At 70.0% G+C, this 55,572-nt stretch carries 54 protein-coding genes (2 of these 54 only partly in view); 34 read left to right on the top strand and 20 right to left on the bottom strand.

Annotated features, from left to right (window positions below; all coding sequences use genetic code 11):
• The 3 genes from BLR02_RS02435 to BLR02_RS02425 all read right to left on the bottom strand — a co-directional run.
• Positions 1–914, bottom strand: the 5' portion of a protein-coding gene (locus BLR02_RS02435) for a zinc-binding dehydrogenase (protein WP_090660120.1). Its footprint begins 91 nt before the window's first position; the window shows 914 of its 1,005 coding nt (coding positions 1–914); it begins with the start codon at positions 912–914; the stop codon falls past the left edge of the window.
• An 80-nt stretch (positions 915–994) separates the two neighbouring features.
• The gene (locus BLR02_RS02430) at positions 995–2,026 is read right to left on the bottom strand and encodes an L-idonate 5-dehydrogenase (RefSeq protein WP_090560791.1); all 1,032 of its coding nucleotides are present in this window, start codon (positions 2,024–2,026) and stop codon (positions 995–997) included.
• Positions 2,023–2,970: a 2-hydroxyacid dehydrogenase gene (locus tag BLR02_RS02425; protein WP_245704584.1), complete on the bottom strand. Its 948-nt coding sequence runs from the start codon at positions 2,968–2,970 to the stop codon at positions 2,023–2,025. Before BLR02_RS02425 ends, BLR02_RS02430 begins: the two co-directional genes overlap by 4 nt.
• Positions 2,971–3,017: 47 nt before the next feature.
• Between BLR02_RS02425 and BLR02_RS02420 the strand changes: the two genes are divergently transcribed.
• The 7 genes from BLR02_RS02420 to BLR02_RS02390 all read left to right on the top strand — a co-directional run bounded on the left by BLR02_RS02420 (position 3,018) and on the right by BLR02_RS02390 (position 8,376).
• The gene (locus BLR02_RS02420) at positions 3,018–3,785 is read left to right on the top strand and encodes an SDR family oxidoreductase (protein ID WP_090560790.1); all 768 of its coding nucleotides are present in this window, start codon (positions 3,018–3,020) and stop codon (positions 3,783–3,785) included.
• A gap of 38 nt (positions 3,786–3,823) precedes the next feature.
• Positions 3,824–4,636 (top strand): transporter substrate-binding domain-containing protein, encoded by an 813-nt coding sequence (locus BLR02_RS02415; RefSeq protein ID WP_090560789.1) that lies wholly within the window; start codon positions 3,824–3,826, stop codon positions 4,634–4,636.
• 4 nt (positions 4,637–4,640) lie between these two features.
• Entirely contained in the window at positions 4,641–5,342 is a 702-nt protein-coding gene (locus BLR02_RS02410) for an amino acid ABC transporter permease (protein ID WP_090660117.1), read from the top strand.
• The gene (locus BLR02_RS02405; RefSeq protein WP_090560787.1) at positions 5,339–5,995 is read left to right on the top strand and encodes an amino acid ABC transporter permease; all 657 of its coding nucleotides are present in this window, start codon (positions 5,339–5,341) and stop codon (positions 5,993–5,995) included. The genes BLR02_RS02410 and BLR02_RS02405 overlap by 4 nt, the downstream gene beginning before the upstream one ends.
• Positions 5,976–6,707 (top strand): amino acid ABC transporter ATP-binding protein, encoded by a 732-nt coding sequence (locus tag BLR02_RS02400; RefSeq protein ID WP_090660114.1) that lies wholly within the window; start codon positions 5,976–5,978, stop codon positions 6,705–6,707. The genes BLR02_RS02405 and BLR02_RS02400 overlap by 20 nt, the downstream gene beginning before the upstream one ends.
• Before the next feature lie 91 nt (positions 6,708–6,798).
• Entirely contained in the window at positions 6,799–7,971 is a 1,173-nt protein-coding gene (locus tag BLR02_RS02395) for a thiolase domain-containing protein (RefSeq protein WP_090560785.1), read from the top strand.
• A gap of 6 nt (positions 7,972–7,977) precedes the next feature.
• A complete protein-coding gene (locus BLR02_RS02390) occupies positions 7,978–8,376 on the top strand; it encodes a Zn-ribbon domain-containing OB-fold protein (protein WP_090560784.1) in 399 nt (132 codons plus the stop codon).
• A 31-nt stretch (positions 8,377–8,407) separates the two neighbouring features.
• On the opposite strand, the gene BLR02_RS02385 is transcribed toward BLR02_RS02390, so the two are convergent.
• Positions 8,408–8,875 (bottom strand): hydantoinase B/oxoprolinase family protein, encoded by a 468-nt coding sequence (locus tag BLR02_RS02385; RefSeq protein ID WP_090660111.1) that lies wholly within the window; start codon positions 8,873–8,875, stop codon positions 8,408–8,410.
• A 75-nt stretch (positions 8,876–8,950) separates the two neighbouring features.
• Here BLR02_RS02385 and BLR02_RS02380 point away from each other — a divergent pair, with 75 nt between their 5' ends.
• Both BLR02_RS02380 and BLR02_RS02375 read left to right on the top strand, forming a co-directional pair.
• Positions 8,951–9,760 (top strand): enoyl-CoA hydratase, encoded by an 810-nt coding sequence (locus tag BLR02_RS02380; protein ID WP_090660108.1) that lies wholly within the window; start codon positions 8,951–8,953, stop codon positions 9,758–9,760.
• Positions 9,761–9,773: 13 nt separating this feature from the next.
• A complete protein-coding gene (locus BLR02_RS02375) occupies positions 9,774–11,408 on the top strand; it encodes an acyl-CoA synthetase (protein WP_090660104.1) in 1,635 nt (544 codons plus the stop codon).
• 18 nt (positions 11,409–11,426) lie between these two features.
• Here BLR02_RS02375 and BLR02_RS02370 read toward each other — a convergent pair whose 3' ends face one another.
• Positions 11,427–12,593 (bottom strand): multidrug effflux MFS transporter, encoded by a 1,167-nt coding sequence (locus BLR02_RS02370; protein ID WP_090660101.1) that lies wholly within the window; start codon positions 12,591–12,593, stop codon positions 11,427–11,429.
• Positions 12,594–12,816: 223 nt separating this feature from the next.
• On the opposite strand from BLR02_RS02370, the gene rutA reads away from it, so the two are divergent.
• The 3 genes from rutA to BLR02_RS02355 are packed head-to-tail and all read left to right on the top strand — an operon-like array spanning position 12,817 to position 15,186.
• Entirely contained in the window at positions 12,817–13,896 is a 1,080-nt protein-coding gene (rutA, locus tag BLR02_RS02365; RefSeq protein WP_090660098.1) for a pyrimidine utilization protein A, read from the top strand.
• The gene (locus BLR02_RS02360) at positions 13,896–14,561 is read left to right on the top strand and encodes an isochorismatase family protein (RefSeq protein WP_090660095.1); all 666 of its coding nucleotides are present in this window, start codon (positions 13,896–13,898) and stop codon (positions 14,559–14,561) included. Before rutA ends, BLR02_RS02360 begins: the two co-directional genes overlap by 1 nt.
• A gap of 43 nt (positions 14,562–14,604) precedes the next feature.
• Positions 14,605–15,186 (top strand): malonic semialdehyde reductase, encoded by a 582-nt coding sequence (locus BLR02_RS02355; protein WP_218127838.1) that lies wholly within the window; start codon positions 14,605–14,607, stop codon positions 15,184–15,186.
• 39 nt (positions 15,187–15,225) lie between these two features.
• Here the strand turns inward: BLR02_RS02355 and BLR02_RS02350 are convergent, their stop codons facing one another.
• From BLR02_RS02350 to BLR02_RS02330, 4 genes are all read right to left on the bottom strand, one after another.
• Positions 15,226–16,512, bottom strand: a complete 1,287-nt coding sequence (locus BLR02_RS02350) for an amidase (RefSeq protein WP_090660088.1) — start codon at positions 16,510–16,512, stop codon at positions 15,226–15,228.
• Positions 16,513–16,763: 251 nt separating this feature from the next.
• Positions 16,764–17,858, bottom strand: a complete 1,095-nt coding sequence (locus tag BLR02_RS02340; protein WP_176849338.1) for an AbrB family transcriptional regulator — start codon at positions 17,856–17,858, stop codon at positions 16,764–16,766.
• 70 nt (positions 17,859–17,928) lie between these two features.
• Entirely contained in the window at positions 17,929–19,377 is a 1,449-nt protein-coding gene (locus BLR02_RS02335; protein ID WP_090560773.1) for a DegQ family serine endoprotease, read from the bottom strand.
• Between the two features lie 137 nt (positions 19,378–19,514).
• A complete protein-coding gene (locus BLR02_RS02330; protein WP_176849337.1) occupies positions 19,515–20,057 on the bottom strand; it encodes a fasciclin domain-containing protein in 543 nt (180 codons plus the stop codon).
• 111 nt (positions 20,058–20,168) lie between these two features.
• Between BLR02_RS02330 and BLR02_RS02325 the strand changes: the two genes are divergently transcribed.
• From BLR02_RS02325 to BLR02_RS02285, 9 genes are read left to right on the top strand one after another with little or no spacing between them, the layout of a single operon-like run.
• A complete protein-coding gene (locus BLR02_RS02325) occupies positions 20,169–20,846 on the top strand; it encodes a winged helix-turn-helix domain-containing protein (protein ID WP_090560771.1) in 678 nt (225 codons plus the stop codon).
• A 19-nt stretch (positions 20,847–20,865) separates the two neighbouring features.
• Positions 20,866–22,236 (top strand): sensor histidine kinase, encoded by a 1,371-nt coding sequence (locus tag BLR02_RS02320; protein WP_090660078.1) that lies wholly within the window; start codon positions 20,866–20,868, stop codon positions 22,234–22,236.
• A gap of 8 nt (positions 22,237–22,244) precedes the next feature.
• Positions 22,245–23,357: a bifunctional diaminohydroxyphosphoribosylaminopyrimidine deaminase/5-amino-6-(5-phosphoribosylamino)uracil reductase RibD gene (ribD, locus tag BLR02_RS02315; RefSeq protein ID WP_090561074.1), complete on the top strand. Its 1,113-nt coding sequence runs from the start codon at positions 22,245–22,247 to the stop codon at positions 23,355–23,357.
• Positions 23,339–23,974: a riboflavin synthase gene (locus BLR02_RS02310; RefSeq protein WP_090560769.1), complete on the top strand. Its 636-nt coding sequence runs from the start codon at positions 23,339–23,341 to the stop codon at positions 23,972–23,974. Before ribD ends, BLR02_RS02310 begins: the two co-directional genes overlap by 19 nt.
• Entirely contained in the window at positions 23,971–25,104 is a 1,134-nt protein-coding gene (gene ribB, locus BLR02_RS02305) for a 3,4-dihydroxy-2-butanone-4-phosphate synthase (protein ID WP_090660075.1), read from the top strand. Before BLR02_RS02310 ends, ribB begins: the two co-directional genes overlap by 4 nt.
• Positions 25,105–25,605, top strand: a complete 501-nt coding sequence (gene ribH / locus BLR02_RS02300; protein WP_090660072.1) for a 6,7-dimethyl-8-ribityllumazine synthase — start codon at positions 25,105–25,107, stop codon at positions 25,603–25,605. It begins immediately after the preceding gene.
• Positions 25,606–25,664: 59 nt separating this feature from the next.
• The gene (nusB, locus tag BLR02_RS02295) at positions 25,665–26,249 is read left to right on the top strand and encodes a transcription antitermination factor NusB (RefSeq protein ID WP_090561073.1); all 585 of its coding nucleotides are present in this window, start codon (positions 25,665–25,667) and stop codon (positions 26,247–26,249) included.
• Between the two features lie 3 nt (positions 26,250–26,252).
• On the top strand, positions 26,253–27,218 hold the full coding sequence (gene thiL / locus BLR02_RS02290) for a thiamine-phosphate kinase (protein WP_090660069.1): 966 nt from the start codon (positions 26,253–26,255) through the stop codon (positions 27,216–27,218).
• A gap of 13 nt (positions 27,219–27,231) precedes the next feature.
• Positions 27,232–28,398 (top strand): MFS transporter, encoded by a 1,167-nt coding sequence (locus BLR02_RS02285; protein ID WP_090560765.1) that lies wholly within the window; start codon positions 27,232–27,234, stop codon positions 28,396–28,398.
• 123 nt (positions 28,399–28,521) lie between these two features.
• Here the strand turns inward: BLR02_RS02285 and BLR02_RS02280 are convergent, their stop codons facing one another.
• Genes BLR02_RS02280 through BLR02_RS02265 form a run of 4 tightly spaced genes read right to left on the bottom strand, consistent with a single transcriptional unit; the run spans position 28,522 to position 31,894 of the window.
• Entirely contained in the window at positions 28,522–29,490 is a 969-nt protein-coding gene (locus tag BLR02_RS02280; protein WP_090660064.1) for a Bug family tripartite tricarboxylate transporter substrate binding protein, read from the bottom strand.
• A gap of 30 nt (positions 29,491–29,520) precedes the next feature.
• Positions 29,521–30,564 carry an amidohydrolase family protein gene (locus BLR02_RS02275; RefSeq protein ID WP_090660061.1) on the bottom strand — a complete coding sequence of 348 codons (1,044 nt, stop codon included), beginning with the start codon at positions 30,562–30,564 and terminating at the stop codon, positions 29,521–29,523.
• Complete coding sequence (locus BLR02_RS02270) at positions 30,561–31,127, bottom strand: carboxymuconolactone decarboxylase family protein (protein ID WP_090660058.1); 567 nt, start codon at positions 31,125–31,127, stop codon at positions 30,561–30,563. Before BLR02_RS02270 ends, BLR02_RS02275 begins: the two co-directional genes overlap by 4 nt.
• Positions 31,128–31,144: 17 nt before the next feature.
• The gene (locus tag BLR02_RS02265; RefSeq protein ID WP_090660055.1) at positions 31,145–31,894 is read right to left on the bottom strand and encodes an IclR family transcriptional regulator; all 750 of its coding nucleotides are present in this window, start codon (positions 31,892–31,894) and stop codon (positions 31,145–31,147) included.
• A 148-nt stretch (positions 31,895–32,042) separates the two neighbouring features.
• Here BLR02_RS02265 and BLR02_RS02260 point away from each other — a divergent pair, with 148 nt between their 5' ends.
• The 4 genes from BLR02_RS02260 to BLR02_RS02245 all read left to right on the top strand — a co-directional run bounded on the left by BLR02_RS02260 (position 32,043) and on the right by BLR02_RS02245 (position 36,611).
• On the top strand, positions 32,043–32,843 hold the full coding sequence (locus BLR02_RS02260; protein ID WP_090560760.1) for an SDR family NAD(P)-dependent oxidoreductase: 801 nt from the start codon (positions 32,043–32,045) through the stop codon (positions 32,841–32,843).
• A gap of 136 nt (positions 32,844–32,979) precedes the next feature.
• On the top strand, positions 32,980–33,852 hold the full coding sequence (locus BLR02_RS02255) for an FAD binding domain-containing protein (RefSeq protein WP_218127309.1): 873 nt from the start codon (positions 32,980–32,982) through the stop codon (positions 33,850–33,852).
• Between the two features lie 3 nt (positions 33,853–33,855).
• Positions 33,856–34,335: a (2Fe-2S)-binding protein gene (locus BLR02_RS02250; RefSeq protein ID WP_090660052.1), complete on the top strand. Its 480-nt coding sequence runs from the start codon at positions 33,856–33,858 to the stop codon at positions 34,333–34,335.
• A complete protein-coding gene (locus BLR02_RS02245; protein ID WP_090660049.1) occupies positions 34,335–36,611 on the top strand; it encodes a xanthine dehydrogenase family protein molybdopterin-binding subunit in 2,277 nt (758 codons plus the stop codon). Before BLR02_RS02250 ends, BLR02_RS02245 begins: the two co-directional genes overlap by 1 nt.
• A gap of 120 nt (positions 36,612–36,731) precedes the next feature.
• Here the strand turns inward: BLR02_RS02245 and BLR02_RS02240 are convergent, their stop codons facing one another.
• From BLR02_RS02240 to clpS, 5 genes are all read right to left on the bottom strand, one after another.
• Positions 36,732–38,366 carry a GMC family oxidoreductase gene (locus BLR02_RS02240; RefSeq protein ID WP_218127837.1) on the bottom strand — a complete coding sequence of 545 codons (1,635 nt, stop codon included), beginning with the start codon at positions 38,364–38,366 and terminating at the stop codon, positions 36,732–36,734.
• On the bottom strand, positions 38,339–39,961 hold the full coding sequence (locus BLR02_RS02235; protein WP_090660046.1) for a GMC family oxidoreductase: 1,623 nt from the start codon (positions 39,959–39,961) through the stop codon (positions 38,339–38,341). Before BLR02_RS02235 ends, BLR02_RS02240 begins: the two co-directional genes overlap by 28 nt.
• The gene (locus BLR02_RS02230; RefSeq protein WP_090560756.1) at positions 39,962–40,837 is read right to left on the bottom strand and encodes a phytanoyl-CoA dioxygenase family protein; all 876 of its coding nucleotides are present in this window, start codon (positions 40,835–40,837) and stop codon (positions 39,962–39,964) included. It lies immediately after the preceding gene.
• A 96-nt stretch (positions 40,838–40,933) separates the two neighbouring features.
• Positions 40,934–42,259, bottom strand: a complete 1,326-nt coding sequence (locus BLR02_RS02225) for an ABC transporter substrate-binding protein (protein WP_090560755.1) — start codon at positions 42,257–42,259, stop codon at positions 40,934–40,936.
• A gap of 145 nt (positions 42,260–42,404) precedes the next feature.
• Positions 42,405–42,716, bottom strand: a complete 312-nt coding sequence (gene clpS, locus BLR02_RS02220; protein WP_090560754.1) for an ATP-dependent Clp protease adapter ClpS — start codon at positions 42,714–42,716, stop codon at positions 42,405–42,407.
• Positions 42,717–42,973: 257 nt separating this feature from the next.
• Between clpS and BLR02_RS02215 the strand changes: the two genes are divergently transcribed.
• The 9 genes from BLR02_RS02215 (at position 42,974) to BLR02_RS31040 (ending at position 53,399) form a co-directional block, all read left to right on the top strand.
• The gene (locus BLR02_RS02215; RefSeq protein ID WP_176849336.1) at positions 42,974–43,948 is read left to right on the top strand and encodes a Bug family tripartite tricarboxylate transporter substrate binding protein; all 975 of its coding nucleotides are present in this window, start codon (positions 42,974–42,976) and stop codon (positions 43,946–43,948) included.
• Positions 43,949–44,015: 67 nt separating this feature from the next.
• A complete protein-coding gene (locus tag BLR02_RS02210; RefSeq protein WP_090660041.1) occupies positions 44,016–45,425 on the top strand; it encodes an MmgE/PrpD family protein in 1,410 nt (469 codons plus the stop codon).
• Between the two features lie 126 nt (positions 45,426–45,551).
• A complete protein-coding gene (locus BLR02_RS02205) occupies positions 45,552–47,147 on the top strand; it encodes a GMC family oxidoreductase (protein WP_090660038.1) in 1,596 nt (531 codons plus the stop codon).
• Between the two features lie 375 nt (positions 47,148–47,522).
• Positions 47,523–48,341, top strand: a complete 819-nt coding sequence (locus BLR02_RS02200; RefSeq protein ID WP_090660035.1) for a hotdog family protein — start codon at positions 47,523–47,525, stop codon at positions 48,339–48,341.
• A 760-nt stretch (positions 48,342–49,101) separates the two neighbouring features.
• Entirely contained in the window at positions 49,102–50,247 is a 1,146-nt protein-coding gene (locus BLR02_RS02195) for a TRAP transporter substrate-binding protein (RefSeq protein WP_090560749.1), read from the top strand.
• 70 nt (positions 50,248–50,317) lie between these two features.
• Positions 50,318–50,965, top strand: a complete 648-nt coding sequence (locus BLR02_RS02190; RefSeq protein ID WP_090560748.1) for a TRAP transporter small permease subunit — start codon at positions 50,318–50,320, stop codon at positions 50,963–50,965.
• 5 nt (positions 50,966–50,970) lie between these two features.
• A complete protein-coding gene (locus BLR02_RS02185; protein ID WP_090560747.1) occupies positions 50,971–52,377 on the top strand; it encodes a TRAP transporter large permease in 1,407 nt (468 codons plus the stop codon).
• Between the two features lie 4 nt (positions 52,378–52,381).
• The gene (locus BLR02_RS30270) at positions 52,382–53,089 is read left to right on the top strand and encodes a hypothetical protein (RefSeq protein ID WP_176849299.1); all 708 of its coding nucleotides are present in this window, start codon (positions 52,382–52,384) and stop codon (positions 53,087–53,089) included.
• 157 nt (positions 53,090–53,246) lie between these two features.
• Positions 53,247–53,399, top strand: a complete 153-nt coding sequence (locus BLR02_RS31040) for a hypothetical protein (RefSeq protein ID WP_408735503.1) — start codon at positions 53,247–53,249, stop codon at positions 53,397–53,399.
• A 224-nt stretch (positions 53,400–53,623) separates the two neighbouring features.
• Here the strand turns inward: BLR02_RS31040 and BLR02_RS02175 are convergent, their stop codons facing one another.
• Both BLR02_RS02175 and BLR02_RS02170 read right to left on the bottom strand, forming a co-directional pair.
• Positions 53,624–54,712, bottom strand: coding sequence for a peptidoglycan-binding domain-containing protein (locus BLR02_RS02175; RefSeq protein ID WP_143018022.1), 1,089 nt, complete (start codon positions 54,710–54,712; stop codon positions 53,624–53,626).
• Between the two features lie 199 nt (positions 54,713–54,911).
• On the bottom strand, positions 54,912–55,572 hold the 3' portion of the coding sequence (locus tag BLR02_RS02170; protein WP_090660029.1) for an ABC transporter substrate-binding protein. Its footprint extends 557 nt past the window's final position; only the last 661 of its 1,218 coding nucleotides appear in the window; its start codon lies beyond the right edge, outside the window — the gene reads right to left on this strand; it ends in the stop codon at positions 54,912–54,914.

Genomic DNA, 55,572 nt, shown 5'->3' with positions numbered 1-55,572 from the left:
ATGACGGGCTTCATCTGCCCCTTCTGGATCAGGTCCATGAGCGAGGAGAAATCCTCGTTGTAGAAGCTGTTGCTGCCGATCACCTGCAGCTCGAAGGTCCAGATGAAGCGCAGGTCCTCCTTCGGGTCGAAGCCCGCGGTCGCGCCGCAGACAAGGATCTTGCCGCCGCGCTTCACGCAGCGGAGGCCAGGACCCCAGGTCTCGCCGCCGGTGTAGTTGATGAGCACATCGACGCCGCCTTCGTAGCTCCGGCGCTGCGGCTTGCCGAAGCGCTCCACCGCCCATTTGGAGAAGTCGACCTTCTGGTAGTCGATCGCCTCGTCGGCGCCGATCTCCAGCATGCGCTGGCACTTCTCCGGCCCACCCGCCGCGGCCACCACATGGGCGCCGAGATGCTTGGCCAGCAGCACGCAGCCCGTGCCGACGCCACCCGAGGCGCCAAGGATGAGGACGTTGTCGCCCACTTTGATCGTCTTGTGGGTGACGATCATGCGGTGCGCCGTGCCGTAGGCGACCGGCAGCGCCGCGGCCTGTTCGAAGGTCACGCCCTCCGGCAGGCGGATCAGCTGGTCGGCGGAGACAAGGCAGTATTCCGCCATGCCGCCATCCAGCATCTCGCCCATCAACCCCTTCTTCTTGTTGATGGGGTTGACCAGCACGCGGTCGCCCGGCGCCCAGCCGGAAACCTCCGGCCCGACCTCGGTGACCTCGCCGGCCATGTCGAGGCCGATGACGACCGGCATCGGGACCTTGATGCCCGGCATGCCCTTCACGGTGAAGACGTCATGGTAATTAAAGGAGGAGGCGCGGACGCGGATCACCACATGCCCCGGCACCGCCGTCGGCGTGGGGTAATCGGTTTCCAGCGCCAGCACGTCGAGATCGCCATGCTGGCGGAGTACGAGGGCTCGCATCGTCCCGGACCATCCTTCTTCGAATTGGCCGGAAGACTGCGACGGGCGCGGCCGGGAATCAACCCGCCGCGCCGCCCGGCTCAGAAGGCGAGCTGCACCTTCATCGCCCGGCTCCGGTCCGCCGCCAGTTCGAAGGCGGCGACGGCATCGGCCATCGGCATGGTCGCGGTCAGCAGCGGCCTCGGGTCGATGGCGCCGCGCGCCAGCACCTCCACCGCCTGGGCGAATTCCTCATGGAAGCGGAAGGTGCCGCGCAGCGCGACCTCCTTCGCCACCAGCGCCGAGAGCGGCAGGCCGACATCACCGCCGAGGCCGAGCTGGACGATCACCGCCCCCGGCCGCGCCACCTGGATGGCCGAAGCCAGCGCCGCCCCGCTGCCCGAGGCCTCGAAGACCAGGTCGAAATAGCCCTTGTCGATCGCATAGGGCAGCAGCCCGTCCGGGTCCTCGCTCATCGACAGGGTCCGGTCCGCCCCCATCCGCCGAGCGGTCAGCAGCGGCGTCGAATGCAGGTCGGTCACCACCACCTCCCGCGCCCCGGCATGGCGGGCCACGGCGATGGCGAGGTTGCCGATCGGCCCCGCCCCCGTCACCAGCACCCGCGCGCCCAGCATCGGCCCGGCCTGCCGCGCGGCATGGAGGCAGACGGCCAGCGGCTCGGCGAAGGCGGCGAGTGCCGGCGCCATCCCCGCCGGCAGCGGCACGGCGCGCTCCGCCTCGCAGACCAGCAGCTCGGAGAAGCCACCCTGGACATGCGGCATCCGCATCGCGCTGCCATAGAAGCGCATGTCGAGGCAGTGGTTCGGCCGGCCGGCCAGGCATTGCCGGCAGGCACCGCAGGGCAGGCTCGGATTGACCGCCACCGCCTGGCCGGGCGAGAGGCCTTGCACCCCCTCCCCCAGCGCCTCGACGATGCCGGCGATCTCATGGCCCAGCACCATCGGCTCCCGCAGCCGCACCGCGCCGAAGCCGCCATGCAGGTAGTAGTGCAGGTCCGAGCCGCAGATGCCGCCCGCCTTGATGCGGATGGCGACCTGCCCGGCACCTGGGGCAACGGCCGCCGCCTCCTCGATGCGGAGATCCTTTGGCGCGTGGATGACGACGGACTTCATGGCCTGATCTCCGTCGGCAGGGGCCGGCCGGCGAAATGCGCGGCCAGGTTCTCCTGCATCAAGGCGCCCATCGCCCTGCGGGTTTCCTCCGTGCCGCTCGCTGCATGGGGGGCGAGGACGACATGGGGGAAGGTGGCGAATTCCGCGTCGACTGCCGGCTCGTTCCAAAACACGTCGAGCCCGGCGGCGGCGATGCGCCGGCTGCGCAGCGCCTCCAGCAATGCCGGCTCATCCACCACCGAGCCACGGCTGACATTGACGAAGATCGCGCCCGGCCGCAGCGCCTCGATGGCAGCGCGGTCGATCAGCCCCTGGGTCGTCGGCCCACCCATCGCGCAGCAGACGAGGATGTCGACCTCCGGCGCCAGCGCCGCCGGGCTCGGATGGAAGGTATAAGGCACGTCCGGCTTCGGCGTGCGGCCGCTATAGCTGATGGCCATGCGGAAGCCCTCGGCCCGTCGCGCCACCGCCGAGCCGATCCGCCCGAGGCCGACGATGCCTATGCGCTTGCCCCAGACCCGGGTGGTCAGCGGCATCGAGCCCTCGCGCACCCAGCTGCCATCCCGCACCCAGGCATCGGCGGCCGGGATCCGCCGCGCCGCCGCCAGCAGCAGGGCGAAGGCGAGGTCCGCCACATCCTCGGTCAGCACATCCGGCGTGTTGGTGACGGGAATGCCGCGGCGGGCGCAATAGGCGCGGTCGATCGCATCCACCCCGACACCGTAGCAGGCGACAATCTCGAGCCGCGGCAATTGGTCCATCAAGGCGGCGGAGGCGCCGATCTCGCCCTTGGTCACGATGCCACGGATGGCGGGGCCATGCTCCGCGATGAAGGCGGCCTCGCTCTTCGCCTCGTAGAGCAGGCGGAGGGTGTAGCGCTCCGCCATGGGCTCCAGGTCCCAATCCGGCAGGACGCCCATCACCAGAAGCTCCGGCTTGTCCAACTGCGCCTCCCCTGCAACTGTCCCGGCGGGAGTTAAGGGAAGCCGCCATGTCGCTCAAGCTCTTCGACCTCACCGGCCGCAGGGCCCTCGTCACCGGGTCCAGCCAGGGGATCGGCCTGGCGCTGGCGCGGGGGGTGGCGGAAGCCGGCGCCAGCATCGTGCTCAACGGGCGCGACCCGGCGAAGCTGGACGCAGCGGCGGCCGGCCTGCGCGCCGCCGGCCTCACCGCCGAGATCGCCAGCTTCGACGTCACCGACCCGGCCGCGGTCGAGGCCGGGATCGCCCGCATCGAGGCCGGGATCGGCCCGATCGACATCCTCTTCAACAATGCCGGGGTCAATCTTCGCGGCCCGCTGGACGAGATGCCGGACGAGACCTGGCGCACCGTGATCTCGACCAACCTCGACAGCGCCTTCTACTGCGCGCGGGCAGTGGCGCGGCGGATGATCCCGCGCGGCCGCGGCAAGATCATCAACACCTGCTCGGTGATGAGCATGCTCGGCCGCCCCGGAACCGGCCCCTACACCGCGACCAAGGGCGCGCTCGGGATGTTGACCAAGGCGATGTGCGCCGATTGGGCGCGGCACGGCATCCAGGCCAACGGCATCGCACCCGGCTATTTCAGCACGGAGCTGACCGCCCCGCTCCGCGCCAACCGGGAGTTCGACGACTGGCTCTGCAAGCGCACCCCGGCCGGCCGCTGGGGCGAGCTGCCGGAGCTGGTGGGCGCCGCCATCTTCCTCGCCTCCGACGCCTCGGCTTATGTGAACGGCCACCTTCTCTATGTTGACGGCGGGCTGACAAGCGTGGTCTGACAGCGCCCTGGGAATCCAGGTACGGGGAAGCAACGAGAATGATCACGCGTCTTGGCCTTTTCGCCGCCGCGGCCGCCGTGCCGGGGCTCGCATTCCTGTCGAACCGGGCCGAGGCGCAGCAGTCCGGCCCGATCACCACCGCCGACATCATCAAGCGCGGCAAGGTCCGCATCGGCGTCGTCACCGGCGCGCCGCCCTTCGGCATGGTCGACGCGACGGGCAACGCGGTCGGCTATGATCTCGACGTCTCGAACCTGCTGGCCAGGTATCTCGGCGTGCCGGCGGAGATCTCCTCCCTCACCCCGCCCTCCCGCATCCCGGCGCTCGAGGCCGGCCGCGTCGACTTCCTCTGTGCCACGCTCGGCGCCACGCCGGAACGGGCGCGTTCGGTCATGTTCACCATGCCCTACAGCGCCTTCCGCATGGTGGTGATGTCGAAGAAGGACAGCGGCATCTCGAAGATCGAGGATCTGGCGGGCAAGCGCGTCGGCGTCCCCCGCGGCACGCCGCAGGAGCAGGCGCTGCTGCGCCGCGCGCCGCGCGGCACCAATGTCGTCCGCTTCGAGGATGACGCGACCTCCGCCCAGGCGCTGATCGTCGGGCAGGTGGACGCCATCGGCATCCCCGACACCATCGGCGGCGACATCGCCAAGGGGCGGCCGGAAGCCGGCATCGAGGCGAAGTTCAACCTGTTCAACCAGCCCAACTGCATGACGGTCCGAAAGGACCAGTTCGAGCTGCGGCAGTGGCTGCAGAACACCATCTACTTCATGAAGACGAGCGGCGAGCTGGACGACATCTCGACCAAATGGACCGGCAGCCCCCTGCCCGCCGACCTGCCCGTCTTCTGATCGCGTGAACGGCTTCCAGTTCCAGTTCGCGCCCGTCTTCGCGCGGAGCGACGTGCTGCTCGAAGGGCTGTGGCTCACGCTGCAGCTCTCGGCCATCGGCATCACGCTCGGCGCGCTGCTCGGCATCCTGCTGGCGATGCTGCGCGGCCTCGCGCCGCGGGCGCTGCGCTGGCCGGTCGATGCCTATGTCGAGCTGGTCCGCAACACGCCCTTCCTGGTGCAGCTGCTGATCATCTTCTTCGGCCTGCCCTCGATCGGCGTGCGGCTGACCGCCGAGCAGGCGGCCATCGGCGCCATCATCCTCAACCTCGGCGCCTATTCCACCGAGATCGTCCGCGCCGGCATCGAGAGCGTCCACAAGAGCCAGATCGAGGCCGGGCTGTCGCTGGCCATGACGCGCTGGCAGGTCTTCCGCCATGTCGTCATCGCCCCGGCGCTGGCCCGAGTCTGGCCCTCGCTCTCCAGCCAGTTCGTGCTGATGATGCTCTCCACCTCGGTCTGCTCCTTCATCTCGGTGCAGGAGCTCTCGGGCACGGCGGCGAATGTCGAGAGCGACACCTTCCGCAGCTTCGAGGTCTACATCACCGTCACCGCCATCTACCTGGCGCTCGCCCTGCTGATGCGTGGGCTGCTGACGGGGCTCGGCATGGTGCTCTTCCCGAAGGGCTCCGGCCTCGGCCGCATGCGGACGCAATCCGGCCGATGATCCGCACCTTCTCGGAATCCGAGTTCCTCTTCATCGTCAGCTCGGCGCGCTGGACGCTGCTGCTGACGCTGCTCTCGCTGCTGCTCGGCGGGCTGCTCGGCTTCATCGTGGCGCTGGCGCGGACCTCGCAGCTCGCCCCGCTGCGGATGCTGGCCGCCGGCTGGATCGGCATGATCCAGGGCATCCCGGTGCTGATGCTGCTCTTTCTCTCCTATTACGGGCTCTCGATGGGCGGCGTCGACATGCCGCCCATCGTCGCCGCCTCGGTCTCCATGGCGATCTATGCCAGCGCCTATCTCGGCGAGATCTGGCGCGGCTCCATCCAGTCCGTCGCCTGGCAGCAATGGGAAGCCTCGGCGGCGCTGGCGATGTCGCGGGCGCAGCAATACCGCTACGTCATCCTGCCCCAGGCGGTGCGCATCGCCGTCGCACCGACGGTCGGCTTCATCGTCCAGCTGGTGAAGAACACCTCCATCGTCTCGATCATCGGCGTGGTGGAGCTGGCGCGCGCCGGCAACCTCGTCAACAACGCCACCTTCGCCCCCTTCAAGGTCTTCGGTACGGTGGCGGCGGTCTATTTCATCATCTGCTGGCCGATCTCGCTGCTCGCGCGGCGGCTGGAAGGAAAGCTCAATGCCCGTCGTTCAGGTTGAGGGCGTCCGCAAGAGCTTCGGCGCGGTGGAGGTGCTGAAGGGCATCGACCTCACGGTCGAGCGTGGCGAGGTCATCGCCATCATCGGCCGCAGCGGCTCCGGCAAGTCCACCCTGCTGCGCTGCATCAACGGGTTGGAGGGTATCCAGGCCGGGCGCATCGAGGTCTCGGGCCACAAGCTCGATGCCTCGGGCCGCGGGTTGCGCGACCTCCGCAAGGATGTCGGCATCGTCTTCCAGAGCTACAACCTCTTCCCGCATCTCCGCGTCGGCGAGAACATCATGCTCGCCCCTCGCGTCGTCCTCGGCGTCGGCAAGGCGGAGGCCCGGCAGCGGGCCGAGGAGGCGCTGGCCGAGGTCGGCCTCGCCGAACGCTTCGAGGCCTGGCCGGACAACCTTTCGGGCGGCCAGCAGCAGCGCGTCGCCATCGCCCGCTCGCTCGCCATGAAGCCGAAGGTGATGCTGTTCGACGAGGTGACCAGCGCCCTCGACCCGGAACTGACCGGCGAGGTGCTGCAGACCATGGAGCGCCTCGCCCAGCATGGCATGACCATGCTGCTCGTTACCCATGAGATGGCCTTCGCCCGCCGCGTCGCCACCCAGACCATCTTCATGCACCAGGGCAAGGTGTGGGAGGTCGGCCCCTCCGAGCGGATCTTCGGTGCGCCGCAGACGCCGGAGCTGCGCCAGTTTCTCGGCACCGGGCTGAAATAGCACGCCCAACCCGCCGGCCCGGCTTGACGGCGGCGCGGCTTGGTAGAACCCTAAGCTAGCTATCGATCGACAAGGGAGGGCGCCCAGCCCCATGAGCATCAACGGCAAGGCCTATATCGTCGGGGCCTTCGAGCACCCGACCCGAAAGGCCGACAACCAGTCCGTGGCCCAGCTCCATGCCGAGGTCGCCTATGGCGCCCTGCAGGATGCCGGCCTGACGAAGGACGACATCGACGGCTTCTTCTGCACCGGCGCCGCGCCGGGACTCGGGCCGCTGAACATGGCGGACTATCTCGGCCTGACGAAGCTGCGGCACTTCGACAGCACCGATGTCGGCGGCAGTTCCTATGTCATGCATGTCGGCCATGCGGCCGAGGCCATCTCCATGGGCCTCTGCGACATCGCCCTCGTCACCCTTGCCGGCCGGCCACGGGCCGAGGCGATGGCCACCGGCACCGCGCCGCGCACCTGGGGCGCCAACGTGCCCGACGACCCCTTCGAGATGGTCTATGGCCGCACCGTCGCCAATGTCTATGCGATGTGCGCCATGCGCCACATGTACGAGTTCGGCACCACCTCCGAGCAGCTTGCCTGGATCAAGGTCGCGGCCAGCCACCATGCCCAGTGGAACGAGCATGCGATGCTGCGGAAGGTCGTCACCGTCGAGGACGTCATCAACTCCCCGATGGTCTCCGACCCGCTGCACCGCCTCGACTGCTGCGTCATCTCCGATGGCGGCGGCGCCCTCATCCTCGCCAAGCCGGAGATCGCCAAGTCGCTGAAGCGGCCGCTGGTCAAGGTGAAGGGCCATGGCGAGGCGACCAAGAACCAGAATGCCGGCTACACGGATGTCACCTTCTCCGGCGCCCGCTGGTCCGGCCCGCGCGCCTTCGAGGAGGCGGGCGTGACCCCGAAGGACATCCAGTACGCTTCGATCTATGACAGCTTCACCATCACCGTGCTGATGCAGCTGGAGGATCTCGGCTTCTGCGAGAAGGGCCAGGGAGGCAAGTTCGTTTCCGACGGCAACCTGATCTCGGGCGTCGGCAAGCTGCCCTTCAACACCGATGGCGGCGGGCTCTGCAACAACCATCCGGCCAATCGCGGCGGCATGACCAAGGTGATCGAGGCGGTGCGCCAGCTCCGCGGCGAGGCCCACCCCAAGGTCCAGGTCCCGGGCTGCACCCTGGCGCTCGCGCATGGCACGGGCGGCCTGCTCGGCACCCGCCATGGCAGCGCCACCGTCATCCTCGAGCGGGAGTAATCCTCAATGCCCACCCCTGCTTCCAGTCGCGCCCTTCCCGCCATCGCGGTGGACCCGACCAACAAGCCCTATTTCGACGCGGCCCGCGAAGGCCGGATGCTGATCGGGCTCTGCAAGGATACCGGCAAGCATTTCTGGTACCCACGCGGCTGCTCCCCCTTCACCCTCTCGAACAATGTCGAGCTGGTGGAGGCCAAGGGCACCGGCACCGTCTACACCTTCACAGTGATGCGGACGAAGGAGCCCTACTGCGTCGCCTATGTCGAGCTGGATGAGGGCATCCGCGTCTTCACCAACATCGTCGATTGCGACCTCGACGAGGTGAAGATCGGCCAGAAGGTGAAGGTGGTCTTCAAGCCAACCACGGGCGACAGCCCGCCCGCGACGATGTTCACCCCGGCCTGATGCGGCCTGGCCCGGCCCTGGGCGGCCGGGCTCATCCCCGCCCCTCGCGCCGGTCCCGCTCAGCCAGCACGGGGTCGCGCACCGTCGGCGGCCCGTAGCCGCCGGCGCCGGGCGTGACGATAGCCATCCATAGGCCCGACTCCAGGCTGCCCTGCCCCTCGACGATGATCGGCTCGGCCAGGACGATATCGGGCAGGTGCGTGCCCCCGCCGGCATAAGCGTCGCTGAAGACGAAGACATCGCCCGGCCGCAGCTCCGCCTCCGGGTGCCGCGCCAGGATGGCCGGCACCGCCTCCAGGAAGCTGCCGAGATGGATCAGGATATGCTCCGCCTGGCAGAGCGTCCGCCCCGCCCGGTCGAAGAGCGCGGTCGAGCAGTCCCGCCGCTCCTTGATGTTGGTCGAGAAGCTGGCGCGGAACAGCGCCTCCCCCATCTCCTCGGTGATGGAGGCCAGGGCGGAGCCGATCACCTCGACGGTGACGGCGTCGGGAGGGTGCATGGCGGGGAGGCTCCCTCGCCCTTGCCGCCGGGTCAATCGCCGACCGATACTGCCGCCGCAGCAAGGGAGGCAACCATGGCCATGACGGGCGAGAACACGCCCCCGGTGACGCGCCGGGACGAGGGCGCAGTGGCGATCCTGACTCTGGACCGCCCCGCGGCGCGCAACAGCCTCTCCCGCGCCATGCTGTCCGCGCTGCAGGCGGCGCTGGACGGGGTGGCCGCTGACCGCGCCATCCGCGCCGTCGTACTCGCCGCCGAGGGTCCTGCCTTCTGCGCGGGGCATGACCTGAAGGAGATCACTGCCCGCCGGGCCGACCCGGATGGCGGCGCCGCCTTCTTCGCCGACACCATGGCCGCCTGCTCGGCCGTCATGCAGGCCGTAGTCGCGCTGCCGCAACCCGTGGTCGCCGCCGTGCAGGGCATCGCTACCGCTGCCGGCTGCCAGCTCGCCGCCAGCTGCGACCTCGTCATCGCCGCCTCCACGGCGAAATTCTGCACCCCCGGCGTCGATATCGGCCTGTTCTGCTCCACCCCCGGCGTCGCCCTCGCCCGCGCCGTGCCGCGCAAGTCGGCGATGGAGATGCTGCTGCTCGGCGAGATGGTCCCGGCCGAGGAGGCGCAGCGCCTGGGCCTCGTCAACCGCGTGGTCGCGCCCGAGGCGGTGCTGCCGGCCGCACTCGACCTGGCGGGGCGCATCGCCGCGCGCTCGGCGGTCGCGGTGCAGATGGGCAAGCGCGGCTTCAACACCCAGGCGGCGCTGCCGCTCGCCGAGGCCTATGACGCGGCCGGGCGGGTGATGGTCGAGAACCTCCTTGCCGAGGATGCGGCGGAGGGCATCGGCGCCTTCGTGGCCAAGCGCCGCCCCGAATGGCGTCATCGTTGAGGAGACGGGACCGATGGCCGCGCTGGATTACGAGACCGGGCTGGAGCGGTGCACCGCCAACCACCAGCCACTGACGCCGCTGCTCTTCCTCGAGCGCGCGGCGGCGACCTTCCCCGACCATGTCGCGGTCGTGCACGGCACGCTGCGCCGCCCCTATCGCGCGCTGCGCGAGCGCTGCCTCCGCCTCGCCTCCGCCCTCGCCGGCCGCGGCATCGGGCGGGGCGACACGGTGGCCGCCCTGCTGCCGAACATCCCGGAGATGGTCGAGGCGCATTACGGCGTGCCGATGGCCGGCGCCGTGCTGAACACCATCAACACCCGCCTCGATGCCGACACCATCGGCTACATCCTGAACCATGGCGAGGCGAAGGCCATCCTGGTGGACCGGGAATTCATCCCCGTCCTCCGCGCGGCGCTGGCCATCAGCGGCGCCACCCCGCTCGTCATCGAGATCGACGACCCGGAAGCGCCCGATGCCGCCCGCGCGCAGAGCCTCGGCGGCCTCGACTACGAGGCGCTGCTGGACGAGGGCGACCCGGGCTTCGCCTGGGCGATGCCCGCCGATGAGTGGGACGCGATCGCGCTCAACTACACATCCGGCACCACCGGGCGGCCGAAGGGCGTCGTCTACCACCACCGGGGCGCGCAGCTCCTCGCCACCGGCAACGTCCTCTCGGCCAGCATGGCGCGGCATCCGGTCTATCTCTGGACCCTGCCGATGTTTCATTGCAACGGCTGGTGCTTCCCCTGGACGGTCTGCGCCGTCGCCGGCACGCATGTCTGCCTCCGCGCCGTCCGCGGCCCGGCAATGTGGCAGCTGATGGCGGAGCATGGCGTGACGCATATGTGCGGCGCGCCGGTGGTCATGGCGACGCTGCTCGACACGCCGGTGGAGGAGCAGCGGCCGCTTGCCCATCAGGTGCAATTCGTCACCGCCGGCGCGCCACCGCCCGAGGCGGTGCTCGGCCGCATGCGCGAGGCAGGCTTCGCCGTGCTGCATGTCTACGGGCTGACGGAATGCTACGGCCCCTCCGTGGTGAATGAGTGGAACACCGCATGGGACGCCCTGCCCCCACCGGAGCAGGCGAAGCTCATGGCCCGCCAGGGCGTGCGCTACCTGGCGCTCGAATCCCTCGACGTGCTCGACCCGGCGACGATGCAGCCCGTCCCCGCCGATGGCGCGACCATGGGCGAGGTGATGATGCGCGGCAACGTCGTCATGAAGGGCTATTTCAAGGACCGCGCCGCGACCGGGGCCGCCTTCGCCGGCGGCTGGTTCCACACTGGCGACCTCGCGGTGAAATATCCGGACGGCTATATCCAGCTCCGCGACCGCTCCAAGGACATCATCATCTCGGGCGGCGAGAACATCTCCTCGATCGAGGTGGAGGACGCGCTCTACAAGCACCCGGCCGTCGCCCTGGCCGCGGTGGTGGCACGCCCGGACGACAAATGGGGCGAGGTGCCCTGCGCCTTCGTCGAGCTGAAGCCCGGGCTGGAGGCGACGGAGGCGGAGCTCATCGCCTTCTGCCGCCAGCACATGGCCGGCTTCAAGGCACCGAAGGCGGTGATCTTCGCCGAGCTGCCGCGCACCAGCACCGGCAAGATCCAGAAGCACATCCTGCGCGGGCAGGCGCGGGGCGGCTGAGGCCCCGCGCCTGCTGCGTCAGCGCACCAGCAGCAGGCGGGACAGCAGCCCGCCGATCCCGCCGATGGCCATCACGGCCGCCATCGGCACCGCCGTCCCGTTGTGGAGCGCGCCGACCAGCGCGCCCGCAAGCGCCCCGCCGCTGAATTGCAGGGTGCCGATCAGCGCCGAGGCGCTGCCCGCCGCCCGCCCCTGCGAGGCCATGGCGAGCGCCGCGGCGATCGGCATCACCATTCCGATGCTGGCGACATAGACGAAGAGCGGCAGCGCCACGCCGAGGAAGCTACCGCTGCCGGACAGCGCCGCCAGCACCACCCCGGCCCCCGCCATGGCAAGCAGGCCCCAAAGCAGCACGCGCTCCGGCGGATGCCGCTGCGACAGCATGGCGTTGAGCTGGGAGACGCCCATGATGCCGAGCGCATTCGCCCCGAAGACGAGGCCGTAATGCGCCGGCGCCACCCCGTGCAATTCCATGAAGACGAAGGGCGAGCCGGCGATATAGGCGAAAAGCCCGCCCATCGGCAGCACACCCGACAGCACCAGCCCCATGAAGCGCCGGTTGCCGAGCATCCGCGCATAGACCGTGACGATGCCGACCAGCCCCTCCCGCCGCCGTCGCTCGGGCGCCAGCGTCTCCGGCAGGGTCAGCGTCACGACGAGGGCGAGGCCGAGCCCATAGGCCACCAGCGCCCAGAAGATCGCCCGCCAGCCGCCCCAGCCCAGCAGCAATCCGCCGATGGAAGGAGCCAGGATCGGCGCCAGCGTCACCACCAGCATGAGGCGCGACATCAACCGGATCGTCGCCGTCCCCTCCGTCACGTCGCGGAGGATGGCGCGGGCCGTGACCATCCCGGCGCAGCCGCCGAGCCCCTGGACGAAGCGCCAGACGCTCAGCCACCCCGCATCCCCGGTCAGCGCGCAGCCGATCGAGCCGAGGACGAAGATGCCGAGCCCGGCGAGCAGCGGTGGCCGGCGCCCGAAGCGGTCGCTCAGCGGACCGAAGGCAAGCTGGGCGATCGCCATTCCGGCGAAGAAGGCGGCCAGGGTCTTCTGCACCGTGGCTGCATCGGTCCGGAGCCCGGCGGCGATGGCCGGGAAGGCTGGCAGGTACATGTCCGTCGCCAGCGGCCCGAAGGCGGACATGGCGGCGAGGATGAGGACGAGGAAGGCCGAGACAGGTGGCATGCATCCCGGTTAGCACCCTGTGCTGCACTGCACCATGGGTCTGGCCGTAAGCTTCGGCAGGCCGCAACGAAGCGATCTTGCCGCAAGCCTGAGCATTCTTGGCCGTGGCATGCCTACCAAAGGGGCGGTGCCGTCCCGATTCGCCCCTTTTCGCGGCATACGACCCCTCCATCCCCCAACGCCCCGCCGATAGGATAGCCGCCTGACGAAGCGGAGCGAGCCCATGGATGTCGGCATCTTCCTACCCATCGGCAACAATGGCTGGCTGATCTCCAGCACCTCGCCGCAATACATGCCGAGCTTCGACCTGAACCGCGAGGTGACGGAAAAGGCGGAGCGCTACGGCTTCGAATTCGCCCTCTCCATGATCAAGCTGCGCGGCTTCGGCGGGCCCAGCCAGTACTGGGACCACAACCTCGAAAGCTTCAGCCTGATGGCCGGGCTGGCGGCGGTGACCAAGCGCATCAAGCTCTTTGCCTCGGTCGCCGTCCTCACCATCCCGCCCGCCGTGCTGGCTCGCATGGCGGTGACGATCGACAGCATCAGCCACGGACGCTTCGGGGTGAACATCGTCTCCGGCTGGCAGAAGGCCGAGTACGAGCAGATGGGCATCTGGCCCGGCGAGGCGCATTTCGCCCGCCGCTACGAATACTGCTCGGAATACGTGAAGGTCATGCAGGAGCTCTGGTCCACCGGCCGCTCCGACCACAAGGGCGATTTCTTCACGATGGAGGATTGCCGCGTCAGCCCGCTGCCGACCAGGAAGATCGAGATCATCTCCGCCGGCCAGTCGAATCGCGGCATGCAATTCGCCGCCGACTATGCCGACTACAATTTCATCAGCGCCGGCGGCATCAACGACGTCTCCCAGGTCCGCCAGCACACCGACCGGCTGCTCGCCGCCAATGCCGCCGCCGGCCGCCACTGCGGCGCCATGCTGCTGATGATGATCATCGCCGACGAGACCGACGAGGCGGCGATGGCGAAATGGCACCACTACGTCGCCGGCACGGATCTCGAGGCATTGGCCTGGCGCGACGCGCAGGCGGCCGCCGACGTGAAGGCCGAGGCGCACAGCACCGTCGGCCGCATGGTCCGCTCCGACCGCGTGCCGACCAACATGCTGCGCCTCATCGGCTCCTACGAGACGGTGGCGCGGCAGCTCGACGCGCTGGCCGAGACGCCGGGCCTGCAGGGCGTCATGCTGACCTTCGATGACTTCCTCATCGGCATGGACCAGTTCGGCACCCGCATCCAGCCGCTGATGACGAGCCGCCGGCACGTCACCCAGGCGGCGGCCTGATGATCGAGGATGGCCGGACGGCACGCCAGCTCTACGCCGCGCTCCGCGCCGAGGCACGCCCGCGCTTCGGCTTCGGCCAGCGCGCGGCACTCGTCAATGTCGATGTGCAATGCGCCTATACCCGCCCGGCTGATTACGTCACCGCCTACGAGACGGATCCGGACCAGATCCTGCACATGAACAGCCTCGCCGCGCTCTGCCGCGCGCGGCGCCTGCCCGTGGTCTGGACCTATGTCGCCTATCTGCCGAGCGGCGAGGATTGCGGCGTCTGGGGCACGCGGAGCGACACGCCGGACAGCCTGCAGAACATCAAGGAAGGCTCGCCCCGCGCCGCGCTCGACCCGCGCGTGGAGCGCGCCCCGGGCGACATCCTCATCAACAAGCGCATGGCCTCCGCCTTCTTCGAGACCAATCTCCGCTCCCTCCTCGCCTTCCACCGCATCGACACCGTCATCGTCACCGGCGGCTCCACCTCGGGCTGCGTGCGGGCGACGGTGGTGGACGGGCTGTCCTGCGGCTTCCGCATGATCGTGCCGGAGGAGGCGGTGGCGGACCGGCACGAGAGCCCGCATTTCGCCAATCTCTACGACATGGCGGTGAAGTACGCCGATGTGCTGCCGGTCGCCGAGGTGCTCGACGGCCTTGCCGCCATGACCGGTGACTGACCATGCCGCCTGGGCTATGACGCGCAGTGAAGGAGACCCCCCGATGCTCGACCAGGCCGCCATCGATGCGCTGTTCCTCAAGGCGCGCACCCAGAACAAGTGGACCGACCAGCCCGTCTCCGAGGCAGAACTCCGCCAGATCTACGACATCCTGAAATTCGGCTCGACCTCGGCCAACTGCTCCCCCGCGCGCTTCGTCTTCGTCACGACGAAGGAGGGCAAGGACCGGCTCGCCCCCTGCCTCTCCTCCGGCAACCTCGCCAAGACGATCAGCGCACCGGTCTGCGTCATCGTCGCGCAGGACATGGAATTCTACGAGAAGCTGCCGCAGCTCTTCCCGCATGCCGATGCGCGCTCCTGGTTCACCTCGAGCCCGGAGCTGGCGGCCGAGACCGCCTTCCGCAACGCCACGCTGCAGGGCGCCTACCTGATGATGGCGGCGAAGCTGGTCGGCCTTGATGTCGGCGCCATGTCCGGCTTCGACAAGGCGAAGTGCGACGAGGCCTTCTTCGCCGGCACCAAGGTGAAGTCGAACTTCCTGGTCAATCTCGGCCATGGCGACCCGAGCGGCGTCTTCGACCGCCTGCCGCGCCTCAGCTTCGAGGAAGCCTGCACCATCGCCTGAGGCAGCACCGGGCCGGGGGCAACCCCGGCCCGTCTCGCCTCAGGCGGCGTCGATCACCGACGCCACCAGCGCCGCCACGTCGAGCAGTGCCGCGTCGCCGAAGCGTGGCCCGACGATCTGCACCCCGACCGGCATGCCATGCGGCCCCCGCGTGCAGGGGATGGCGATGCAGGGCACGTGCAGCAGCGTCCACATGCTGTTGAAAACCGGGTTGCCGGTATCCTGCCGCCCGAGCGGCGCCTCGCCCACCGCGGCCGGCGTCAGCACCGCGTCGAAGCGTGGGAAGAGCGCATCGAACAGCTTCCGGCACTCCGCCGCCAGGTTGTAGGCGCCGGCCAGCTGCGCCCCGCTGATGCCGGCGAAATTCTCGACGCGGTCGCGGAAATCCGCATGCAGTCTCGCATGGGCGGCGACGTATTCCTGCAGGAAGGCACCCCGCCCCTCGCCCAGCAGCACCACGCGCTGCGCTTCGGTGATGCCCTCGAAGGCCTGGGGCAGCGCCAGCTCCTCCACCACCGCCCCGGCCGCTTCCAGCCGCTGCCCGGCCAGCATCAGCGCCTCGCGCGACTCCGCTGCGGCGAGGTGCCAGTTCGGCCCCCGGCACAGCCCGATCCGCAGCGCCTGCAGCTCCTTCTCCAGCGGCCGGTCGAGATCGAAGAGGCGGAAGGCCTCCGCCACCAGCCGCAGGTCGGCCGGCTCCCGCCCATACCAGCCGATGGTGTCGAGGGTATGGGAGTAGCGCTTGGCCCCCTCGGTGTTCACCACCCCATGCGTCGGCTTCATCGCATAGACGCCGCAGAAGGAGGCCGGGCGGATCGTGCTGCCGCCGGTCTGGGTGCCGAAGGCCAGCGGCACCATCCCATCGGCGACGGCCGCCGCCGAGCCGGAGGAGGAACCACCCGGCGACCGCGCCGTGTCATGCGGGTTGCGCGTCAGCGCCCGCCGGCCGGCGGCGGCGAATTCGACCGTATCGGTCTTGCCGAGGATCACCGCCCCCTCGCCCCGCGCCACGCCGACGCAGGCGGCATCCCGCCCCTGGCGCAGCCCCTGGTAGATCGGCGAGTTGTAGGTGGTCGGCATGTCGGCGGTGTCGATCATGTCCTTCACGCCGATCGGCAGCCCGTGCAGCGCTCCCATCACCGAGGATTTGTCGACCTCCCGCGCGCTGCTGATGGCGAGGACCGGGTCGAGGAAGGACCAAGCCTTCACCACCGCCTCGCGCTCGGCGATGCGCTCGAGGCAGGAGCGGGTGAGCGCCTCGGCGGTGAGGCGGCCCTCGCGGAGCTTCACGGCGGCGGCGGCGGCGGTGAGCTGCCAGGGTTCCATGCCTCGTCCTTTCCTGTCAGCCGCGGACCCGGAAGACGGGCATCGGCTCTTCGATTTTGTCGGCAACCCGCGGCAGGGCCGCCGCCTCGGCCACGATCCGGGCGAGTTCCGCCATGCGCGCCCGCTGCTCCGCCGTCAATGCGCCGAAGCCAATGCGGATACAGAAGGCCGCGATCTCTTCCGGGGCCGTTTCATCCGCCGCCTCCGCCCGGCCTCGGCGGCGGAGAGCAGGCAGGGCTCCTCCATGCCGCTCAATCCCCCGCCGCCGGCGCCGCATCTGCCAGGTGCCGCCGGTGCAGCAGGCGGAAGACCGGCGGCGTCAGCGCCGCCACCAGGGCGATGCGCGTCACCTGCATCGTCACCACCAGCGGCACTTCGAGGCCGAGGGTCTTGGCCGTCAGGCTCATCTCGGCGATGCCGCCCGGCGCGGTGCCGAGCAACAGGGCGCCGAGCGGCTTGCCCGCCAGCAGCGCCAGGCCGAGCCCGGCCAGGGCGCAGCCACCGATCAGCAGCCAGACATGCAGCAGCGCCGCCGGGACGAACCGCCGGCACCGCGCCAGCATCGACCGGCTGAACCCCGCCCCGAGGCTGGCGCCGAGCGCCACCTGGGCAATCGCCGTCAGCCAGAGCGGCACACCCGACAGCACATGGCCCGACGCCGTCAGCGCCGCGCTGGCCGCCAGCGGCCCGAGCATCCAGCCCGCCCGCATCCCGCAGCGGAGCAGCAGCAGGGCGGCGGCGAGGCCAAGGGCAAGGAGGGCGGCGAATCCTGGCAGCGAGAAGGGCAGGCTGGCGGCGATCTGCGGATGGTCGCCATGCAGCCCGGTCAGCGCCATGACATTCGGCACCAGGACCACGACCGAGACCACCCGCAGCAGCTGCGCCAGCGCGACCGGCGCGCCGGCGCCGCCATAGGCTTCCGACAGCATCGCCATATCGGCCGCGCCGCCGGGAATGGAGGCGAACCAGGCCGTTGCCGGGTCCACCTGCCCGGTCCGCGCCAGGATCAGCGCCAGCCCGCCGCCGATGCCGATGGTGACGAGGGCCGCCGCCACCAGCAGCGGCAGGTTGGCGAGCAGCACGGCCGCCGTCGCCGGGGTGAAATAGAGGCCGAGCGCACTGCCGACCACGATGAAGCCGGTATTCCGCGCCGGCCTTGCCGCCTCGGCGGGCAGCCCAGCCAGCCTGGCCCCCGCCACCGCCAGCAGCGAGCCGATCAACCAGGGCAAGGGCAGGTGGAGGGCCGCGAAGACGGCACCCCCCACCCCGCCCAGCATGGCACCGAGCAGCAGCCGCCCCATGCGCGCCGCCGTCATCGGCCCGAAGCCCAGGCCAGAACCCGCCATCCCGTCATCCATCCCCGCTCCGCCGGACACGAAGATGGTATGCAATGGGCGTGCCGGCTTGGGTACCCTCTCAGCCGGCCTGCAAGGGCAGCGCCACGAAGGCCCGTCCGCCCTCACGCTCGATCTGCAGCGCGATCGCCGGTCGCTTGTCGCGCCGCGCGGCGCTCACCGCCTCCGCCACGTCGCGCGGCCCGGCCACCGCCCGGTCGCCGGCGCGGAGGATGACATCGCCCGGCTGCAGCCCCTGGGTGGCGGCCACGCTGTCCGGCCGCACCTCGGCGACCACGGCACCGCGTCCGCCCCGCTCGCGCGGCGCCAGCGCCATGCCGAGATTGGCCGGGGACTGTGCCGCCGCCGGCCCGCCCCGCGCTTCCTGCTGGTCCGGGATGTTCGCCAGCGTCACCCGCTCCTCCACCGGCTTGCCGTCGCGCAGCAGGGCAAGGCTCACCGTGGCGCCGGGCTTCTGCCCGCCCACCGCCTCGGCCAGGTCGCGCGGCACGGCGACGGGGCGGCCGTTGAAGCCGGTGACGATGTCACCCGGCTGCAGCCCGGCCTTGGCCGCCGGCCCGTCCGGCTCCACGCCGCCGATCAGCGCGCCCTTGTTCTCGTTGAGGCCGAGGGCGCTGGCCAGCGTCGGGTCGATCGCCTGCATCGAGACGCCGAGCCAGCCACGCTCCACCCGGCCGGTCTCTTTGAGCTGGGCGATGACCGACTGCGCCATCGAGGAGGGCACGGCGAAGCCGATGCCGATATTGCCGCCGGAGGGCGAGAAGATCGCCGCATTCACCCCGACCACATCGCCAGCCGCGTTGAACAGCGGGCCGCCCGAATTGCCGGGGTTGATCGAGGCATCGGTCTGGATGAAGTCGTCATAGGGCCCGGCGCCGATCTGCCGCCCGCGGGCGGAGACGATGCCGGCCGTCGCCGTGCCGCCGAGTCCGAAGGGGTTGCCCATGGCCAGCACCCATTCGCCGACCCGCAGCTTGTCGCTGTCCCCGAAGCCGACGGTCGGCAGGTTGCTGCCGGCCTCGATCTTCAGCAGGGCAAGGTCGGTCTTCGGGTCGGTGCCGACGACCTTGGCCGGAAGCTGCCGGCCATCGGCCAGCTCCACCTTCACCGAATCCGCCTGGCCGACGACATGGTTGTTGGTCACCACATAGCCGGCCGGGTCGATGATGAAGCCGCTGCCCTGGCCCATGGTGCGCCGCTCGCCGCCGCCGGGCTGGCCGCGGAAGAAGCGCTCGAAGGGCGTGCCGCGGAATTCGGGCGGCATCTGCGCCGAGGCCGCCTCGGCATGGCCGGTGACGGTGATGCGCACCACGGCCGGCGCCACCCGGGCAGCGAGATCGGCGAAGTCGGGCCCGACCGGGCGCGGCAGGGCAACGGCCGTCGCCGGGGCCGTGGCAGCGGCCGGCTGGGCGGTGGCACGCGGCACGAAGGGCGTCAGCGCGGTGGTGCCGAGCGCCAGCGCCAGGGCGCCGGCGGCGAGGATCTTGGTGGGGGTCTTGATGCTGGGCATCGCAATGGCTCCTTCCGGGGCCGGCCGCTCCGAGGCAGCCGGGATGCCCCTATCAAAGCCCCATCCGCCTCCCGGCTTCCTGCCCTGAACCATACGGTTTTGTATGATCGTCCCGCCCCGTCATCAGCCGTGCGGCGTCAGCGCACCAGCACGCGGTCGACGATATGGACGACGCCGTTGCTGCAGGGGATATCGGCCTGCACCACATGCGCCGGCTCCACCTGGCGGATGCCGCCGGCGCCGAAGCCGCCGCGCTCCGGGGTCAGCGTGTACTGGCCATCCGCCCCACGCTCGATCACCAGCATGTTCCCGTTGCGGGTCCTGACCGTGACGCGGTTGCGCCCCTCGACCTCGCGGGCGAAGTGCCGGCCGTCGATCATCTGCGCATTCACCACTGCCGGGCCGCGCACCGGGTCGATATCGGCACCGGGCTGCGAGCCCATCAGGTCGTTGCGGATATTGACCGGCACCCGGTCGATCGCGCCGTTATCGGGTGCGAGCACGGTGAAGGGGCCGGCGCCATGCAGCAGCTCGGCCTGGCCGGTGCGGTTCAGCGCATCGACGAAGCTGCTGAGGCGCGAGTCACCGGCCATCACCGCCATGCAATCCTGCGCGCGGGCGGCACCGGCACCAAGCAGGAGGCCGGCCGCGGCCAGCATGGAGAGGGAGGGAAAGCGCATCTTGGAAAATGTCCTGGGTTGCATCCGGCCCAAAACCCGTCCCGCCGGGGGAGTTCGCATTCGATCCGCCTCCTGCCTATTCTCCGCGCCGGCCATGGGTGCGGAGGCGGCGTGAAGATCCTGCTGGTGGAGGATGATGCGGAAACGGCCGGCTTCATCCGCCGCGGCCTGACCGAGGCCGGCCATGTGGTGGACCATGCCGCCGACGGCCCCGATGGCCTCCACCTCGCCATGAGCGAGGGGCACGACGTGCTGGTGGTGGACCGCATGCTGCCGCGCCTCGACGGGCTCGGCCTCGTCCGCGCGCTGCGTGCCGCCGGCATCCGCACGCCCGTGCTCTTCCTCACCGCCCGCACCGGCATCGGCGACCGCGTCGAGGGGCTGGAGGCCGGAGCCGACGATTACCTCGGCAAGCCCTTTGCCTTCGCCGAGCTGATGGCGCGCCTCAACGCCCTCGCCCGCCGCCCGCCCATGGCGACGGAGGCGACCACGCTGCGCGTCGGCGACCTGGAGATGGACCTGCTGCGCCGCCAGGTCACCCGCGCCGGCCGCCGGATCGAGCTGCAGCCGCGCGAATTCCGCCTGCTCGAGTACCTGATGCGCCGGGTCGGCCAGGTGGTGACGCGCACCATGCTGCTGGAAGGCGTCTGGGACTTCCATTTCGACCCCAAGACCAGCGTGGTCGAGACCCATGTCAGCCGGCTGCGCGCCAAGCTCGGTGGCGAGGACCAGCCGCCCCTCATCCACACCATGCGCGGCGCCGGCTATGTCATCCGCGCGCCCGACTGAGTCTCCCAAGGTCGCCGGCATGGAGCAATCCACCCGCTGGTGGCGCACCACGGCCTTCCGCGTCACGCTGCTGCACCTGCTGCTGACGCTGCTCGGCACCGCGGCACTCTCCGGCGTCGCCTGGTGGGCGACCACCGGCTTTGCCCTCCGGCAGCTCGCCCAGGAGGTCGACCGCGACAGCGGGGTGCTGGCCCAGGCGGCGCGGCTCGGCGGGGTGCGGTCGCTGGCCGTCTCCATCGAGGCCCGGCTCGGCGCCGACCGCAGCGGCACGCAATACTACCTCCTGGCCGCCCCGGATGGCGAACGCCTCGCCGGCAACCTCGCCAGCGCCCCCCGCGCCCCCGGCTGGGCCACACTGCGCCTCGAAGGCCTGAAGGAGGCCGAGTCGCCGGAGCTGCTGGCCCTCGGCACCCCGCTGCCCGGCGGCGGCTTCCTCATCGTCGCACGGGATGTCGGCCCGGTGCGCCAGCTCGAATCGCTCCTGCTCGGCGCGGCCGGCTGGGTCGGCGGCGGCGCCATGCTGCTCGGCCTGATGGGTGGGCTGCTGATGGGCCGTGGCGTCACCCGCCGCGCCGCCGCCATGGATGCCGCGCTCGCCCGGGTCGAGGCCGGCGAGATCGCCCATCGCCTCCCCGTCCGCACCGGCGGCGATGAGTTCGACCGCCTCGCCCGCCGCATCAACGCCGCACTCGACCGGGTGCAGGGGCTGATGCAGACCCTCCGCCAGGTCACCGACGACATCGCCCATGACCTGCGCACGCCCCTCACCCGCCTGCGCGGGCGGCTGGAGACCGCCCTCCGCGCCCCGGACGATGCCGGCTGGCGCGCCGCGACGGAGGCCGCGCTGCAGGATTGCGAGAGCCTGCTCGAGATCTTCGCCGCCCTGCTCCGCATCGCCCAGGTCGAGAGCGGCGCCCGCCAGGCCGGCTTCGCCCCGCTCGACCTCTCCGCCCTCGCCGCCACCGTCGCCGAGGTCTACGCCCCCGCCGCCGAGGAGCGCGGCCAGCGCCTCGAGACCGCCATCGCCCCAGGCATCACCGCCCATGGCGACCGCGAGTTGCTGACCCAGGCCCTGGCCAACCTCCTCGAGAATGCCGTGAAGCATGGCCGGGAGGGCGGCCGCATCCGCCTCGCCCTCACCCCGGACCCCAGCCTCGTCGTCGAGGATGACGGCGAGGGCATCCCGCCCGACCAGCGCGAGGCCGTGCTCCGCCGCTTCCACCGCCTGGACGCCGCCCGCAGCCGGCCCGGCGCCGGCCTCGGCCTGGCCCTCGTCGCCGCGGTGGCGGAGTTGCATGGCGCCCGCCTCACCCTCGGCGATGCGCGGCCCGGCCTCCGGGTCGAGCTCGCCCTTCCGGCCCCTTCGCGCCCCGCCCCGGGCGGCCCATAGTGCGCCGCATGACGGATCGGGAGCATATGGCCGCCGCGCTGGCGCTGGCGCGGCGGGGCCTTGGCAATACCTGGCCGAATCCCTCGGTCGGCTGCGTGCTGGTGCGGGAGGGGCAGGTGATCGGCCGTGGCTGGACCCAGCCCGGCGGCCGCCCCCATGCCGAGGTGGAGGCGCTGGCCCGTGCCGGGGAGGCCGCGCACGGCGCCACCGCCTATGTCACTCTCGAGCCCTGCTCCCATTGGGGCCGCACCCCGCCCTGCTGCGACGCGCTGATCCGCGCCGGCATCGCCCGCGTCGTCGTCGCGACCGGCGACCCGGACCCCCGCGTCGACGGCCGCGGCCTGCAGCGCCTGCGCGAGGCGGGCGTGATCGTTGAGCTCGGCCTGCTGGGCGAGGAGGCCCGTGCCCAGAATGCCGGCTTCTCCCGCCGCATCACCCGGGGCCTCCCCCTCGTCACGCTGAAACTGGCGACGACCCTCGACGGCCGCATCGCCACCGCCTCGGGCGAGAGCCAGTGGATCACCGGCCCCGAGGCCCGGCGCGAGGCGCATGCGCTGCGCGCCCGGCATGACGCCATCCTGGTCGGCAGCGGCACGGTGCTGGCCGATGACCCGGAGCTGACCGCCCGCCTCCCCGGCACGGCGCGCGTGCCGCTGGCCCGGGTGGTGGCCGACAGCCGCCTCCGCACCCCGCTTGCCTCCCGCCTGGTGCGGACGGCGCGCGAGGTGCCGACCTGGATCGCCACGCGCACCAACCAGCGCCCCGGCGTGCTGGCCCCCTATCAGGAGGCCGGGGTGCAGATCCTCCCCATCCCCCGTGCCAGGCCAGGGCTCGACCTCGCCGCCCTGCTCGGCGCGCTGGCCCAGCGCGGGGTGACGCGGGTGCTGGCCGAGGGCGGGGCGGGGCTCGCGGCCGGGCTGCTGCGCGGCGGTTTCGTCAACCGCCTCGCCTGGTTCCACGCGCCGGGCATCATGGGCGGCGATGGCCTGCCCGCCGTCCAGCCCTTGCCGCTTGCCCTGCTTTCCGCCATGCCCAGATTTCACAGGATTGCCAGCCGACCGCTGGGCCAGGATTGGCTGACCGAATTCGAGGAGTGCGGGCGATGTTCACCGGGATCGTGACGGATCTTGGCACGGTGCGGGAAATCCAGCCGCTGGGCGATGGCAACGACATGCGCATCGTCATCGGCACCTCCCCCGCCTTCCTGGCCGATCCGGCCCCCGCCGTGATCGGCGCCTCCATCGCCTGTTCCGGCTGCTGCCTGACGGCGGTGCAGCTGGGTGGCGACTGGTTCGCGATCGATGCCTCGGCCGAGAGCCTCTCCAAGACCACCCTCGGCCGCCTCGCTCCCGGCAGCCGCATCAATCTCGAGCGCTCGCTCCGCATGGGCGACGAGCTCGGCGGCCACCTCGTCTCCGGCCATGTCGATGGCGTCGCCGAGGTTCTCTCGGCCGTGCCGGAGAACGGCTCCGTCCGCTGGCGGTTCCGCCTGCCGGAGCACCTCGCCCCCTTCGTCGCCGCCAAGGGCTCGGTGGCGATCGACGGCGTCTCGCTCACCGTGAACGAGGTCGACGGGGCGGTCTTCGGCGTCAACGTCATCCCGCATACGGCGGCCGTGACCACCTTCGGCACGCTGCAGCCGGGCGGCCACGTCAATATCGAGATCGACACCCTGGCGCGCTACGTGGCGCGCCTCGTTTCCTTTCAGGGACTTTCCGCCAGGGGAGAAGTGGCATGACCGGCGCGGTGGCGACCAAGACCATCAATTTCGCCGAGTTCATCTCCCCGACCGAGGAGCTGATCGAGGAGGCCCGGCGCGGCCGGATGTTCATCCTGGTCGATGACGAGGACCGGGAGAATGAGGGCGACCTCGTCATCCCGGCCCAGTTCGCGACGCCCGACGCCATCAATTTCATGGCCCGCTTCGCCCGCGGCCTGATCTGCCTGGCGATGGACCGGCGCCGGGTCGAGCAGCTCGGCCTGCCGCTGATGGCCCAGGCCAACGGCACGCGCCACGCGACGGCCTTCACCGTCTCGATCGAGGCGAAGGACGGCGTCACCACCGGTATCTCGGCTGCCGACCGCGCCCATACCGTCGCCGTCGCCATCAACCCGGAAATGGGGCGGGAGCATATCGTCACCCCCGGCCATGTCTTCCCGCTGGTGGCGCGCGACGGCGGCACGCTGGTCCGCGCCGGCCATACCGAGGCCTCGGTCGACCTTGCCCGCCTCGCCGGCCTCAACCCCTCGGGCGTGATCTGCGAGATCATGAACGACGACGGCACCATGGCGCGGATGCCGGACCTCGTCGCCTTCGCCCAGCATCACGGCCTGAAGCTCGGCACCATCGCCGACCTGATCGCCCATCGGCGCCGCACCGAGCGCCTGGTCCGCCGCCTCTCCGAGGGCCATATCGACCACCCGGTCGGCGGCGACTGGCGCCTCGTCGTCTATGCCAACACCCTCGCCCCCGGCGAACACCTGGCCCTCATCCGCGGCGATGTCAGCGCCCCCGGTCCCGTGCATGTGCGGATGCATGCCGCCAACCTGCTGCACGACATCGTCCTCGGTGCCGGCACGGCGGACCTGCATGACTCCATGCGGATGATCGAGACGGCCGGCCGCGGCGTGATCGTCATCATCCGCGACTGGCGGCCGGACAATATGAGCGAGCAGGTGAGGAACAACCGCGACCGCCGGGTGGCGCCGCCCGAGATCCGGGACTATGGGATCGGCGCGCAGATCCTGGCCGATCTCGGGGTCCGCGACATGATACGGCTATCGAACAACCCTCGGCCCATCGTCGGCCTCGAGGGTTATGGCCTGCGCGTGGTGGAGACGCGCGCGCTGGTCAGGAAGGATGATTGAATGAGTACGATCGATGCGCCGGAACGCCAGGCGCGGCCGCTGGACGGGCCGGCGCCGCATCTGCTGGTGATCCAGGCGCCCTATTACGCCGATGTGGTGGGCGGCATGCTGCGCGGCGCCCAGCGCGTCTTTGCCGAGGCGGAAGCCACGGCGGAGGTCGTCGAGGTTGCCGGCGCCTTCGAGCTGCCGGCGGCGCTGCGCATGGCGCTCAGCCAGCCTTCCAAGGGCGCGAAATCCACCCGCTATGACGGCTTCCTGCTGCTCGGCTGCGTGGTGAAGGGCGAGACCGACCATTACGACTTCATCTGCGCCGCGGTCTGCCAGGGGGTGATGAATGTCTCGACCGAGCGCGGCGCCGCCATCGGCTTCGGCCTGCTGACGGTCGACAGCCTCGCCCAGGCCGAGGCCCGCTCGGCCGATGACCGCCACAACAAGGGCGCCGAGGCGGCCCATGCGCTGCTCGGCCAGGTGGCGCTGCGGCGCCGCTGGGGCCTCGCATGAGCGGCACCTGGAAGACCTCCAACCTCGGCACCAGCGAGCTCGACAGGCTCCGCGCCGAGATGGAGGCGGAGCAGGCCGGCACGCCGGAGGCGCCGAAGCCGGGTGCCCAGCCGGCAACCGGCAAGCCCGTCACCGCCAAGCCCCGCGGCAAGCGCCCCGCCGGCGGCCCGCAGGGCAAGGGCGGCCGCCCGCGCACCGGCGCCCGCGTCGCCGCCGTCCAGGCCCTCTACCAGAGCGAGCAGACCGGCGAGTCGGCCGAGGCCGTCATCCAGCAATTCCTCAGCCACCGCATCGGCGGCGGCTATGAGGAAGGCGGCGTGCCCGAGGCGGACAGGCCGCTCTTCGGCACCATCGTCCGCACCGCGGCGAAGAATGGCGATCGGCTGGACGGCATCATCGCCAACCATCTCGATGCCGACTGGCCGATGATGCGGCTCGACCCGGTGCTGCGCGCCCTGCTCCGCGCCGCCTGCGCCGAATTCGCCGAAGGCGGCGGACAGCCTCCGGCCCGCGTCGTGATCAACGAGTATCTCGACATCGCCCATGGCTTCTTCGGCGGCGAGGAGCCGCGCTTCGCCAATGGCGTGCTCGACGCGCTGGCCCGCAGCCTGCGGCCGGAGGAATTCGCCGCCGGCCGGAAGTAAGCCGTGGCCGCGCCGCCCGCCGAATTCGCCCTGATCGCCCGGCACTTCCTGCCCCTTGCCGGGCCGGAAGCCCTTGGTCTCGCCGATGACGCGGCCCTGCTCGACCCGCCCCTTGGCCGCCAGCTGGTGCTGGCTGCCGATGCCATGGTGGCGGGCGTGCATTTCCTGCCCGGGGATCCGCCCGAGACCATCGGCCGCAAGCTGCTGCGGGTGAACCTTTCCGACCTCGCCGCCATGGGGGCCACGCCGCTCGGCTACCTGATGACGACCGCCCTGCCGCGTGATCTGCCGCCAGGCTGGCTCGCCGGCTTCGTTGCCGGGCTGGCCGAGGACCAGCGGCAGTTCGGCCTTTCCGTCCTTGGCGGCGATACCGTCTCGACCCCAGGGCCCATCAGCCTGTCGCTGACCATCTTGGGCACCGTTGCCCCCGGTGCCGCGCTCCGCCGCGCCGGCGCCCGCCCAGGCGACGAGATCTGGGTCTCCGGCACCATCGGCGACGGGGCCCTCGGACTCCGCGTGCTGCAGGGGCACCTCCCGGCCGATGCCGAGGGCCATCTCGCCCGCCGCTACCGCCTGCCGGAGCCCCGCCTCGCCCTCGGCGCGGCGCTGGCCGGCCATGCCCGGGCGGCGATGGATGTCTCCGATGGCCTCGTCCAGGATTGCGGCCATCTCTGCCGCGCCGCCGGCTGCGGCGCCGTGATCCAGGCGGATGCGGTGCCGCTCTCCCCCGCCGCCCGCGCCCTGGTCATGGCAGACCCGGCGCTGCTGCCGCTGGCCCTGGCCGGCGGCGATGATTACGAATTGCTCTTCGCCGCCCCGCCCGGCGCCGGCATCGCGGCCCTCGCGGCCCCGACCGGCATCCCGGTGACGCGGATCGGCCAATTCACCGAAGGGCCCGCAGAGGTCCTGGTCCAAGGACCGGAGGGTGCCCCCATGGCGCTCCCGGTGGGGGGATGGAGCCATTTCTAGCAACGATGCGGCGATGAAACGCCAGGTCTGGCTGCTTTTCTGCTGCCAGGCCCTGATGCAGGCCGCGACCGTCGGCCAGGCGGTGATGGCGGCGCTGATCGGCCACAGCCTGGCCGAGGACAAGTCGCTCTCCACCCTGCCCGTCGCCATCCAGATGACGGCGACCATGGCGGCCTCCATCCCGGCCGGGATGGTCTTCGCCCGGCTCGGCCGCAGACCGGGCTTCATCCTCGGCGCGCTCGGCGCCATGGCCGGGTCCCTCACCTTCGCCGCCGGGGTCTGGATGGGGGATTTCGTCCTCTATTGCCTCGGCGCCGTCCCTGCCGGCCTCGGCTTCGGCATCGCCCAGCATTACCGCTTCGCCGCCGCCGAGGTGGCCTCCCCAGGCTACCGCCCGCGCGCCATCAGCCTCGTCATGACCGGCGGCATCCTCGCCGCCAGCCTCGGGCCGGAGCTGGTGAAGGCGACGCGGGATTCGCTCCCGCCCTATCTCTTCCTCGGCACCTATCTGGTACTGGCCTGCCTGCCGGTGCTCTGCATCGCGCTGCTGTCGCAGGTCCGCCTGCCCCCGCCGCCGCCCCGCCACGCCAGCGGCGCCCGGGTTTCCGAGATCATCGCCCGCCCCGCCTTCCTCACCGCTGCCATCACCGGCATGGTGGCCTATGGCACCATGAACCTGCTGATGACCTCGACTCCGGTCGAGATGATGCTCTGCGGCTTCGGCGTCGGCGCCTCGGCGACGGTCATCCAGATCCATGCCGTCGCCATGTACGGCCCGGGCTTCGTCACCGGCCGGCTGATCGCCCGCTTCGGCGTCCGCCCGGTGATCGTAGCCGGCGCCGCGCTGACTGCCCTCTGCGTGGCGATCGGTCTCAGCGGCGAGAGCTTCGCCCATTTCGGCCTGGCGCTCGGCCTGCTCGGCATCGGCTGGAACTTCATGTTCGTCGGTGCGACCAACCTGCTCGCCACGGCCCACGCGCCGGAGGAGAGGGTACGCGCCCAGGCGGCGAACGACACCATCGTCTTCGGCACGGTCGCCTGCACCGCCTTCCTCTCCGGCGCGGTGCATGCCGAGGCCGGCTGGGCGGTGCTGAACCTCACCGTGCTGCCCGCCCTCATCCTCGCCCTTGGCGTCATCGCCTGGCAGCAGCTTCGCGGCACCCGCGCCGCGGCGGGCTGAGGGTCCGGCCCCAAGGGTCGGGGCGGGTCCCGTAAGACAGGGCGCATACGGACCGCCCGTTCCCGGCCCGGCTGGCGCCACGCCAGCGTGACGTCCGGCGCGGCCCATGTCCACCGCGGCCGGTCAGTCCGGCTGGATGTTGTTGCGACGGATGACCTCGCCCCATTTCTCCGATTCGCTGCGCATGAAGGCGCCGAACTCCTCCGCGCTGCCGCCGCCGGGGATGGCGCCCTGGTCGTGCAGTCGCCGGCGCACCTCCTCATCCTGCAAGGCAGCGATGGCGGCCCGGCGGATGGCGGCGAGCGGCCCGTCTGGCATGCGCACCGGGGCGAAGAGGCCATGCCAGTTGCTGGCATCCACCGTCGGCAGGCCGAGCTCGGCGAAGGTTGGTACATCGGGAATCCAGGACAGCCGCTCCTTCGTCCCAACCGCGAGCGCGCGCATGGCGCCCGCCTGGATCTGTGGGATCAGCACCGGCAGGTCGGCGAAGCCAAGCTGCACCTCGTTGCGCAGGATGGCGGTGGCGAGCTGGCCACCGGAGTTGTAGGCGATCTGCACGATGTCCAGCCCCGCCGCGGCCCGGAACTGCTCGCCCGCCAGATGCGGCATGGAGCCGTTGCCGGTGGTGCCGAAGTTGAGCGCGCCAGGCCGCGCCTTCGCATCCGCGATCAGCTCCCCGAGGCTGCGGTAGGGGGAGGAGGCAGGCACCACCAGCGGCTCCGGCACCAGCACGCCAAGGGTGACCGGCGCCAGATCGCGCAGCGGGTCATAGGGCGTGCCGCGTCCGAGCTTCGGCGCGATGGCGAGTGCCCCGGCACTGCCGATGCCGAAGGTGTAGCCATCCGGCGCGGCCTTCGCCACCACGTCGACACCGGTCATGCCGCCGCCGCCGGGGCGGTTCTCGATAATGACCGGCTGGCCGAGCGTCGCCGCCATGTGCGGCGCCACGATGCGGGCGACGATATCGCTCGGCCCGCCCGCCGCGAAGGGCACGATGAAGCGCAGCGGGCGGGACGGGAAGCCGTCCTGTGCCCGCGCCGGCCGGACGAAGGGCATGCCCAGCAATGCGGCCAGGACCTGGCGCTTTCTCATAGGTCGTTCCTCCGGATTGCTCGAATGTGGTCAGGCGAGGCCAGGCAGGCGGTAGAACCGGGCGGCGCTGCGCCAGAACAGGTCGGCCTTCTCCTCGGCGCTCGCGCCGGCCGCGATGCGCTTCATGGCGTTCCAGCCGACGGCATAGGAATGGCCACCCTTGTCCACGGGGAAATTGCTCTCGAACATGCAGCGCGCCGCGCCGAAGGTCTCGATGCAGCGCTCCATCCAGGGGCGCCAGGCCTCGGCCAGCTGGAGCGAGGTCGGGGCGCGTTCGCCCGCCTCGAAGCCGAAGCCCGGCAGGCGCATGCCGAGGCCGCCGAGCTTGACCATCACGTTCGGGCAGCCGGCCAGCTCCCGCAGGTTCGCCGACCACGCGGCGAAGACCTCGTCCCGCTTCCCGGCATAGCGGCCGATGCCAAGCACGCCGCCGCAATGGTCGAGCACGATCGGCACCTGCGGGAAGGCGCGGGCCAGTCCGGCCAGGCGGGGGATCTGGTGGAAGTAGAGCCAGGCGTCGAAGCCGAGGCCGAGTTCGGCGAGATGGGCGAAGCCGGCGCGGAAGGCGGGGCTGTCCAGCATGTCCTCGGCCGGCTGGTAGGCCGGGTTCAGCATCGCCGGGTCGGGATCCCAGGTGGCGATGTGGCGGATGCCGCGGAACCGCTTGCCGCCGGCGCGGAGATGCGCCTCCAGCACCGGGCGCACCCCATCGCCGAGCCGCAGGTCGGCGGCGCCGACGATGCCGGCGCAGGCGCGCACCGCTCCATAGGCGCCGCTGGCGCACATGGCGGCGACACCGTTGGCGAATTCGGTCTCGCCCACCGCGCGCATTGGCTCCGGCCCCTCGGCGCGCAGCATGGAGCGGGAGGACTGGATGTAGACTGTCGCCCGCACGTCATGGCCGCTGCGGAGGTCGACCAGCAGCTCGTCGAGCAGGTAGCGCCAGCCCGGCTGGTCCCAGAGATGGTGATGCGGGTCGATGATCGGCTGGCCCGGGTCCAGCGCCTCCTCCCGCGTCATCGCCAGCCAGTCCTCCCGCACCGGGATCTGGTGCCCATGCGCCGGGCCGCTCATGCGCGGTGCTCCGGGTCATCGAGTTCCGGGGCGAGGCTGCCGGGCAGGCCCAGCTCGAAGGCGTTCAGCGTCAGCGCGACCAGGCAGTAGTAGCCGAGGATGCCCACCAGCTCGACCATCCCGCGCTCGCCGAGGGCGTCGAGGCCCTGCCGGTAGAGCGGCGCCGGGACGCGGCCGCTGGCCAGCAGGGCGGAGGCGACGTCGTAGGCCGCCCGCTCCCGCGCATCGGCCAGCGCCGGCACCCGGCGCGCGGCGATGGCGGCAATGACCTCGGGGGCGAGCCCCGCCTTCAGCGCCTCGCGCTTGTGCGCGGTCCATTCGTGGTGCGAGGTCCAGTGCCGGGCGCAGACCAGGATGGCGAGCTCCGACAGGCGCGGCTCCAGCGTGGTCTGGTAGCGCAGCAGCTCGCCGAGCTTCTGGCCGCGCGCGGCGAGCTCCGGGTTGCGGATCCAGGCGATCATCGGCGCCGGTACGCGGCCGCGGATGCCGGCCATCGCCTCGGCGCAGGCGGCGCGCTGCTCCGGTGTCATCGCCGCCTCGGGCGGCAGGTCCAGGCGGGGCATGCGGTCAGTCCTCCATGTCAGGCGAGGGCCAGGATCGAGGCGGGGTCGCCGCCGAGGGCGTGGGTCAGGGCCGCGGCCTCGCGCAGCACCAGCGCCAGGCAGCGCGCCTCGGCTGCCGCGCCGAAGCGGTAGCGCGGCATGGTGATGCCGAGCGCGCCCGCGACGGCGCCCCGGCCGTCCAGCACCGGGGCGGCGATGGCCACGACGTCCGGCAGGCGCTCGCCATGGCTGACGATGGGCAGGCGCGGACGCGGCTCGGCCTCCAGCGCCACCAGCGCGCGGCCATAGGCGCCGATGCCGAGCGGCGCCATATCTCCCACCTGCGCCACGGTACGGACCGGTTGCGGGCTGTCCTGGCGGAACAGGCAGCGGCGCCGGTCGCCCTCGCGCACGAAGAAGGCCGCGCTTTCCTGGCTCTCGCCCCGCAGGCGGTCGAGCGCGGGCATCACCTGGTCTTCCAGCCGCAGGCCGCGGCGGAACCGCTCGCCCAGCACCAGCAGTTGCGGCCCGAGCGCATAGCCGCCCTGGGCGAGGCGCCGGACGACGCCATGGCTCTCGAGAGTGCCGAGCAGGCGGAGCGCCGTGGTCAGGTGCAGCCCGGCGCGGCGGGCGACCTCGGCCAGGGGCAGCATCGCATCCCCGTCCTCGAAGGCGCCCAGGATAGCGAAAGCGCGATCCACCGCGCGCACATTGCCCTCAGCCTCCGTCGCCTCGCGCGGCTGTGGCTCGGCAGCAGGCATCGGCACCTCGCCTGACATCCCCATCATTCAGCCTTCATAGCGTCTCCTTCCATTGTATGGAAGTCGCTTGCGCAGGATGAAAGGCCGATGGTAGCGATGCCGATGGCGGGGAAGGCAGGGCATCGCCCCCTCCCCGGCCGCGTCGCCCGGCGCCGGCACCAAGGGGGGATTGAGCATGTCGCAGCGTTTTGCGGGCAAGGTCGCCATCGTCACCGGCGCCGGCTGCGTCGGATCTGGCTGGGGCAACGGCCGCGCCATCGCCACCGGGCTGGCGCGCGAGGGCGCGACCGTGATCGGCGTCGACCGCAACCCGGAGAGCATGGCGGAGACGGCCGATCGGATCGCGGCCGAGGGTGGCCGCTTCGAGGCGGCGCAGCTCGACGTGACCGACGGCGCGGCCGTCGCCCGGCTGGTGGCCGACATCGCCGGGCGGCATGGGCGGATCGACGTCCTGGTGAACAATGTCGGCGGCTCGGCAGCCGGCGGCCCGGTGGAGATGGCCGAGGAGGTGTGGGACCTGCAGGTCGACACCAACCTCAAGAGCGTCTTCCTCACCCTCAAGCACGTGCTGCCGGTGATGGAGCGGCAGGGACAGGGCGCGGTGGTGAACCTCGCCTCGACCTCCGGCATCCGCTGGACCGGCGCGGCCCAGGTTGCCTATGCGGCGTCGAAGGCCGGGGTGATCCAGCTCTCCCGCGTCGTCGCGGTGCAGTATGCGGCAAAGGGCATCCGGGTGAACACCGTGGTGCCGGGCCAGATGCATACCCCGATGGTCGAGGTCCGCCTGGCCGGCCAGCGGTCGGGCGGGGACGTGGACGCGCTGGTGCGGCAGCGCCTGGCGCGCATCCCGCTGGGCTTCGCGGGCGACGGGCGCGACACGGCCCATGCGGTGCTGTTCCTCGCCTCCGACGAGGCGCGCTTCGTGACCGGGACGGAGCTGGTCGTCGATGGCGGAATGTCCGTCCGCTGCGGCTAGGGCCTGGCCGGCGAGGCTGGGTGTTTCCACCCGTCGGAAGTTTGCTCTAGCCTCGCCCCAAGGCCTTCGCCCGACGAGGACGCCACCCTGTGGCGGCGGGACGAAGCGGGAACCGGCAACGACCACGGGAGCGAGAATGACCGACATCCGATACCTGGCGCCGCGGACGCTCGACGAGGCGGTGGCCGCCTTCGCCGCGGCGCAAGGGGCCGCCCGCATCCTGGCCGGCGGCACCGACCTGCTGGTGCAGATGCGCGCCGGCGTGGTCCGCCCCGGCCTCATCGTTGACATCAAGAAGATCGGCGAGATGACCGAGATCGCGGAGACGCCCGAGGGCGGCTTCCGCATCGGCGCCGCCGTCCCGGGCGCGACGCTCGCCGAGCACCCGCGCTTCGGCAAGGCCTGGCCGGGGGTGCTGGAGGCGATCAACCTCATCGGCTCGAAGCAGGTGCAGGGCCGCGCCTCGCCCGGCGGCAACCTCTGCAACGGCTCGCCGGCCGGCGACAGCGTCCCCGCCATGATCGCCGCCGGGGCCGTCGTCACCATCCAGGGGCCGCAGGGCCGCCGCACCATCCCCGTTGAGGCCGTCCCGGCCGGGCCGCACCGGACCAGCCTGGCGCCGGGCGAGATCCTGGTGAGCTTCACCCTGCCGCCGCGCCCCGCCGGCGCCTCGGATGCCTATCTGCGGATGATCCCCCGCACCGAGATGGACATCGCCGTCGTCGGCCTGGGCGCCAGCCTGACCCTCAAGGACGGCGTGGTGACCGATGCCCGCATCGGTCTCGGCGCCGTCGCCCCCACCGTGCTGCTGGTCGAGGAGGCGGCGAAGGCGCTGATCGGCAGCCGGCTGGACGATGCAGCGCTGGAAGCGGCCGCCGCCGCCTGCCGCGCCGCCTGCCGGCCGATCGACGACAAGCGCGGCACCATCGCCTACCGCACCAGGGTCGCCGGCGTGCTGCTGAAGCGCACCGTCGCCATCGCCGCCGCCCGCGCCCAGGGAGGGAACTGATCCATGGCCAAGACCCATGTCAGCACCAGCATCAACGGCGAGCCGGTGGAATTCCTCGCCGATCCCGGCAGCAGCCTGCTCGATGCGCTACGCAACACGCTAGGCCTGACCGGCACCAAGGAAGGCTGCGGCACCGGCGATTGCGGCGCCTGCAGCGTCACCGTCGATGGCCGCCTGGTCTGCTCCTGCCTGGTGCTGGCGGTCGAGGCCGAGGGCGCCGAGATCGCCACCATCGAGGGCATGGCGCAGGGCGAGGCGCTGCACCCGCTGCAGCGCAAATTCCTCGAGATGGCCGCGCTCCAATGCGGCATCTGCACGCCCGGCGTGCTGATCTCGGCCCGCGCCCTGCTGGAGAAGAACCCCGACCCGACCGAGACCGAGGTGCGCTTCGGCCTCGCCGGCAACCTGTGCCGCTGCACGGGCTACGACAAGATCGTCCGCGCGGTGATGGAAGCCGCCGCCGAGATGCGGGAGACCGTCTGATGAACGTCATTACCGACAAGCTCCGGGTCGAGGACAACAAGTGGATCGGCCAGCGCACCATCCGCCCGGACGGAGCGGACAAGGTGACGGGCCGCGCCAGCTACGCGGCCGACAACACCATGCCTGGGATGATCTGGGGCAAGGTGCTGCGCAGCCCGCACGCCCATGCCCGCATCCGCTCCATCGACACCAGCAAGGCGGAAGCCCTGCCAGGGGTGAAGGCGGTGGTCACGGCGAAGGACATCGTCGACTTCCCGCTCGAGACCTCGGTCCTGCTCGGCATCCAGGACATGCGCTGGATGTGCCGCAACGTGATGGCGCGCGAGAAGGCGCTGTTCCATGGCCACCCCGTCGCCGCCGTCGCCGCGATCAACGAGGAGGTGGCGGTCGCCGCCTGCGCGCTCATCGAGGTGGACTACGAGGTGCTGCCGCATGTCATCGAGATCGAGGACGCGATCCGCGATGACGCGCCGATCCTGCACGACTTCGCCAGATTCGAGGGCAAGCCTTCCAACATCGCCGGCACGATGACGGCCAAGCTCGGCGACGTGGAGGCCGGCTTCGCCGAGGCCGACGTGATCGTCGAGCGGACCTTCCGCACCCGGCCGATCCACCAGGGCTATATCGAGCCGCAGGCCTGCACCGTCAGCTATTCCGCCGATGGCCGCGCGACGATCTGGAGCAGCAGCCAGGGCCAGTTCATGGTCCGCGCCATGACCTCCCTGCTGACCGGCGTGCCGCAGAGCAACATCCGGGCGATCCCGGCCGAGATCGGCGGCGGCTTCGGCGCCAAGACCATCATCTATCTCGAGCCTGTCGCCCTGCTGCTGTCGAAGAAGTCCGGCCGCCCGGTGAAGATGGTGATGACGCGGGAGGAGGTGATGCGGGCCACCGGCCCGACCTCCGGCTCCTTCAGCACGGTGAAGATCGGCGCGAAGCGGGATGGCACCCTCGTCGCCGCCAAGGGCGATTTCTACATCCAGGCGGGCTGCCTGCCCGGCGGGCCACTGCGCGGGCCGGTCGGCTGCGCCTTCGCGCCCTACGATATCCCGCATGTGCTCTCGGTCGGCTATGACGTCGTCTCCAACCGCTCCAAGGTCGCCGCCTATCGCGCCCCGGGCGCCCCGCTCGGCGCCTATGCGGCCGAAAGCGTGATCGACGAGATCGCCGAGCAGCTCGGCATGGACCCGCTGGAGCTTCGCCTGAAGAACACCGCCCGGTCCGGCACCAAGGCGGCCTATGGCGCGACCTTCGCCAAGGTCACCTTCGAGGAGACGATCGAGGCGATCCGCGACCATGAGCATTACAAGGCGCCGCTCGACCGCAACCCGCGCCCCGGCGTGAGGCGCGGCCGGGGTGTCGCCTCGGGCTTCTGGTACAATGCCGGCGGTGAATCCTCGGCGCAGGTCAACATCACCGAGGACGGCAACGTTGTCGTCACCACCGGCCATCCGGATGTCGGCGGCTCCCGCGCCTCGATCGCCAACGTCACCGCCGAGCTGCTCGGCGTCGACCACGGCCGCGTCTCGGTGCTGATCGGCGACACCGCCAGCATCGGCTACAGCAACCTGACCGGCGGCAGCCGCGTCACCTTCGCCTCCGCCATGGTGGTGACGCAGTCGGCCGAGAAGGTGATCGGCCAGCTGAAGGAGCGCGCGGCCAAGATCTGGAAGATCGACCCCGAGGCGGTGCATTGGGAGAATGGCGAGGCGCGGCCGGCCGGCCCGAATGCCGGCCAGTTCCCGCCGCTGACGCTCGCCGACCTCGCCGCCCGCGCCAGCGAGACCGGCGGGCCAATCGGCGCCGGCGTCCAGCTCAACACCGCGGGCGCCGAGCCCGGCTTCGCCACCCATGTCGTCGATGTGGAGGTGGATGTCGATCTCGGCATCGTCCGGGTGCTGCGCTACACCGCGGCGCAGGATGTGGGACGCGCCCTGCATCCGAGCTATGTCGAGGGCCAGATCCAGGGCGGCGTGGTGCAGGGCATCGGCTGGGCGCTGAGCGAGGAGTATCTCTACGACCGCCAGGGCCGGCTCGAGAATGCCGGCTTCCTCGACTACCGCATGCCGGTCTGCTCCGACGTTCCGATGATCGAGGCGGTGATGCTGGAGATCCCGAACCCCAAGCACCCGCAGGGCGTGCGCGGCGTGGGCGAGGCGCCGATCGTCCCGCCGCTGGCGGCGATCTCCAATGCCGTCCACGACGCGCTCGGCACGCGCTTCTACAGCCTGCCGATGTCGCCGCCGAAGGTGCTGGCACGGCTGGACGAAGCCTGACGCTGCCGGCTTCCAGTTAGTGTCCTTCCGCGGCTCCGCCGCGGAAGGCAATGCCGGATCCTGGACGCCGAGCGACCATCGAGGGCCCCGCAAAGCCGCGCAGCGGTTTTGTGGGGAGTTCTAGGCCGCGTCGGCCAGGATCATGTCGGCCGCCTTCTCGCCGATCATCATCGAGGGCGCGTTGGTGTTGCCCGAGGTCAGGGTCGGCATGACCGAGGCATCGGCCACCCGCAGCCCGGCGATGCCGTGCACCCGCAGCCGCGCATCGACCACGGCCATCGGGTCGGCGCCCATCCTGCAGGTGCCGACCGGGTGGTAGGTCGTCTCCGCCGTCCGCCTCACCCAGTCGAGGATCTCGTCGTCGCCGGCGCAGGCCTCGCCTGGGGCAATCTCCGCGACCTGCAGCCGGGCCATGGCGGGCGCGGTCATGATCCGGCGGGCAAGGCGCACCGCCCGCACCGTCAACTCGGCATCGACCGGCGAGGAGAGGAAGTTGAACCGGATCTCCGGCGGCCGGCGCGGATCGGCCACGGTGATGTGGATGTGCCCCCGGCTCTCGGGCCGCATCGGATGGGCGTAGCAAGTCATGCCGGACTGGCGCGACAGCCGCGGTCCGCGGGGGCCCGTCTCCATCAGCATGGGCACCCAGCCCAGCAGCAGGTCCGGCGCTTCCAGCCCCTCGCGTGACCGCAGGAAGGCCCGCAGTGGCGCGCCGACCATGGCCAGCATCCCCTCCCGCCTCAGGGCGAAGCGCAGCGCCTGGCGGGCCAGGCCGATGCCGCGGCCGGTGTCGTTGTAGGTGTGGCCAGGCGCGCCGACCGCCCAGCGGGTTCGCGGCGCGTAATGGTCGCGCAGGTTCTCGCCCACGCCGGGCAGCGCGTGGCGTACCTCGATCCCGAGGTCGCGCAGCCGGTCCGGCTGGCCGATGCCCGACAGCTCCAGCAGCTGCGGCGCGTTGATGGAGCCGGCGCTGACGACGACCTCGCGCCCGGCCCGCGCCTCCCGCACGGCGCCGCCGACCGAGTAGCGGACGCCGACGCAGCGCGCACCTTCGAGCAGCAGCGCCTCGGCCAGCGCGCCGGTCTCGACATGCAGGTTCGGCCGGCGCCGGGCGGGTGCCAGGTAGCAGGCGGCGGTGCTCATCCGGCGGCCGGCGGCGATGGTCGCCTGACTCATGGCGATCCCGTCCTGGGTCGCGCCATTGTAGTCCGGGTTGTGCGGGATCCCGACCTCCCCCGCGGCGGCGATCAGCGCGGCGTGGAGCGGCTCGCAGGGCCGCGGGTTGGTGACGCGCAGCGGGCCGTCCCGGCCGCGGAACCGGTCATCCCCGCCGCCCTCGTAGCGCTCCATGCGCTTGAAGAAGGGCAGGACATCGGCATAGCTCCAGCCCGGATTGCCCATCTGCGCCCAGGTATCGAAGTCCTGCGCCTGGCCGCGCACGAAGGCGAGGCCGTTGAGCGAGCTAGATCCCCCCAGCATGCGGCCGCGCGGCACGGGAAGGCGGCGGCCGCCGGTGGCAGCCTCGGGCTCCGAGGCATAGAGCCAGTTCACCGCCGGGTTGGCGATCATCCGGGCATAGCCGACCGGGATATGCGTCCAGGGACTGCCCGGCGGGCCGGCCTCCAGCAGCAGGACCCGGTTGACGGGGTTGGCCGAGAGCCGGTTCGCCACCACCGCGCCGGCGGATCCCGCGCCGACCACGATGTAGTCGTAGGTTTGCACCATCGTCAGGCCGCCGCGGCCTGGCGGTGGCACGCCGCCGCCCTGACCAGCATCGCCCCCTTCTCCGCGATCATGATCGTGGGCGCGTTGGTGTTGGTCGAGGTGACGGCCGGCATCACCGAGGCGTCGATCACCCGCAACCCCTGTAGCCCATGAACCCGCAGCTGGTCATCCACGACCGCCATGGCATCCGGCCCCATGCGGCAGGAGCACGCGGCATGGAACACCGTGGTCCCGGTCTGCCGCGCATAGGCGAGGAGCTCATCATCCGACCGCAGCTCCGGCCCGGGCAGGGTCTCCGCCACCAGGTAGCGCCGCAGGGCGGGGGCATTGAACCAGTCGCGGACCCGCCGCATGCCGGCGATGATGGTGCGCCGGTCGCGGTCCTCCGCCAGGTAGTTCGGGTTGATCGAGGGCTGGTCGTGTGGGTCGGCGGTGCGCGCCAGCACCTGGCCGCGGCTCTCGGGACGCATCTGCCAGAGGCCCGAGGTCATGCCGGGCTTGCTGTCGAGCTGCCGCGACACGCCGGGCGCATAGCTGGCCGAGGCGAAGAGCGCCTGCACATCCGGCGTCGCGGATTCCGGCAGGACCTTCATCGAGGCGGCGACGAGGGAGGCGGCATAGGTCAGCATCCCCCGCCCGGCGGCGACGTATTTGAGGACCTCGCTTGCGAAGCGCAGCCCGCGGGAGCGCTCGTTGAGCGTGGCGATGTCCCTCACCTCCGCCTGCACGCGCACGAGGAAATGGTCCTGGAAGTTCCGGCCGACCCCGGGCAGGGCGTGCCTGACCGGGACGCCGATGCGCCCGAGATGCAGAGGCTCGCCGATGCCGGAGAGCTGCAGGATGTGCGGCGAGCCGATGGCGCCGGCGGAGAGGATCACCTCCGCCCCGGCCATCGCCTGCGCGATCGCGCCGCCGCGGGAGAACTCGACGCCCACCGCCCGGGTGCCGTCGAGGATGATCCGGCGCACCAGCGCATGGGTGACCACCTGGAGGTTGGGCCGCCGCAGCGCCGGGCGCAGGTAGCTGCGCGCCGCCGAGGCCCGCCGCCGCCCGCCGCGGGTCTGCTGCACCCAGCCGATATGCTCGCCGAGGCCGTGCGGCAGGTCGTTCAGGTCGTCGCGGTGCTCCCAGCCCAACTCGGTGCCCGCCCGGATCGCGGCCTGGCACAGCTCCGGCTGATCCCGGGTGCGGGAGGTGTGGAGCGGCCCGTCCTGGGAATGCACCGCATCGGCCGGGCCCTCCCAGCGCTCCGACTTGCGGAACAGCGGCATGACGTCCTCCGAGGACCAGCCGCGGTTGCCGAGTTGCGACCAGTGGTCGTAATCCTCCGGCTGCGACCGGATGTAGATCATGCCGTTGATCGAGCTGGAGCCGCCCAGCACCCTGCCCCGCGGATAGGGGATCTCCCGCCCGTTCAGCCCGGCCTCCTTGTCGGCCGTGAAGCCCCAGGTCAGCGTCGGGTGCTGCAGCAGCTTCATGTAGCCGGCAGGGACATGGATCAGCGGGTGCCAGTCGCGCCCGCCCGCCTCGATCAGGATGACGCGCGTTGCCGGGTCTTCGGTCAGCCGGTTGGCCAGCACGCAGCCGGCCGAGCCGGCGCCGACGATCACATAGTCCGCCTGCATCTACTGCGCCGCCGCCGCCTCGAAGAATTTCCGCTTCAGGCCCTTCTGGTTCTCGTAGATGGAGCCCTGCTTGTCGGCGGGCGGCAGGGGCAGGCGGACCGGAACATCGGCGAGGCGCGGCGCGAGGCTCGACCGGCCGGCGGCCATCAGCGCGTCATAGGCCTCGAGCCCCTCGGGGAAGCCGAGCAGCGGCCAGGCATCGGCGGCGCGGAACTGGAACAGCAGCAGCCGACGCTCCTTGTTCGAGGTGTTGGGCGCCGAGCCGTGCACCGCGCGCACGTGGTGCACGGTGATCGAGCCCGCCCGGCCGGTCAGGGCCACGGCCTTCGCGTAATCCACGTCCCGGTTGGCCGGGTCCATGGCGCCGCAGAAGCGCCCCTCCGCATGGTGGTCGAAGACCGGCCCCTTGTGGCTGCCGGGGACGATCAGGAGGGGGCCGTTCTCCGGCTCCATGTCGTCCATCATGACGCCGACCGCGGCGAGGTCGTCGTTGGTGTGCGGGTAGAAGGCCCAGTCCTGGTGCCATTCCACCGCGGCGCCGAAGCCCGCCGACTTCATGTTCAGCTTCGCCGTGTCGAACCGGATGTCCGGCCCCCAGAGCGACTGCAGCACGGCGAGGATGCGCGGGTGCCGCACCAGCGCCGCATAGGCCGGATGGTGCAGGTGGGGCGACTTGATCCGCCGCACCCGCGGCATGGCCGGCGAATGGCTGTCCTCGAGGTCGTAAATGGCGTCGTGGGTGGCGACGCCACGGGCGCGCTCGACGAAGCCGTCCGTCACGCGGCGCAGCTCGGCCACCTCGTCCGGGGACAGGATGTCGGGGACGACGATGGCGCCGACCTCGTCGTACTCGCGTTTCTGGGCATCCGTGAGCATCGGTTCCTCCCTTGGAGCCTTTTCCGCTCGGCTGCGCTCGCGGACGCGGCTCCAGCCTGTTGTCTGGGCGAGCAAATTTCCCCTTCGGGGTTTGCTCTAACGATACCAGCGCCGCGCGGCGCGCACCGCGTCGCGCAGGCTGTCGGCCGGGCGGGCTTCACCGGTGGCGACGCGGGCGAACATGTCGACCAGCACCCAATTCTCGGCGACGGCCCCGGCGGCCGGGGTGATCGGGCCGGCATAGCCCTCGTAGAAAGGCGTATCCATGGCGTCCCGGTAGACGGCGAGCTTCGGGTCCGACGACCAGACCGCGCTCTCGCCATAGGCCTTCAGCGGCTGCGACCAGTAGCCGAGGCAGCCGGTCAGCCAGGGGTCATACTGTTCGGCCTCCATCATGAAGCGCAGATAGGCCTTGGCCGCGTTGGGCGCCGGGGTGTAGCGCGGCACCATGCCGACCAGGGTCAGCGCCGTCTCCGGCGCCTTGCCCGCCGCGCCGTGCGGCATCTCGGCATGCCCGGTGTCGGCAGCGAGGGCGTTCTGCGCCGGATCGGTCGAGGTCTTCAGCGAATAGTAGACGGAGACGCCGTTCTGGGTGAGGCCAATCTCGCCGCCGATGAAGGCGCGGTTGTTGCTGACGCCGCTCCAGCCCATGGTCCCCGGGATCATCGTCTCCTGCATGGCGCGGGCATAGTCGAGCGCCCGCAGCGTCTCCGGCGTGTCGAGGGCGACCTTCCCGGCCTCGTCCACCAGCCTGCCACCATGCGACCAGAGCAGCCAATTGGCATAGCCCGGCGCATCGCCCGGGGCGTGGCTCAGCGGGAAGCCGCAGGGATGGCCGATGCGCTTCAGCGCCTGGCAGAGCCGGAGGAACTCGCCGAGGTCGTTCGGGATGCCGTCGAACCCGGCCGCCTTCACCCAGGAACGGCGGTAGACGGCGGGGCCGGTGGTGCCGCCCATGGGCAGGCCGAGCCAGGCGCTGCTGCGCCAGCGCTGGCCATAGACCCTGGCCAGGTCGTACCAGCCGCCGTACCGGGCGCCGAGATACTCGGCCAGGTCGGTCACCTCCAGCAGCTTGTCGGCGTAGATGTGCGCGTCGGCGCCGAAGCCGATCAGCACGTCGGCGCCCTTGCCGGTGTTGAAGGCAACGGCGACCTGCACCGGCATGTCCGGCCAATTCACGTAGTCGATCCGCACCTCGATGCCGGTCTGCTCGGTGAAGCGGCGGGTGTTCTGGTTGAAGATCGCCTCGTCGGGATCGATGTACTTCGCCGGCCGGAGCACCCGCAGCCTGGCGCCCGGCTCCGGCACGAGGCGCGGCGCCGGCACGTCGGCCACGGGGATGGCCCGCGCCGGCAGCGCCGCCCCGGCCAGCATTCCCGCCGCCAGGCCCATGGTCTGGCGACGCCCGATGATCGGTCGCATGCACGTCTCCGCCCAAGGGTGTTGCCCCCGTTGCGGACAGGGTATCGGCAGGAACGGGCCGCCGTCGAGCGGGAATGCCGGACGGGGCCCCGGCCAGTCCGGACAGCGCGGCGGAAACGCCCGCCCGCCCGGCGCGGCGCGCTGGCTATTCCTCGGGCTCGGTGGTGAAGAGCAACGGATAGCCCTGCTTGCGGCCCATCTCCGTCGCCGCCGTCGCCTTCTCCTCTGCCACCTCGCGGGTGAACACCGCGACCACGCAGACGCCGCGTTGGTGCGCGGTCATCATGACCCGCTGCGCCTGCCCATCGCCCATGCGGAACTCCGCCCGCAGCACCGTGACCACGAAGGCCCGCGGGGTGAAGTCGTCATTCACCAGCAGCACCTTGTGCAGCTTCGGCCGCTCGACCTTCAGCTCCGGCTTCACCCTCGAGATGGTCGTCGTATCAGGTTCCGGCATCGTACCGCTCCCGTCGGCCGTGACAGGTCAGCTATGCGTCCTTCGGCGCGGCTGCAAGCCCGCCACAGGGCTTCGGCACCGCTCGGGTCGGCAGCGTCGTTGTCGTGAAGCGCTGGAGGTGGCTATCATTCGTTCCAAGTCGACGAAATCCCCGGCCAAACCGGGGAATCTCGGGAGGGGAGTGATCGCCCATGCCAGTGTGCGGCGCCGGCGGAGGATCGCCTGCTGTTGCTAGATGCATCAGGCGACGGTCTATCGTGGCGGCGGTCGCCGCGCCGGTCCTCCTGGCAAGGGCATCCGGGGCACGTGGACAAACCGAGAGCTACCCGTCCCGGCCGATCACGATCATCGCCCCGCTAGCGGCCGGCAGCGCGGCCGACTCCCTGATACGGGATCTCGCGCAGCAGCTCTCCGGCCTGCTCGGACAGCCGGCCATGGTCGTGAACCGGGTCGGTGCCGGCGGCAACATCGGCACCACCGCCATCGCACGCTCCGCGCCCGACGGCTACACGATCGGTCAGGTCAGCCAGGGCAACATGGTGATCAACACCGCCCTTTACCGGGACGCCGGTTACGACCCGATCCGCGACTTCGCGCCGATCGCGGTGGTGGCGGCGATGTCCAACGTCATGGTGGTGTCGCGCCACAGCCCCTTTCGCTCGGTCCGTGAGGTGGTCGAAGCGATCCGGGCGAAGCCGTCGGGCATGGTCACCTATTCCTCGAGCGGCGTGGGTACGAGCATGCACGTCGCGGGCGCCATGTTCGCCCGCGCGACCGGTACGGAGCTCACCCACGTCCCCTACACGGGCGCGCCCGCCGCAATGACGGCGATCATTTCAGGCGACGTCGACACAGGCTTCTTCAACATCCCTGCCGCGAAGGGCCTCATCGCAGCAGGGGACCTCCGCCCGCTCGCCATTACGACCGCGCGGCGTTCGGCCTCGCTGCCCGACCTGCCCACGCTCGAGGAGGCAGGGCTACGGGATTACGACGTATCGACCTGGCTCGGCTTCGTGGCGCCAGCGGGCACGCCACCGGCCATCATCGAGCGCATCCATGGGGCGCTGGATCAAATCCTTTCGCGGCCCGCCCTGAGGGAGAAGCTGACCGCCCAGGGCTTTGACCTCCCGCCTCTGCGCCTTGGCGGCCCAGCGGAATTCTCACGGCTGATCCAGGATGACCTGGCGAAATGGCCGGCCATCATGCGTGCGGCCGGCGTGAAGCCCGAGTAGGTCCCGCACGGGCAGGCAGCGTCAGCAGGGGCTCCAGCGGGGGCCTAGATCGAGGAGGTGTTCCCCTTTGCCCCCAGAAGCAGCAAGCGTCCGCGCAGCCCCCCTCGCCCGGGTCCTGGCCGGGTTCGTCGTGGGCACCCGCCATGAGGCCATCCCGCCGCTCGCGCTCGAGCGGGCCAAGATGAGCCTCGCCAGCACGATCGCCAGCGCGGCGGCGGGATTGTCGATCCCCTCCGCAGCGATCGTCCGCTCGATGGAGCTGAACGCGGGTGGGGCGCCGGCCGCCGCGGTGTGGTTCACTCCGGCGCGGCTCCCGGTACGCGCTGCGGCGCGAACCAATGCCGTCTGCAGCGATGCCGCCGCCGCCGACGACAGCGACCTGCGCAGCATCGCGCATATCGGCACCATCGTCTCGACCGTCTCGGTCGCCCTTGCCGAGGAGTCAGGCCTCGGCGGGGCGGAGGTGCTGCGGGCCATGGTGCTCGGCTACGAGGTTGCTGGCCGGATCGACGAGGCGCTCACGCCAGGCCGCATGCGCCGCGGCTTTCACGGGTCGGTCTCGACGGTGTTCGGCGGGGCAGTGGCGGCCGGCACCCTGCTTGGGCTCGACGAGGAGCGCATGACTCACGCGATCGCGCTCGCCGCGACCTCAGCCGGCGGCATGGCGATCGCGGCCGATACGAGCTGGGCGCGTGAGTGGCATGCGGGCCTTGCGGCCATGCTGGGGCTGGATGCGGCGCGGGCGGCGGCGCAGGGCTTCCGCGCGGAGCCGTCCGTGCTCGAGGCTCCCCGGGGCTTCCTCTCGGCGATGAACGGCGAGGCGGTCGAGACGATCACCCAGGACCTCGGCGCGTCCTGGGACATCGTGACGGACATGGCGATCAAGCTGATGCCCGGCGCACACCCGTTCCACGCCATCGCCGAGGCGGCGTCAGACGCGGCCACGGCCGGGGATGTCCGTCCCGATGAGGTCGAGCGTATCGTCCTGACCGCGGCACAGCTTGCCGATTGGCATGGGCCGACCCATCCGACGGACCTTGTCAGCGCAGCCCACAGCTTCGTCTACTTCGTCGCCGCCGCGGTGGCCGACCGTGGATTCCGATGGGAGCACATCGAGCCGGCCAAGATGGCCGACCCGGTGATCCAGAGCCTGCTCGCCCGTGTGGTGCTCGACCCGAACCCTCCACCGCTGCCGGACCGATTTCCGCACCGCCACGGCGGTACAGTGACCCTTGTATTGAAGGACGGGCGCGAGGTCAGCAGCACCTGCAGGGCGCCGCGTGGGTCGAGTGCTGGCGGCCTCGAATGGGCCGATGTCGAGGCGAAATACCGGCGCCTCGTGCCGCGTTGCGGCCTGCCCCCCGACGCCGTCGAGGCGAGCCTCGCCTGCCTCCGTTCCTTCGACACGGCAGGAGATGTCGGCGCGCTGGCGCGCAGGCTGGCCCTCCCGTCCACGGGGAAGCTTGATCGGCGCTGATAAGTGCTGCGGTCTCGCTTGCGGCGGCTGGGCTCTGGCGTGCGACAGGCATCATCAAACGGAAGGCCGCCCACCTTTTGTCAGGGCATTGGCCGCAAGGGTTACTGGGAAGAATAGCAGGGTGGGATGATGGAAGCGGACTATCTGGTGATTGGCGCCGGCTCGGCCGGCTGCGTGGTAGCCGCGCGTCTCGGTGAGAGCGGCGCCCGTGTGGCGCTGCTGGAAGCCGGCCCGAAGGACCGCCACCCTTGGATCCACATCCCTGCCGGCATGATAAAGCTGCTGAGGAACCAGAAACTGGTGAACTGGGGCTATCTGAGCGAGCCCGAGGCTGGGAGCAACAACCGCGCCATCAAGTGGCCGCGCGGCAAGACGCTGGGTGGCTCCTCGTCCATCAACGGCATGCTCTATGTGCGCGGCAACCCCGCCGACTTCGACGGTTGGGCGCAGATGGGTGCACGGGGCTGGAGCTATGATGAGGTGCTGCCCTACTTCCGTCGCTCGGAGACATACCGCAACAGCGGCGATCCCGAATACCGCGGCACCAGCGGCCCTTTGCAGGTGGAGGACTATCGCACCATCCTGCCGCTGACGCACCGCTTCGTTGAAGCCGCGCAGCAGGCCGGCCACGCCTTCCGCAAGGACCTGAATGGCAAGGAGCAGGAAGGCGTCGGCTACTCTCAAATGACGCGTATCGGCAAGTGGCGCGGCTCCACCGCCCGCACCTTCCTAGCTCGTGTCAAGGGCAAGGTACGTGTGGAGACCGATGCTCAGGCCACGCGCCTGCTGTTTGAAGGATGCCGCTGCGTTGGCGCCGAGTACATCCAGGGAGGCGAAACAAAGCGCATCCGTGTGACGAAGGAAGTGGTGCTCTCGGGCGGCGCGGTGAACTCGCCGCACCTTCTGCAGGTGTCCGGCCTTGGCCCAGCCGATCATCTGCGATCGCTGGGTATCACGGTGCTGGCAGACCTGCCGGGCGTTGGCGCCAACTTGCAGGACCACTACGTCACGCGTGTGCAGCATCGGGTGAAGCAGGCGATATCTATCAACCAGCTGTCGCGCGGCTTGCGGCTGGCCGGCGAAGTGGCGCGCTTTTTCCTGCGCGGCAATGGTGCGCTGACCTTCGGTGTCACCACTGCGCAGGTTTTTGCCCGTTCCCGTGAAGGCTTGGCCTCGCCAGACCTGCAGCTTCTGTTCACGCCAGCGACCTACGAACTTGGCAGCGTCATCAGTACGCTGGAACAGGAACCTGGCATGACCGTAGCGATCTGTCCGGTGCGCCCGGATAGCCGCGGCAGCGTGATGGCGAACTCGGCCGACCCGCTGGTGCGACCGCTCATCCGCCCCAACTACCTCAGCGCCGTCGGCGACCAACGGGTGCTGGCGTCCGGGCTGAAACTGGCCCGCCAGATCATGTCGCAGCCCGCTATTGCCCAGCACAGCGTGCGCGAGCTGCTACCTGGGCCGGAGGTGCAAAGCGAGGAAGAGATGCTGGCCTTCGCGCGCCAGTACGGCACTACCATCTACCACCCAGTCGGCACCTGCCGCATGGGTGAGGACCCGCGTGCAGTGGTGGACAGCAGGCTGCGGGTGCAGGGCATCCAGGGTTTGCGCATTGCCGATGCCAGCGTGATGCCGACACTGACCACAGGCAACACGAACGCGCCAACCATCATGATCGGTGAGAAATGCGCCGCGATGATGCTGGAGGAAGCACGGTGATTGGCAGCGCAAGGGGGCACCGTCACGGTGTTGGCCACATCTGACCGACTTGCTCAGCCGAGGGCGACGCGGAAGCGGAGTTCAGGCCATAGCGGTACTCCCGCTGACATGGACCCACATCCCGAACCCAAGCGTCCTTGCGGTTCGATGTTCGTTGGCAGCGACCTGGTTGCGGCGGAGACGAGTGAGGCTGGCGATCCAGTCATGGGCGGAGAGGAGACGCCGTGCCCGCCGCCCGGAAGGACCCTCACCGAAGTGTCGTTGTCCCGTACAGCGCAATAGGATTAATCTCGATCAATTATTTGCTTGGCTCGCGCATAGGCTGGACATCAAAACGGATTCGAGTTCAGGCTAATTCATGGCAGGAGGCTTCCGATGACCTTATCCCCTTTTGCACCATACAGCCTGAGCGCCTTCAATATTTCGCAGGCATCTGAGAACAAGATCCACGACGACACCGTCGCGGCACGGCTAGGCTTCGCCGGTGCTCTTGTCCCCGGTGTCGAGGTTTATGCCTATGCGACCCACTTTCCCCTAGCCCTCTGGGGCCGGCCCTGGCTTGAGCGCGGCACAATGGACTGCAAACTCTTGAAACCGGTCTACGACGGCCGGATCATCACGGTCGCTGCAAGCCGGTCTGTGACCGGCCTCGATTTCACCGTGGAAAGCGAGAAGGTCTTCTGTGCGTCTGGCTCGGCGAATCTGCCTCCCGAACCGATGGTTATGCCGGACCTGGCCGATTTCCCGGTTGTGCCTGCCAGGCGTGAAAGGCCGCACGTAAACGCTTCGGTGTTCCCCGTTGGGGAATGGTTAGGCGCCGATCCGTTCGAGGTTACGGAGGACTACGCTTCAAGCTATCTGCGCGATGTTCGCGAAACAAACCCTATCTATTCCAACGAAAAGCTCGTTCATCCTGGCATCATCCTGCGGATGTGCAACTGGTCCTTGTCTCACAACGTGCAGATGAGCGCCTGGATTCACATCGCCAGCGCGGTCCGCAATCTGGGACTGGCCCGCGTTGGTGACGTCCTTACCACCCGGGCCAAGGTACTGGCGAACTACGACCGCAAGGGCCACAAAATCGCCGAGCTCGACATCCTGGTCCTTGCAAACGACTGCACGCCAGTTGCTCGAGTCCATCACTCGGCGATCTACTGCCCGCGCCAGCTTGCCGAGTTGATCTCATCGGACTGAGCCGCCGCCAAGACAACACAATCAGTCGTTAGCGTTGGGCCGCTCGTGCTTGCTGGCCGAAGGCTGAGCACTGCCCACTCCTCGGCCATCAGCCCGAACGCCCCCCTCCAGACAGGCGGCTCAACGCCAGCAATGCGCCTGCGTTCAGGCGCCAACGGACCCTGAGCGATACCGGCAGTCAGGTACGACCGCCTGTGACGATGCTTGCCGGTGATGTACCTGACTCGCTCGCCGGGGTTTTGTCAGGCCTCGCTCCAGGCGGCCTGTTTGGCTGTCCAAGGTGCCGCGGGTAAGATCCGGGACCAGCGCGGCGGGAAGCAGGGATGGACTGCCTGGCTTGCGGCTCTGCTGCTGTGACGGAGCGGCCGGAGCGCACCGCCCGAGGCTACCGCCGGGACTGCGGCAAGGGGTACAACAAGCGCAGCGGTGAGGTGCTGAACCACACACAGTACTCATCGGACGTCATCGCAGCGAAACACCTGAAGGGCGTGCCGGACCGGAAGACGTTCCCGAAGCCCCCTCATCGCTGAGGCTATCAAGGAGATCTCACAACCAGGCAGCCAATGCATGTGATGGTCGCAGCTTCGTGAAAGACGGGAGAAGGTTCGAGGAAGGACAGCCACAGGCCGGTGCTGCATCGGATTGGTCGGCCGAGTAGCCTAAGATTGCATTGCGGTCAGGATGCCCCCGCGTTATCTAGAACGGAACAGCAATGGCGGCAGGGCACTTCAAAACTGACGCCGTTTTACAGGGAGAAAACATGTCTGATACCGAGACATCGATCCCAGGGCGTCGTGGCCTGTTGAAGGTCGCCGCGATCGGCGCCGCTGGGACGGCTGTACTGGCCATGCCGAATGTCAGCCGCGCCCAGACCGTGACATTGCGCTTCCAGTCCACCTGGCCGCAGCGCGATATCTTCCACGAGTTTGCCCAGGATTACGTAAGCCGCGTCAACGCCATGGCTGGCGGCCGGCTGCGGCTGGAGTTGCTGGCAGCCGGCGCCGTGGTCGGCGCCTTCCAGCTGCTGGATGCGGTCTCGGCCGGTACTCTTGATGGCGGGCATGGCGTCTGCGCCTACTGGTTCGGCAAGAACAAGGCCTTCAGCCTCTTCGGCACCGCGCCGCCCTGGTTCGGCGATGCCAACCAGATGCTCGGCTGGTTCTACCAGGGCGGGGGAGAGGCGCTGTACCGCGAGCTCACCCAGGACGTGCTGAAGGTGAATACGGTCGGCTTCCTGTCCGGCCCGATCCCGACCCAGCCGCTCGGCTGGTTCAAGGCTCCGATCGAGCGGGCGGACCAGATCCGCGGGCTGAAATACCGCACCGTTGGCCTGGCCGCTGATGTGATGAACGAGATGGGCGCCGCTGTCGTCTCCCTGCCGGGTGGGGAGATCGTGCCGGCGCTGGAGCGCGGGGTAATCGACGGGGCGGAGTTCAGCAACCCTTCCTCGGACCGGGTCCTCGGCTTTCCTGACGTGGCCAAGACCTACATGATCCAGAGCTACCACCAGCGGGTGGAGAGCTTCGAGATCCTGTTCAACAAGACCAGGTACGACAGCCTGCCGGACGAGCTGAAGGCGGTGATCCGGCATGGCGCCGAATCCGCCTCGGCCGAGATGAGCTGGAAGCTGCAGGACCGCTTCTCGCGCGACCTTCAGGCCATGGCGCAACAGCAGGGGGTGAATGTCCGGCCAACTCCGCGCCCGGTGCTGGATGCGCAGCTGCAGGCCTGGGACCGGGTCATCGCCAGGTTGGAGGCCGACAATTCCTCCCCGGTCAATGGTCCGCTGTTCAAGAAGATATGCGACAGCCAACGTGACTGGTGCCGGCGGGTGGGTAATTTCTTCCTGCGCTACGAAGCCAGCCCGGTGATCTCCTACAATCACTTTTTCGCCCGCCAGGGCTGAGCTGCGCCAGGCCAGCCCCGCCGTCCGGCGATGCCGGGCGGCGGGTTCCGTTCGGATTGGGGGAACGCGCATGCAGCGCCTGCTGCTCGGCATCGACCGGCTCAGCACCTTCGTCGGCCAGACCTTCGCCTGGACAATCCTCGTGCTGACCGGCATCGTGGTCTACGAGGTCTTCGTTCGCTACGTCTTCCGCGCCCCGACCAGCTGGGGCTACGACGTATCCTACATGCTCTACGGCACGCTGTTCATGATGGCCGGCGCCTATGCGCTGTCGCGCAACGGGCATGTGCGCGGCGATTTCCTGTACCGCAATTTCACTCCGCGCACCCAGGCCTGGTTCGACCTGGTGCTGTTCATCCTGTTCTTCTTCCCGGCGATCTTCGCCTTCATGATCTCCGGCTGGCACTTCTTCGCCGACAGTTTCCGGCAGAACGAGCGCAGCATGTTCTCCCCGACCGGGCCCGTGATCTGGCCCTTCAAGCTGCTGATCCCGGTGGTCGGTGTGCTGCTGCTGCTGCAGGGGCTGGTGGAGGTGGTGCGCTGCATCCAATGCATCCGCAGCGGCGCCTGGCCGCAGCGCCTCTCGGATGTGGAGGAGCTGGAACAGCAGATCCTGGCCGCCGCCGCCGAGAAGGACCCCGAGCTCCTGGCGCGCGAGATGGCCGAGAGCGGACGAATCCCCGGCGAACGCGCCGCTGACGACCACACCGGACGATAGCCCCCATGAGCGACGGCGTGTTGGGTCTTACCCAACTTTTCCTGTTCCTGTTCTTCATCATGCTCGGCTTTCCCATCGCCTTCACCCTGATGGCGATGGGCCTGTTCTTCGGCTATCTCGGGATGCAGGAACGCATCTTCGACCTGCTCGTGCAGCGCACCTACGCCATCATGGCGAATGACGTGCTGATCAGCGTGCCGCTCTTCGTCTTCATGGGTTACATCATCGAGCGGGCGAACATCCTCGACCGGCTGTTCCGCAGCCTGCAGATGGCCTCGGGCAACATCCCCGGCAGCCTGGCGGTGGCGACGCTCGCGACCTGCGCGCTCTTCGCCACGGCGACCGGCATCGTCGGCGCGGTGGTGACCTTGATGGGGCTGCTCGCGCTGCCGCCGATGCTGCGCGCGGGCTATGACGTGAAGCTGGCAACCGGCGTCATCGCGGCTGGCGGTTGCCTCGGCATCCTGATCCCGCCTTCGATCATGCTGATCCTGTTCGGCGCCACCGCTGGCGTCTCGGTCGTGCAGCTCTATGCCGCGGCCTTCATCCCGGGCGTGATGCTGGCGGGCCTCTATGTCCTGTATGCGGTAGGCATCGCCATCGTGAAGCCCGGCGTTGCGCCGCGGCTGCCGCCCGAGGAAGTGGCAGTGCCATTCACGACCATCCTGCGGTCGCTGATGAGCTCCTTCCTGCCGCTTGCGCTGCTGATCGCCCTGGTGCTGGGCTGCATCCTGCTGGGCCTCGCCACGCCTTCGGAGGCGGCGGCGATGGGGTCGCTCGGCGCCATCATACTGGCCGTGATCTACCGCAGCTTCACCTGGGGCAAGCTCAAGGAAAGCGTGTTCCTCACGGCCCGCACCTCCGCCATGGTGTGCTGGCTCTTCGTCGGTTCTGCGATATTCTCGTCGGTCTTCGGCTATCTCGGCGGCCAGGCGCTGGTGGAGGAATTCTTCAAGTCGCTGCCGCTGAACCAGTTCACCTTCATGGTTCTGGCGCAGTTGCTGATCTTCATCCTCGGCTGGCCGCTGGAATGGACCGAGATCATCGTCATCTTCGTGCCGATCTTCCTGCCGCTTCTGGATGATTTCGGCGTGGACCCGCTGTTTTTCGGGGTGATGATCGCGCTGAACCTGCAGACCAGCTTCCTCTCGCCGCCTGTCGCCATGGCGGCCTTCTACCTGAAAGGCGTGGCGCCGAAGCATGTCCGGCTGGAACAGATCTTCGCCGGCTGCATGCCTTTCATCTACATCGTGGTGATCTGCATGATCTCGGTTTACGTCTTCCCCGGGCTGGTGACCTGGCTGCCCGAACAGCTTTATGGTGGTGCCGGCGATGCGCCGACGATCAACATGGAAGCGCCGCCGCCAGGAGGATTTGCAGAGGAAGAGATCGCATTGCCACCGGCGCAATAAGCCGATGCACGACGCGGCGCGGCGACAGGCGGCAGCCTGCCTGGCTGAGGCTTTCGAGACCGGCAATCCGCTGGCTGCGCTGCCGGACAGCGTCGTGCCGGACAATGTCGCGGAGGGCGACGAGCTGGCGGCCCTGATGCTGGACGAGCTCGGCCTCGTCAGTTGCGGGACCCGCTTGGCTTTGGCCATGGATGGAGTGCGGCTCGCCGGGCCAATGCTGGAGGGACGGCTGCTGCCCAGCGGAGCCAGCCTGCCCCTGGCTGTATCACGGCACGCGCAGGTCACTGCGGCACTCGTTGCGGTGCTGGCCGAAGCGTTGCCCGAGAAGGGACAGGGGCTTCCGGCCTTCGCAGCGGTGCACCCGGCCATCGACGTGACGGGCAGCCGCTTCCTTGACCCGCCGACCAGCCTGGGCCTGCTGGCGGCCGATCTATGCGGCCTCGGTCACGTTGCCGCCGGCCGGGGCGGCACCCTTCCGGCAAGCAGCGTTGCCGTCACTCTGGCTGCAGCAGGGCGGCGACCGCGTGGGACGACTGTGGACCTACAGGCGGCGCTGGCGCTGGCCGTGGAGGCAGCTCGGCAATCGGGCGGGCTTCCGGCTGGGGCGGTGCTGGTGGTGACCGGGCTTTCTCCGGTGGTAAGGCCGGAAGCGGGGCTGACCCTGGCAGCCAGCTTCGCGGGGCTCGGCCGGGCCAGGCTTGGTTTCGCCTGAGGCCGCCATCGGTTCGAGTGAGGATGCCGGCACTGCCGCGATACTGCGAGGCAGGCGGCGGCTGAGGTGACACGGCGAAAGTGATCCGGAGCTGGTGTTCGTCTTTCGGCGAATTTTCCCTGCTGGATGGGGAGATTGGCCATGACGCGGCGGTTTGGTGATCGCCAGCGCCGAATACCAGGGCTGCCCGCCCCTGGTGGTCCGCGGCTCGGCCTGCCACGCCGCGACCGCGTCCTTCGAGAACCACATGGCGAGGCTGCCACGCTGGCGGAGCGCGGCGTCATGGTCCGCCCAGTTCGTCACCCTGTAGCGCCGTTTCGGTATGCGGTGCCAGCGATCGGCATTCATCTTGAACGGCAATCGGGATGCCCGCTGCATCGTAGAGCGGCTGCCAGCAGGTTGTGGGCTGACCCGCGGCGCAGGCACCCGCATGTAGGGCCCTGTCCGGCGGCAAGGAGCCTTCTCGCAACTTACAATCGGCTTCTTTTGCAGCCTCCCGGGCCGAGCCGCGAATCCGGCTGGGCAGAGGTCCGGTCAGCCAGCCACCTCCTTCGCCTGCAGGATGGACGTCGTGAAGACATGGGCAGCATTCACACGCCAGCGCGGATCATCCCGCAGCCGCGCCATGAAGCTGCCATGCCCGGCCTGGCTACGACCGACCAGGCAGCCCGCACCGATGCCGCCCACCCGCTCACGCGGCGCGTCGTGGCCGCCATGCTGGTCGATGAGGAAGATGCCACGCTCTGGTGGATCACCGTCGCGCCGGAAGTCCCTGTTGGCATCCCGCGTCACCAGCACAGGCAGGACCTGGATGAGCGCCTCCTGCTCCAGCTCGGTGCCGATCGCCGTGCGGCCGACAACCCAGGCGCGATGCTGGCCTGCGGCAAGGCGCGGCGCGCCTTCGGGCTCAGCCGGCGTTTCCACCGCCAGGCGACCCGAGGCGGTCGTCGCGGACCAGGCGCCCACGATCTCCGGGTACCCTCCGGACGCGATGCGCAGCAGCAGCCGCAGATCGTCGAAGGCGTCGCGCCGGCGCGGCACCTCGCGCCCCTGCTCGTCCATGCCCTCGACATAGACAATATTGACGCAGTCGGGATGGCGACATAGCCAGTGGTTGTGCCGGATCAGAGCCGCGACAATTCGTCCTGCCAGGCTGCTATCAGGCTGCAATGGCAGCACGGGAGCCTGCTGGAGCAGCGCAGCAGCGACGGGTGGCGCCAGCGCGTTGTTGAAAGGCAGGCAAACTGCGCGGCAGAAGGCGCCGAGCGCCCATTGCGTGACGGGGTCGAGGAGGCCGTCTGCAGGCGGGTCGAGCAGTCCATGATGTACGAGCCGTGCCTGCATCTCTGCCACCAGACCGGGCCGGCGCACCAAGCGCGCAGCCTCCAGAGGCTCCGAAGTTTGTGCAAAGGCGCCCAACTGCTCCATCCCGCACTCCCGGCCTTCCGTACCCTCAGCGCCGGTGATGCGCCGACGTTCCGGGCAAACAAGCCGGACGGTTTTGCGTCGCTGGGTTGAACCGGACGAGGGTAGGTGATGCGCGTGTCGGCAGCCGGGCCGCGGGTCCATCCCGGCGACAGCCACCATGCCTCGTTGCGGGATAGCCACGAGGTGCACGGTCATGCCGAGGATCCACCGGACGTGCCTGCCTTCGGCGGTCTGATCGAGCCAGTGCCCGCTTCAGCCGCTCGCGCTTGAAGCGGGATTGGGGACGAGGATCCGGATTCTAGACGTCAACCTACGCAACGTGAGGTGGCGGTGGGCAAAGCTCAGGGCGGCGCGGCGTTTCGGGCCTGCCGCCCTGTTGGTCCAGCGCCATCTGTCAGCTCACGCTGCCCTCCAGAAGCGTCCCGAAGCGGTCATAGGTCTTTCCATTGAACCGCTGGAGCTGCATCTGCCGGATCGGCCGATAGTTGGTCGGCGAGGAGTTTAGCTTGATGCCGGGCAGCAGCGTCGGGATCTCCACGTCTTTCAGGCTGGTTGCTTGGCGCATGATGTTCTCGCGCGAGGCATCCTGGCCGCATTGTTGCAACACTTGCACCATCGCCTGGGCCGCGCTGTAGCCATAGACCGAGTTCGCATCCGTGAGATCGGCATCTGGCATGTAGCGCGCCATGAAGGCCCGCCATTCGAGCATGCCGGGGTCCTGCGCCCAAGCCGGGTCGGTCGGGTCTTTGAGGTAAGCCGCGGTGGTCAGCCCCACCGCTTTCTCCGGCCCGGCCGGCTGGATCACGACGCCCACAGAGTTCGCGCCATAGTGCACGCAGGTGGTCGGCTTCCAGCCGATCTCGTACAGTTTGCGGATGGACATGGAGGCGAACTTTGCGGTCACCGCCAGCACCAACCCCTGGCAGCCGCTGCTTTGCAGGCTGATGATTTGCTGGTCGATTGTGGGATCGGTGCTCTCGTAGCTCAGCACCTTGGTTGCTTCTTCGAACTTCGCCCCCAGCACGTCACGCACGCCATGGACGTAATCGCGGCCG

Source organism: Belnapia rosea, assembly GCF_900101615.1.
GTDB classification, from domain to species: Bacteria; Pseudomonadota; Alphaproteobacteria; order Acetobacterales; family Acetobacteraceae; genus Belnapia; species Belnapia rosea.
The sequence above is the reverse complement of the archived record's forward strand: the minus strand, read 5'-3'. Positions and strand labels throughout refer to the sequence as shown.

What these genes read in the sequence shown, in the direction of transcription:
- BLR02_RS02430 (WP_090560791.1), bottom strand. Translation starts at nt 2,026, where the DNA reads ATGAAGTCCGTCGTCATCCACGCGCCAAAGGATCTCCGCATCGAGGAG.
- BLR02_RS02420 (WP_090560790.1), top strand. Translation starts at nt 3,018, where the DNA reads ATGTCGCTCAAGCTCTTCGACCTCACCGGCCGCAGGGCCCTCGTCACC.
- BLR02_RS02415 (WP_090560789.1), top strand. Translation starts at nt 3,824, where the DNA reads ATGATCACGCGTCTTGGCCTTTTCGCCGCCGCGGCCGCCGTGCCGGGG.
- BLR02_RS02405 (WP_090560787.1), top strand. Translation starts at nt 5,339, where the DNA reads ATGATCCGCACCTTCTCGGAATCCGAGTTCCTCTTCATCGTCAGCTCG.
- BLR02_RS02400 (WP_090660114.1), top strand. Translation starts at nt 5,976, where the DNA reads ATGCCCGTCGTTCAGGTTGAGGGCGTCCGCAAGAGCTTCGGCGCGGTG.
- BLR02_RS02395 (WP_090560785.1), top strand. Translation starts at nt 6,799, where the DNA reads ATGAGCATCAACGGCAAGGCCTATATCGTCGGGGCCTTCGAGCACCCG.
- BLR02_RS02390 (WP_090560784.1), top strand. Translation starts at nt 7,978, where the DNA reads ATGCCCACCCCTGCTTCCAGTCGCGCCCTTCCCGCCATCGCGGTGGAC.
- BLR02_RS02385 (WP_090660111.1), bottom strand. Translation starts at nt 8,875, where the DNA reads ATGCACCCTCCCGACGCCGTCACCGTCGAGGTGATCGGCTCCGCCCTG.
- BLR02_RS02380 (WP_090660108.1), top strand. Translation starts at nt 8,951, where the DNA reads ATGGCCATGACGGGCGAGAACACGCCCCCGGTGACGCGCCGGGACGAG.
- BLR02_RS02375 (WP_090660104.1), top strand. Translation starts at nt 9,774, where the DNA reads ATGGCCGCGCTGGATTACGAGACCGGGCTGGAGCGGTGCACCGCCAAC.
- BLR02_RS02370 (WP_090660101.1), bottom strand. Translation starts at nt 12,593, where the DNA reads ATGCCACCTGTCTCGGCCTTCCTCGTCCTCATCCTCGCCGCCATGTCC.
- rutA (WP_090660098.1), top strand. Translation starts at nt 12,817, where the DNA reads ATGGATGTCGGCATCTTCCTACCCATCGGCAACAATGGCTGGCTGATC.
- BLR02_RS02360 (WP_090660095.1), top strand. Translation starts at nt 13,896, where the DNA reads ATGATCGAGGATGGCCGGACGGCACGCCAGCTCTACGCCGCGCTCCGC.
- BLR02_RS02355 (WP_218127838.1), top strand. Translation starts at nt 14,605, where the DNA reads ATGCTCGACCAGGCCGCCATCGATGCGCTGTTCCTCAAGGCGCGCACC.
- BLR02_RS02350 (WP_090660088.1), bottom strand. Translation starts at nt 16,512, where the DNA reads ATGGAACCCTGGCAGCTCACCGCCGCCGCCGCCGCCGTGAAGCTCCGC.
- BLR02_RS02340 (WP_176849338.1), bottom strand. Translation starts at nt 17,858, where the DNA reads ATGGCGGGTTCTGGCCTGGGCTTCGGGCCGATGACGGCGGCGCGCATG.
- BLR02_RS02335 (WP_090560773.1), bottom strand. Translation starts at nt 19,377, where the DNA reads ATGCCCAGCATCAAGACCCCCACCAAGATCCTCGCCGCCGGCGCCCTG.
- BLR02_RS02330 (WP_176849337.1), bottom strand. Translation starts at nt 20,057, where the DNA reads ATGCGCTTTCCCTCCCTCTCCATGCTGGCCGCGGCCGGCCTCCTGCTT.
- BLR02_RS02320 (WP_090660078.1), top strand. Translation starts at nt 20,866, where the DNA reads ATGGAGCAATCCACCCGCTGGTGGCGCACCACGGCCTTCCGCGTCACG.
- ribD (WP_090561074.1), top strand. Translation starts at nt 22,245, where the DNA reads ATGACGGATCGGGAGCATATGGCCGCCGCGCTGGCGCTGGCGCGGCGG.
- BLR02_RS02310 (WP_090560769.1), top strand. Translation starts at nt 23,339, where the DNA reads ATGTTCACCGGGATCGTGACGGATCTTGGCACGGTGCGGGAAATCCAG.
- ribB (WP_090660075.1), top strand. Translation starts at nt 23,971, where the DNA reads ATGACCGGCGCGGTGGCGACCAAGACCATCAATTTCGCCGAGTTCATC.
- ribH (WP_090660072.1), top strand. Translation starts at nt 25,105, where the DNA reads ATGAGTACGATCGATGCGCCGGAACGCCAGGCGCGGCCGCTGGACGGG.
- nusB (WP_090561073.1), top strand. Translation starts at nt 25,665, where the DNA reads ATGGAGGCGGAGCAGGCCGGCACGCCGGAGGCGCCGAAGCCGGGTGCC.
- BLR02_RS02285 (WP_090560765.1), top strand. Translation starts at nt 27,232, where the DNA reads ATGAAACGCCAGGTCTGGCTGCTTTTCTGCTGCCAGGCCCTGATGCAG.
- BLR02_RS02280 (WP_090660064.1), bottom strand. Translation starts at nt 29,490, where the DNA reads ATGAGAAAGCGCCAGGTCCTGGCCGCATTGCTGGGCATGCCCTTCGTC.
- BLR02_RS02275 (WP_090660061.1), bottom strand. Translation starts at nt 30,564, where the DNA reads ATGAGCGGCCCGGCGCATGGGCACCAGATCCCGGTGCGGGAGGACTGG.
- BLR02_RS02270 (WP_090660058.1), bottom strand. Translation starts at nt 31,127, where the DNA reads ATGCCCCGCCTGGACCTGCCGCCCGAGGCGGCGATGACACCGGAGCAG.
- BLR02_RS02265 (WP_090660055.1), bottom strand. Translation starts at nt 31,894, where the DNA reads ATGATGGGGATGTCAGGCGAGGTGCCGATGCCTGCTGCCGAGCCACAG.
- BLR02_RS02260 (WP_090560760.1), top strand. Translation starts at nt 32,043, where the DNA reads ATGTCGCAGCGTTTTGCGGGCAAGGTCGCCATCGTCACCGGCGCCGGC.
- BLR02_RS02255 (WP_218127309.1), top strand. Translation starts at nt 32,980, where the DNA reads ATGACCGACATCCGATACCTGGCGCCGCGGACGCTCGACGAGGCGGTG.
- BLR02_RS02250 (WP_090660052.1), top strand. Translation starts at nt 33,856, where the DNA reads ATGGCCAAGACCCATGTCAGCACCAGCATCAACGGCGAGCCGGTGGAA.
- BLR02_RS02245 (WP_090660049.1), top strand. Translation starts at nt 34,335, where the DNA reads ATGAACGTCATTACCGACAAGCTCCGGGTCGAGGACAACAAGTGGATC.
- BLR02_RS02235 (WP_090660046.1), bottom strand. Translation starts at nt 39,961, where the DNA reads ATGCAGGCGGACTATGTGATCGTCGGCGCCGGCTCGGCCGGCTGCGTG.
- BLR02_RS02230 (WP_090560756.1), bottom strand. Translation starts at nt 40,837, where the DNA reads ATGCTCACGGATGCCCAGAAACGCGAGTACGACGAGGTCGGCGCCATC.
- BLR02_RS02225 (WP_090560755.1), bottom strand. Translation starts at nt 42,259, where the DNA reads ATGCGACCGATCATCGGGCGTCGCCAGACCATGGGCCTGGCGGCGGGA.
- clpS (WP_090560754.1), bottom strand. Translation starts at nt 42,716, where the DNA reads ATGCCGGAACCTGATACGACGACCATCTCGAGGGTGAAGCCGGAGCTG.
- BLR02_RS02205 (WP_090660038.1), top strand. Translation starts at nt 45,552, where the DNA reads ATGATGGAAGCGGACTATCTGGTGATTGGCGCCGGCTCGGCCGGCTGC.
- BLR02_RS02200 (WP_090660035.1), top strand. Translation starts at nt 47,523, where the DNA reads ATGACCTTATCCCCTTTTGCACCATACAGCCTGAGCGCCTTCAATATT.
- BLR02_RS02195 (WP_090560749.1), top strand. Translation starts at nt 49,102, where the DNA reads ATGTCTGATACCGAGACATCGATCCCAGGGCGTCGTGGCCTGTTGAAG.
- BLR02_RS02190 (WP_090560748.1), top strand. Translation starts at nt 50,318, where the DNA reads ATGCAGCGCCTGCTGCTCGGCATCGACCGGCTCAGCACCTTCGTCGGC.
- BLR02_RS02185 (WP_090560747.1), top strand. Translation starts at nt 50,971, where the DNA reads ATGAGCGACGGCGTGTTGGGTCTTACCCAACTTTTCCTGTTCCTGTTC.
- BLR02_RS30270 (WP_176849299.1), top strand. Translation starts at nt 52,382, where the DNA reads ATGCACGACGCGGCGCGGCGACAGGCGGCAGCCTGCCTGGCTGAGGCT.
- BLR02_RS02175 (WP_143018022.1), bottom strand. Translation starts at nt 54,712, where the DNA reads ATGACCGTGCACCTCGTGGCTATCCCGCAACGAGGCATGGTGGCTGTC.